The sequence below is a fragment of the Joostella atrarenae genome (assembly GCF_021764745.1).
Classification (GTDB): domain Bacteria; phylum Bacteroidota; class Bacteroidia; order Flavobacteriales; family Flavobacteriaceae; genus Galbibacter; species Galbibacter atrarenae.
The window spans coordinates 865,071-922,741 of the sequence record NZ_JAETXX010000001.1; the positions used below are offsets into that span (position 1 = coordinate 865,071).

The window sequence follows — 57,671 nt, forward strand, 5'->3', positions numbered from 1 at the left end:
AGATAGATTTGGAGCGATTGACGATACAGAAGGAGGAGAAACCAGTAGAACAAACCTTCTAGTAAATCATATTAAATTGTTAGATGAAGACCGTGCTGTAAAGACGAAGGCATATATCTCGCAGTATGATTTTGAACTGTTTTCAAACTTCACATTTTATTTAGATGATCCAGTAAATGGAGATCAAATTCAGCAAAAAGAAAGCCGTATAATAGCAGGAGCAGAGTCTGCCTTCGAAAGAAGTAATCTTACATTAGGAGAGAATATACATTTTAAGTATCAAGCAGGAGCTGGTTTTAGGTATGACAATGTAGATGATGTTCAACTTTCTCATACCGTAAATAGAAAGGAAATCCTTGAACGATTTGCTTATGGAGATGTAGATGAAGTAAATACTTACGGGTTTGTAAATACAGAGTTTAGATTAGGTAGATGGACGTTTAATCCAGCTTTGAGAATTGATTACTTTAAATTTGATTATGTAAATAAACTTACAGAGACATATGATAATAAGAGTGAAAATAAAGTAGCTTTCAGTCCTAAGTTTAATACTATATATTCTGTAAACTCCAATTGGCAATTATTCTTTAAAACAGGAATGGGCTTCCATTCTAACGATGCCAGAGTTGTAGTTGCTAACCAAGGGGAGGATATTTTACCAGCAGCATATGGAGCAGATTTAGGGACTATCTATAAACCTATTAATAAGCTAGCTATTAATGCAGCTTTATGGTGGTTATATTTAGAGCAAGAGTTTGTTTATGTTGGAGATGCTGCTATAGTTGAGCCTAGCGGAGAAACTAGACGTATGGGAATAGATGTTGGTGCTAGATATCAAGCGTTGCCATGGCTATATCTCTATGCGGATGCAAATTATGCATATGGAAGAAGTGTAAATGATCCAGATGGGAAAAATTATATTCCTTTGGCTCCAGATTTTACATCTGCTGGAGGTATTTTAATTGAAAATTTAGGAAATTTCTCAGGAGCTCTGACATATAGATATATAGATGACCGACCAGCAAATGAAGATGATTCTATTGTTGCTGAAGGTTATTTTGTGACCGATTTTAATGTGAGTTATACTAGAAATAATTGGACATATGGTATCATTATTGAAAACCTTTTTGATACAGAATGGAATGAAACCCAATTTGCAACAGAAAGTCGCTTGTTCGATGAGCCTGAACCGGTGGAAGAAATTCACTTTACGCCTGGTACTCCTTTTTATTTGAGAGGGAAAGTTACAGTTAGATTTTAGAAGGTAATGTTTTTTTAATCAACGAATAATGGAAGTGAATAGGTAAGGTGAATGTTAATTTATCTTATCTATTCCACCCATTTTTATTTTTTATAACTCTTATTAATAGATGTTGGATTTAATTCATTAGTGTTATTGATTATTAAATGATAATGGTGTAAATCCTTCTTTTAACGATTTAACCTTTAATAGATTTATATGAAAAAAATATTTTTTTTGTTTTTAGTAACTATAGCTTTGAATGCTAGCGCTCAAATATATGAACCTGTAGAATGGGCTACTTCTGTAGAGAAAACATCAGAGAAAGAGTTTGTTTTAATAGCAACAGCAACTATTGAAGAGGGGTGGCATTTGTATTCTCAAAATGTTCCTGAGGATGGACCGATTGCAACTACTTTTACTTATGAAGAAATTTATGGAATGGAAGTAGTTGATAAAACTTCTGAAGGAGAAGGTCATGAAGTTTATGATAATGTTTTCGAAATGGATATAAAATATTTTGAAAACAAAGCTGTATTTAAACAGAAAGTAAAACTTAATCAGCCACACGGCGGTATTATTAATGGTGTTGTGGAATTTATGGTTTGTAATGATAAAAGTTGTCTACCTCCAAAAGAAGTAGACCTAACATTTAATTTGAAATAGCTTTTCTTTTAAACCAACGAAAAAGGGGAAAACACATTTTGTTTTCCCCTTTTTTTATGTAGAATATTGAAAGTGTTTATCCTTCATTACTTTGCAATAACTCTTTAATTACTATTACTGGAACGGTGTTTTTTGTTACCATTTGTAGGTTTTTTTGTTTAGACTGATTGGCATAATAAGAATGTGTGCTAGAAACAGTTCCAATAGCATTTCCGTAGATATCAATAACTGGCCCTCCGCTAGATCCTTTTGCATAATCTGCTGTAATACTCATGACATATTGTGTTGTATCATTATTTTTTCGCATGTCGTTTCTAGAAACCATCCCTTTAGTGAAGTAGTAAAATATCTGACTAGGATGACTAATAACAAAAGCAGATGCACCGATTGGAGCAGGAGCTCCTAAAGACATTGGAGTCAGCTTATCTCCATTAGTTTCAAGTTCTAATATGGCAACATCATTGTCTTTGCTTGCTGATAAAACATTTTTTACTTGGTATATTTTTCCGTCTGCGGTTCTTGCGACAAACGCTTTTTTATCGAACTTAATATTCGTGTAAGATTTTACTACATGATAATTAGTAACAAATATACCGTCTTCATTTATCGTATATCCAGATGCATTTCCCATGTGTGTTTTATCGCAAGTATTGCATAGATATGCATAACCTATTATTAAAGTAGATTTCTTTCCTTCATTAAATATTTTTTCAGAAGTTAAAACATCTTTTTTGGGCTCTGGTAAATCCAAAGAAATTATTTTGTTAGAAGCTAGAAATAATTGTTCCTCTGCTTGGTCTCCTTTTAATATAATCTTGTTGGACTTTATAAGGTTTCCAGTTTCAGTCTTCATTTCCTCAATAATACTTGTTGGGTCTTGGTATTCTACAGAGGTATTTTCCTTTTGTGCATATGTTGTGTAGCAGAATAGAAATGTAAATAAGTAGGTGTAAATACTAATTGTAGATAGGTTTTTTAATGACTTCATTATGATAGTAGTTTTATGGTGTTATATAATATATGAGTATAGCCGTAGATAATAGGGTGGTTAACTATATGTTAATTTTTAAAAATCAAAACTTTAACATATGATAGAAGAGAAGCACTTTTTATAAACATCATAATTTATTTTGGAGAATTATTCGGAAATTAATAATTGAAGCCAAAAAAGTAAGCATATGAAAATTCCTATAACTATTTTAAGATAATTACATGGATTTAATAAGTTAAAATCTTTTATAAAGTTTAAAGAAAAAGGTTTAATTCAGTTGAAAAAATTATATTTACGCCCCAATTGTTAAATATATCACAAGATTAGAGTAGTTGATACAAGTAGTATAAATGCAGAAGAAGCCTTTGAGAGTTTATTTAATGAACTTTACACAAGGTTATTTGCCTATTGTTTTGATTACGTTAAAGATCAATATGTTGCTGAGGAGATTGTAGAGGAAGCAATGCTTTTCTTATGGGAGAGGAGAGAAGATCTCGACCATATTAAAAATATAAAGGCTTATATGTATTCTGTTGTTCGAAACAAATCGTATACTTTCTTAAATAAAAAACAGCAAACAGTTCATTTAGAAGATGAGATGTATGATGCTCCAGTAGAAATTGATTCTGAGATTATAGAAGAAGAAGTTTATGCTGTGTTGATTGAAGCTTTAGAAATTCTTCCCGAAAAATGTAGAAAAGTATTTGAACTATCCTGTATAGAAGGGTTAAAGTATAAAGATATTGCAGAAGATATGGGGATCTCAGTAAATACAGTTAAATCGCAGCGTGCTAGAGCAATTGAGCTTCTTAAAAAAAATCTTGATAATCATCCATTATTGCTTTTATTTCTTGCTTCATTATAAAAGAAAATATAATTTTTTCTTTCTACAGATAAATTAAAGTTTGCTTTTAAACTTCAACTATTGAGGTGTGTTTGTAGTTGTTTTGCTCTATTAAATTCACCTTAAATGTTAAAATTTTAAATTTTATTAAGTTTTCTTCCACCCATTTCTATTTCGCATTAGTCTTACTAATATAACAAAAGTTTAAGGGTTTAATAACACCCTGATAATAAAAAATGAATATCAATACAGATCCATATCATATTGCCGATTTAATTTACAAGTCTCTTATAGACTCTTTATCTCCAGAAGAAAGATTAGAGCTTGACAACTGGCTAGAAAACAAGCATAATTTAGATCTCTACACTAAAATTCTGAGTAGGGATGGTATTAATAGTAAGAGGAAAATATATGCTTTAGTAGACAAGAGGAGTGCTTTTTTAAAATTGAAAAATAGAATTCAGGTAATAGATGCAAAGAATACTAGAAAGAAAAGATTAGTTACTTTTTATAAATATGCAGCAGTTTTTCTTCTACTTATTTCTTCAGGGTATATAATTTTCACACTAAATAATAATGGAATAGATTCTTCGGTTGAGGTAGTAGAAACAATTAAACCTGGTTTTGAAAAAGCAACTTTAGTTCTAGGTGATGGTAGTACAGTAAGCCTTGAAAAGGATGAAAATAGAATTATAAAATCTGAAGATGGAGTAGCTCAAATCGAAAATAGAGATAACATATTAAAGTATAGTAATGACGATAAGAAAGAACTTGGAGAGGTACAGTATAATACACTTTATGTGCCTGTTGGAGGGATTTATAAATTAGAATTGCCTGATGGTTCTAAAGTATGGGTTAACTCTGCTTCTTCGATCAAATTTCCAGAAAGTTTCTCTGTAAATAAGCGTATAGTGGAGTTAGAGGGAGAAGCTTATTTCGATATAGTAAAAGACCCTAGAAGAACTTTTGTAGTAAAAACAAACTTAACAGAAATAAGTGTGCTCGGTACTTCTTTTAATGTTAGTAATTATGATAACGACACCTTTTTTTCTACCACACTTGCAGAGGGTAAAATAAAGCTAGTCAATACAAATGATCCTGAGAATGAAGTGATTTTAAGTCCAGGGGAAAGAGCAGTTTTAAACAACGATGGGACTCAAGATATAAAAGTAGAGAATGTAGATGTAGATGTGTACACAGCTTGGATAAAAGGTAAATTCTATTTTGAAAGAGAAACATTAGAAGATTTGTTTAAAAAGGTAGGAAGATGGTATAACTTCAATCCTGTTTTTTTAGATGAAGGGCTTAAACAATCCTTATTTACTGGGGCGGTTTCTAAAGAAAATGATCTCGAGTATCTGCTTAAGATGATTAGTAAATCTTCAAAGATAAAATATAAAATCACCAAAAATAAAAACCATGAAAGCTATACTGTAGAAATCTCAAAAAAATAAAAAAATCTGGGAAAATGTTGACGCATCTCCCCAGATATGAAAAGTTGTCAATTTAACTATCCACGTCTAATTAACTACTAATACGTAAAAATATGAAAAAAAAGTATTCTGCGCATGCAGATGAGTTTCAATTTAAGAAACTTAAAAGCCAATTTATTTGGATTATGAAAAGATCCCTTATTATATTCTTTATCTTCTTTTTAAGCTCCTCATCATTTGCATTCTCTCAAAAAGTATCTATTAGCATAGAAGAAACTACACTTGGAGAAGCATTTAAGATGATAAGCAAAGAAACAAATGTAGATTTCTTCTACAGTGACTCTGAGTTGAACGTCGACAAAGTAGTTACAGGAAATTTTAAAAACACAGAGCTTGTTGAGGTTGTAGAGTCACTTGTTGGAAATGACTTTGAAGTACAACGTGAGAGTGAAAACTTGATCCTCATTGTACCCTCCGAAAAAGAGGTTGCTGCCCAATCTATAGTAACAGGTACAGTTGTAGATGATCTTGGTGTTCCATTATTTGGAGTAACGGTCGTTATAAAAGGCTCTCGCCAAGGAGGTGTTACAGATGATAAAGGTAATTATAGAATTCTCGCTAAAGCAGGGGATGTTCTTCTTTTTACTTACATAGGTTTTGTTTCAAAAGAGGTTGAAGTAAGTGGTAAAGAGAATGAAAATATAAATATAACGATGGTTCCAGATGTTTCAGAGTTATCTGAAGTTGTTGTAACAGGTATCGTGGAGCGTAAGAAAGAAAGTTATACGGGAGCTGTAAATACAATCTCTGGAGAAGAATTGAAAAATATAGGGAATCAAAACATTATTCAGAGTATAAAATCCCTTGATCCTTCTTTTATAGTATTAGATAACAACCAATTTGGTTCTAATCCAAACGTGTTGCCAAACATAGAAGTTAGAGGGAAAACTAGTGTTTCTACAAGTGCTATTAGAGATGAGTTCGATGGAGATCCAAATCAGCCTATTTTTATCTTAGATGGTTTTGAAACAGATCTACGTACCATTGTAGATCTTGATATGAATAGAGTTAAAAGTATTACAATTCTTAAAGATGCAACTTCTACGGCATTATATGGTGCGAAGGCTGCTAATGGTGTTGTTGTGGTAGAAACTATAAAACCTAAAGTTGGGGAGCTTCAAGTATCTTATACTGGAGATTTTAGATTTGAATTTCCAGACCTTAGTGATTATAACTTAATGAATGCTGAACAGAAATTAGAATTTGAAAGACTTTCTGGGAGATGGACAGATAGAGGTGAAGATCCTGTTAAGCAAGTTTCTTTGGACGCTATTTACAATGAAAAATTGGCAGAAGTAAGAAGAGGAGTAGACACGTACTGGTTAGATAAGCCTTTGCAAACTGGATTTTCTCAGAAGCATGGTGTTTATGCTAGTGGAGGTAGTGATGCTTTATATTTTGGAGCAGGAGTTAACTACCAAAACACTGAAGGAGTAATGATAGGTTCTGATAGAAAAACATGGGGAGCTAACGTTGATATTAATTATAGAAAAGGAAAATTAAATATCTCTAATAGATTTTATTTAAACGGTTCTGATGCTAATGAATCTCCTTATGGTTCATTTCAAAAATTTGCACAGGCAAACCCATATTATAGACCAACTAATGAATTTGGTAAAATAGGGAAATATTTAGACAGGGTTGATGTTTCTGGAGTTGATTCCTACAATGTTACAAATCCACTTTACAGTTCTACACTTAATAATATGGATAATACTGTAGGATTTGATATTAGAAATAGTTTGCAAGCTATTTATAGATTCGATAATTCTTTCCGTATTACTGCAGGACTTCAGTTAAAGAAAGGATCTTCAACTAATGAAATTTTTATTTCTCCTGAAGAATCTCAATTTGATGATGTAGATGTTTTTCAAAGAGGAGAGTATACAAATTCAGAAGTAGAAGACTATAGTTATTATGGTAATATAATGTTGGTTTATTCTAAGATATTAGCAGAAAAACATGCTATTAATGCCAATGTTAGAGCAGATATCGAAGAAACAAATAAAGATAGATACATAACAACAGCGGTTGGTTTTCCTGTAGGTACAAATGGGAGTCCTAGTTTTGCCTTCGGTTATGAGCCTAATGCAGCACCAAGTTATAGAAGTAATGTATACCGAAGAAATAATATTCTAGGGTCGGTTAACTATACATATGATAACACATATTTATTTGATGCTACATTTAGAATGGATGGTTCTACAGCATTTGGTTCTAATGAAAAATATTCACCTTTCTGGTCTGTAGGTTTAGGATGGAATTTACATAATGAGTTCAATTTTGATCCTAAAGTTGTAGGGCTTTTAAAACTTAGAGGGAATGTTGGTTTAACAGGAAATCAAAATTTTGGGAGTGTAGCAACAACTTCTATTTATGGGTATACAGATTCTGTAAATATTTATGGCCCTGGAATTGATTTAGAGCAGTTAGCAAATGAGGATTTGGAATGGCAAAATACATTGCAGACTAACATTGGGGTAGACTTTAAACTTTTTAATGATAGATTAAGCGGATCAATGGAATTTTATTTAAAGAATACAGATCCTTTAATTGTTACTATAGACTTGCCTTCTTCTACTGGTTTATCTGGATATCCTTTAAACGCTGGATATTTAAATATTAAAGGTACAGAGGCAATTATAAAGTATTCTCCAATTTATAATATGCAGAAAAAAACTGTTTGGACATTGGGAGTTACTGCAAGTGCATACAAAAGTACTTATGGAGGGTTTGATAATAAGTTAGCAAGCTTAAACGAAGGTGCTCAAGAGAGTCGGTCTTTATTAAGATATAAAGACGGTTATAGTCCAGATGATATTTGGGCTGTGCCATCTCTAGGAATAGACCCTGCAACTGGTAAAGAAGTGTTCTTAAAAGCAAACGGGCAAACTACTTTTGAGTATGATTATGACGACACTGCTGTGGTTGGAAATTTACGTCCTAAAGTAGAAGGAGTAATAAGTAGTAATCTTAGCTTAAAAGGATTTCTTTTTGGAATGAATATCCGTTACAGATTTGGTGGTGATGTATTTAATAATGCAATGTACGAGAAGGTTGAGAACATTAGTCGCTCGGAAATTGTAAATAATCAAGATATAAGAGCCTTAGAAGACCGTTGGTTAGAGCCAGGAGATATAGCTAAGTACAAAGGGATTTCTTTAACTGAATCTACTCCGATCTCGTCAAGATTTGTACAAGATCTTAATGAGTTAATCGGGGAGTCTTTCAGCTTAGGTTACAGAACTACAGACCAAGCATGGGTAACTAATCTCGGACTGCAAAGTGTTAGGTTTAACCTTTATATGAACGATATTTTTAGAATTTCTTCTGTAGACGTAGAAAGAGGGATTCAATATCCATTTGCTAGATCTGTCTCATTCAGTCTCAATGTGGCATTCTAAATTTCTAGAAATTTAAGTCATGAAAACCCTTAAATGGGTTAGCGTTAAATTAATTTTTCAGAAAAGGAAACCGTCAATAATATGCGAGCCTTTCAAATTAAAAATGATCAAATGAAAAAATATTTTACAAACACAATTTTATTTCTATTAGGAATCTTATCCTTTTCCTGTAGTGATTATTTAGATGTTCAACCAGAAGATAAATATTTAGAGTCACAAGTTTATAGTTCAGAAGATGGTGTTAATAATATCCTCAATGGTGTTTATTTAAATCTTGCTGAAAACAATTTGTACGGAAGTCAATTAACATTAAGTACAGTAGAAGTTTTGGGGCAGCGATATAATCTGTCTAATTCTAGCCATACTTGGTATAATGAGGGGCATTATTTATACGAAGAAACTAGTGCAAAATCAAATTTTGAAGGAATTTGGTCAAGTGCATACGAAGCAATTTTAAACTTAAACTCTTTAATTGAAGGCTTAGAAAAGTACTCTACTTTAACAGAAGATAAAGAAAGTATCGTAAAAGGAGAGGCTATAGCTTTAAGAGCAATGCTTCATTTTGATTTGTTACGTCTTTTTGGTCCAATTTATAGTGTTAATTCTGAGGCTTTAAGTATTCCTTATTACGATCAAGCAAAAGCAGAATCTAATCCAGCACTACCAGCTAGTGAAGTTATACAGAATATCTTGAACGACTTAATGGTCGCAGAAGGTCTGTTGGCAGAAGATCCAATTATAGAAAACGGTGTTGTTGAAGATATCAACTATCCTTTCTATTCTTTGAGAAATTTACGTCTTAATTATTATGGAGTGAAAGCACTTCAGGGAAGAGTAAATCTATATGCAGGAAATAATCAAGAAGCATTAGCAGCTAGTAAGTCAGTTATAGAAGCTACAAGTAGTATTCTCCCTTGGACACAGCCTACAGATGTAATTTCTGGGGAGAATAAAGACAAGGTGTTTTCAAAAGAAATAATATTCGCCGTTCAAAACTTATCGCTATACGGAAGACAAACAAACCTATTTGCTAGTAGCCTTACTGATAGTAAAATTTTAGCTCCAAATACAAAGCGTTTAGAACAAGTGTACGAATCTAATGAGAATGATTATCGATATAATCCTAGCTGGATGGTGCCTTTAGATGGTTCTAAAAGCTACCGTACTTTCTTTAAATATGCAGATGTGCCAGATAAAGAACAGTCTTTTAGGTTTATGCAGCCTTTAATAAGAAAAACAGAAATGTATTATATAGCAGCAGAGGCAACTACAGACAATACAATGGCTTTAGAATACTTAAATACAGTTCGCTATAACCGAGGATTGTCAGATCTAGAAGAAGGAGTAGATATTGAAGCTGAAATTCAAAAGGAATATATGAAAGAGTTTTACGGAGAAGGACAACTATTCTTTTACTATAAAAGAAAAAACATAGATGCCATTCCAGATGGAAACTCAACATCATCTTCTAGAACAATAAGTATGGGAGAAGAAAATTATGTAATTCCTATTCCGGATTCTGAAACAAAATTCCAATAATAAAAAGTATAATAAGATGAATAAAAATATAGCGTATATAATAATGGGTCTTATTTTGAGTTCCTTCATTGCTTGTGAAAAGGATGAGATAGATACATTTAGTGGGAAAGACAGTATTTACTTTACATGGCCCGTAGAAGGAACTTCTTTTAACAATGCAACAGTTTATCCTGATAGTACTGGAGTTTCATTTGCATTCATACCTCCTACAAAAAATGATACAATTATAAAATTACCAGTATCTGTTCAAGGAATGCTTTCTGATGTTGATAGAAAAGTGAGCTTAAAAGTGTCAGAAGAATCTACTGCGGTAAAAGGAGTGCATTTTGATTATCCAGAGCGTATAGTTTTTAGAGCGAATGTGCCAACAGATTCTATTCCTGTTACATTGTATAGAACTCCTGAAATGAAGCAAGAAAGCTTCCAGATGATTTTACAGTTGGTAGAGAATGAAGATTTCTCTACGGAAATGGCATATATGGAAAATGAGTCTACAGGTGAAATTTTAAACTATACAAAGTTTCAATTAAGTATCAGTGATATTATTGAAACACCTCAATATTGGTTTGAGCCATATTTAGGAGACTTTACAGCTAAGAAACTCTTCTTAATGAGTGATGTGTTGGGAATCCCAACAGATACATTTAATAATCCAGTGTCAATTTCAGATATGCAGTTCTACGGCCAATTTATGGCTCGTTATTTAGATGAAAAGGCTGCAGCAGGAGAAACCGTATATGAAGATGATGGAACTGAAATGGAAATGGGGCGTCTTATATAGTATTAATGATAAAAAAAATAAACATGTTTCGATATATAAAATATAGTTCTTTATGTTCACTTATCGCTTTGGCCTTGTTGTTTTCTTGTTCCAAAGACTTAGGTAATTATGATTATAAGGATATTAATGAAATACAAATAACAGGACTGGACTCCACTTATGTAAGCTTATTTGGAGAGCCTATAAAAATTATTCCAGAATTAGATTTTTCGCAGGATAGTGAAGGAGCTGATAGTAACTATACCTACGAGTGGTTCGCAATTAATCAAGACCTATCTACACTTAATACAGATAAACGAACGGATATAGTAAATACGAGAAACCTAGATTTGGAATCTTTATTGTTACCTCCAGGTAATTACGATATTAACTATAATGTTACAGACACTAACACAGGTGTGCAGTGGCACAAAACTTTCACCTTAATCGTGGAGAGCAGTATTCAGAAGGGATTAATGGTACTAAACGATGTACAAGGAAAAGCGCGTTTAGATATGATTTCTTTAGTTAATGAGGAGTATAACCCAATTTATGATGTATTAGATTACACCGGATCTTCTCTAAGATTAGAAGGTGCTCCTATAAATGTAGCTTGCTATGCTTATGATTATCAGTTTTATGGTGTTTATGTTAATACTACTGGTAATGGTACTACGAAAATTCATCCTGAGTCTTTTGATTGGGATAATACCTACAGATTATCTTTTGAAATGCTAACTAATGTGCCCACAGATTACGGAGCAGATTTTATAGAACCAGTAGAAGGATTACAAAGCTTTATGTATAAAGACGGAGATGTATTTTACTATTATAGAACTCGTTCTATAAGATATGGGGTTCCAATAAATTTTATAGAAGCTGATAACGCTAAATTTAATGCAGCGCCATTTATAGGATATGGAGATGTTACCGTGTTATATGACGTTGATAAAAAACGATTTGTAAGATTTACTGAAGGTGGATCGGTTAGTTTTGAAATGCCTACAGGAGATCTATTCGACTATAATACGGGTAAAGATTTAATCTATATGGCGAAGAGCTCATATAACGGAGGGGAAGTATTTGCTATTTTAAAAGATCCAGCTGATGCTAAGTTTTATTTAGCAAGAATAAGATCTCGAAGAAATATTAGACAACAATATTACGGAGAAATTCCAGATGAGGTTGCTTTACAAATGGATCAAGCAGATCAATTTGCAATTAGTCCAGACTTTGGGTACATTTTTTACAATGTAGGAGGAAAAGTTTATGAGTATGATTTTAATTCTCAAAAATCTAAATTAATGATAGATAAAGGGGCTGGAAATATTACAGTGTTGCAATTCGAAAGATATGCTCCTTATTCTAAAGATTTAATAGTAGGAAGTTATGATAGCGGAACTACAGAGGGAACTATAGAAGTATATAAGGTTCCAGCTGTTAATGGAGATTTAGAGCTATCACAATCTTACAGTGGTTTCGGAAAAGTTGTAAGTGTTGCTTATAAAACAGAATAGGAACTGTTTTAGAACTATCTCAAAATTTTACTTGAAATTCAATATAGCTTATAAGCGCTCATTTGGATTTATTTGATTAGCTAAATGCAATTCTGGGAATTGATTTTACAATTCCCAGGTGCTTTTAATTATAAAAATTCTATGAAGAAAATATCAATACTTTTAATACTGTTGATGAGTTTAATGTCATCTGCACAAAATCTAAATCTTTCTAAGCAGTTAATTAAAAACTATGAGAAATCTTTTATTGATAAAGATTTTTCTTCGATGGAAAAATTAATATCAGATAAATTTACTATCGGAGTATATCAGCGTCCTTCAACAGATATGATGTTAAAAAGTATTTTAAATAAATACTATCCGTTAGATTCTCTTCAGTTTCTAGATGAGGAGAAAGCAGGAGGGATTAAAACTATAAAAGTTAAGTATTTTTTTAAGGGACAGAAAGCTACAATATCTAATGTTGTTGTAAATAATGATAATAAAATACAGTACGTAGATCTTTTTGATAAGCTTTATAGAATCGATAGGTACGTGCCATCTAAAAAGATTGCTAGTATTCCTTTTGAAGTGATAAACGGTTCTATCGTTCTTAAAATTAAGCTAAATGATTCTGATGAGGAGTTTAAAATGCTCTTTGATACAGGAGCAGACGGAATGGCCTTAAATGAAACTGCGGCATCTAAAGCTAATATTAAAAATGTAGAAAATCGTTCTACTGGTGTTGTAGGAGCAAAGGTGAATGTTAAGTTTTCTTCTGGGAATACAATTCATGTAGGAGGGATAGCTATAAAGAATCAAAATCTAGTAGTTTTTTCTAAGGTGAGAGGCGGTTTTGATGGTCTTTTTGGGGGTAATTTCTTATCCAAATATATTACGAGTGTAAATTTCGACACTAAAAGAATTGAGTTATTCACTTTCGGTATGTTTGATTATGAGGTTGGAGGCAGTATTCTTCCTATAAGTTATGCCACGCAATTGCCAATAGTAAATGCAACCTTAAATTTTAATAATCATAAAAGATTTGAGGGGGAATTTGTTTTTGATACTGGAGCAGATTACAATGTTATTGTATTTGGCCCGTCAGTAGAAAAGAATAATTTAGAGGATGGTTTACCAGTAGCGTATCAAGCTACAAATTATAGTTTTGGACATCAAACGGGAATTAAAATTGGAGATGTTACTTCTATTGACTTAGATAATTCTAGTTTAAAAAATGTTCCAATTGCCTTACAAGAATTTCAAGAAGATAATAAAGATTGGAGCTCCCATGATGGGTCGATAGGAATCTCAGTAATCAGTAAGTTTAACTTTATTGTAAATGTTCTCGACAAACAGATTTACTTGAAACCTAATGAGAGTTTTAATAAACCATTCGACTTCGTTTTAAAGGGTGTTAAATTTGGATTTACCAATACAGACGAGCTTATTGTTAAAGAATTTATCCAAGGAACAAAAGCTAAGCAGTTAGGAGTTTCTTTAGGTGATAGCGTAGCTACAATCAACGATTATTCTTCAGCAGAATTGCTAAATACTGATAAAGTAGAAGAGCTAAAAAATTCCAAAGAGAAAGAATATATTATAATAATTACGGAAGAACATTCTTCAAAAAGAATTAAACTTTAAAATAAAAATTAAACTATTTCGATGAGAGTATTTAAACTTTATATGCTTGTGTTGAGCATTTTTATTAACGGATTGACTTATGCAAATAAGGCTTCAGAATATACTATTATAGAAGGAGACTTTCAAGGGGAAGTCAAGAATGAAGAGGTAATATTACATCACGTTGTAGATGGACAGTTAACTCCTTACACAACTACAAAAATAGCTGAGAGTGGTAAATTTGGTTTTGTAATACCTGTTGTAGAACCAGGGTTTTATTATGTTGATTATGGTCAAATGACTTTAAAAAATAAAGATCAATTAATAAGATTGTACTTAGAGCCTGGTTTGGATTTCTCAATAGACATTGATACTTATAGTTATAAGTTATCAGGAAAGAAATTGGGTCATAATAAACTAGTTCAAGAGGCAAACAATATTTATAATAAGTTTTCTAAATTCATAGTTTTTAATGGAGCTATATCGTATGAGCAATTTTATCCTTTTATAAGAAATGAAGGAACTCAAATGGTATCAGAATTTAAAAGTTCTATAGATACCAAAGATAATGACTTTAATGATTTACTGAAATTAGCTGTTCAAGCTGATTATGAGAATGCACTGTATTATTTTTTTAGAATTCCAAGAACAAAATTTCCTAAGGAAGGAAATGAGCTTAGTGCTTATGAAACATTATATGTTGATGGGATTAAATTTTCAGATCCTAATATCTTAAAATTAGAAAATGGAGTTGCTTGGATGGAAAATTATTTCTTTTATTATACAATAAAGAATAAGATTACCAAAGACAGAATCAAAAGGATTTCTAGTTGTATAGCACATATTTCTGATGATAGAATCAAAGAAGTTTATATAAGAGAGAGTATTAAAAAAGGATACTATAAAGCGTATGAATACAATGCTTTTATAACCCCTTTGCGTCAATACCTTACTTCAGAAACAAGTAAAGAATTTATTGTAGAATATGAAAAAAATCATCATAAAGATGAAGGGCAAGCTGGGTATAATTTCACCTACAATGATCCAAAAGGAAATCCTGTGTCTTTTAGCGAGTTTAAGGGGAAATATGTCTATATAGACTTATGGGCTACTTGGTGTGGCCCTTGTAAAAAGGAAATTCCATTTTTAAAAGAACTTGAAGAGAAATATAAAGATGAAGCTATCGAGTTTGTTAGTATTTCATTAGATAAGCCAAAAAACCTTCAAAAGTGGAAAGATTTTGTTGCTGATAAAAATTTAAAAGGAGTACAATTAGTAGCAGACAATGCTTTTGATTCTGGTATCGCAAAAAACTATAGTGTTAAGAGTATTCCACGTTTTTTACTTTTTGATAAAGAAGGAAAGATAATATCAACAAATGCTTTACGCCCTTCTAATCCTGCACTAGACACTCAATTTCAGTCATTACTAAAAAAATAATGGTATCATCAAATAATTATAGATAATGAAAAAATATTTTTTTATACTGAGCTTGATTGTTTTCGGCTTAAGTTTTTCTTGGGCGCAAATATCTGAGCCTGTAGAATGGGAAACTAGTATTGAAAAAGTATCTAGTACAGAGTATAATCTTGTTTCTAAAGCTAAAATAGAGGAGGGGTGGCATCTTTTTTCACAAGAAAAGGCTACAAATGGGCCTATGCCTGCCACTTTTACTTTTGAAGATACTTCGGGTTATAAAGTATTAGGAACAGTTACTTCAACAGAAACGGTTGCAATCTATGATTCTATTTTTAAAATGAACATTGAATCTTTTGAGCGCAGCGTTGTGTTTAAACAGTTGGTGAGCATAAAAAATTTTCAAATTGAAAATATAGAAGGCCAAGTTGAGTTTATGGTTTCAAATAATCAGCGTTGTTTACCACCAACTGTAAAAAAACTTATTTTCAAGTTAGCGCAGAATGATGTTACAAGTACCCATGATGCAGATACAGATAAAGTGGTAGCTGGTAGTATTGAAAAGAAGCAAGAGAAGAAGGGACTTTTAACTATATTTTTAATTGCTTTTCTCTCCGGTTTTGCAGCCTTACTTACCCCATGTGTCTTTCCAATGATACCAATGACGGTTAGCTTTTTTACCAAGCAAAGTAAAACAAGGGCTAAGGGAATTAAGAATGCGTTGTTTTATGGTTTTTTTATTGTAGTAATTTACGTGTTTCTTGGGGCTGTTGTTACTTGGTTGTTTGGAGCAAGTGCACTTAATGCACTCTCTACGAATGTATGGTTTAATATTATATTCTTTATAATTTTAGTTGTATTTGCAATTTCCTTTTTAGGAGCTTTTGAGATTGTACTTCCTTATTCATGGGTTAATAAAGTTGATAAACAAGCAGATCGTGGAGGTTTGATAGGGATTTTCTTTATGGCATTAGCGTTAGCTATTGTGTCTTTTTCATGTACAGGTCCAATAGTAGGAACTTTATTGGTAGAAGCAGCCAGTAAAGGTGGAATAGCTCCTTTTGTAGGGATGTTAGGTTTCTCTTTGGCGTTAGCTTTACCTTTTGCTTTGTTTGCAGCCTTTCCTGGTTGGCTTAATACATTGCCTAAATCTGGAGGTTGGCTTAATACTGTGAAAGTATTTCTAGGTTTTTTAGAATTAGCCTTAGCTTTCAAGTTTTTATCCAATGCAGATCTTGTGTTGCAATTGCATATATTAGAGCGTGAAGTCTTTCTAGCGATTTGGATTGCTGTTTTTGGAACCTTGGCGTTATATCTTTTTGGGAAAATAAAACTTCCTCACGACAGTCCCGAGAATCATATTTCCGTAGGGAGACTAGGAATGGGGATGTTAGTTTTAGCATTTACCATATACTTAATACCTGGAATGTGGGGTGCTCGTTTAGAAATGATAAGTGGATTTCCTCCAGCTATGAATTATAGCGAATCACCTTATGGAGTAGGTTATACAAAGTTGGGAAGTGGCGGAGATAATACTGCGGAACTCATACCCGATGGGGCACATTTAGGTCCTAATGACATTATCGCTTTTAAAGATTATGAAACTGGTTTAGCTTATGCTAAAACTGTAAATAAACCTGTATTAATCGATTTTACTGGTTATGCGTGTGTTAATTGTCGTAAGATGGAAGAGCGTGTTTGGAGTGATCCAAAAGTATTAGAGGTGCTAAAAAGAGATATCGTTCTTATTTCTTTATATGTGGATGATAAAAGAAAATTACCAGAGGATAAACAGATTGTTTCTAAGATAACAGGAAAGAAGTTAAAGTATGTTGGTCAGAAATGGAGTGAATTCCAAACCTTACGTTATAAAGCAAATGCTCAACCTTTTTATGTTCTGATGGATTTAGAAGAGAATAATTTGATCTCACCTGTAGGGTATACAGCGGATATAGATGAATACCTAGATTGGCTAAATAAAGGAGTGAAAGCCTATAATGATTAGCAGTACATTAAAGTTGCCTAACATTATAAATCCGCATTATGATTAGTCATAGTGTGGATTTTTTGATTGAAAGAGAGATTGTCATAATTTAAGTTTATTTCTATCGTGTTTACGCTCAATAAAAAAAGAGCCCGCTTAACAAAAGGCGGGCTCTTTCAAATATTTAAATTCTAAACTCGTTTAAATAGCTTTCGTTTATCTTAATATCCTTCATTTTGAATTAAGTTAGGATTGGTAATGATAGCTGTAGCTGGGATAGGAAACAATACTCTAAACGCTTCTGTGTTGTCTTTAAATTCCCATGTATCATTAAACTTTCCAAAGCGAATTAAATCATTTCTTCTCCAGTATTCCCCGTAAAGTTCTCTACCTCTTTCGTCTATTAAGTCTTGCTCAGAAAGTGCTCCTAAAGGAGTCGCATGTCTTATTGTTCTTAACTCATTTACCATAGTAAGTGGGTCATCTCCGGATGTTCCGCCTCTCATAATAGCCTCTGCTTTCATTAAATGGGCGTCGGCATATCTAAATAGTACCATGTGCGTAGCAAAAGAACCGTTTACAGGTCTATATTTAATTAATCTGATACCAGTAGTTTCATTATTACCGAGTAGCCCAGGAAGTTCTTTTGTGTATGAAAGTGGATTGCCTGTTCTATCTTTCAACGCCTCTCCATTAGGCCCATATTGTTGACCAATTAAGAACCCAGCTCCAATGTTAGAACCATCTTTTATTCCATCCTCATCGGCATCTTTATCATCTCCAGTAGCTGCTACACCTGCTGTTGGAACAAAACCTCTTCTTTCTTCTTGTCCAGAACCAGGATTGTTAACGTTAGGATCACCTTCAAATAAATCATAGAATTCAGCAAGAGTCGTAAACCCATTCCATCCACCACCAGTATTATCTGGCGCTCCTTGGTTGTAATGTAACCCATTCCATATTCTAGAACCTATGTCTGAAGTTGTGAAAAAGATAGTTTCAGTATCAGTTTCATTCGTAAATAACTCAAAGTATCCCTCTTGAAGGGCAAAACCATCATTTTGGATTGCATCAACAAGTTCAACTACCTCTGTCATATCTGCTGCAGCTGGTGTTTCTGCTCCAGTATAGATATGCTTGTTAAGCATTAACTTGGCTAGTAAATAACGAGCAGATGCTTTAGAAGCTTTTACTAATTCACTACCTGGACCTGTACTTGGAAGATCTGCTATCGCTTCATTTAAATCTTTAACCGCAAAGTCAAAGGCTTCAGCTCTTGTCATCACACTAGGCAGAACATCTGGTCCATCTTCTGGACTTCTAAAAGGAACTTGTCCATATAAATCAATAATCCAAAACATACTGTAAGCTCTTATAAATTTAGCTTCCGCTGCTTGTTGAGGTGTAGGATTACTTAAAGGATCAATAATAGTAGTTGCATTATACACATTTGAATTTAATTCATTCCATGTATTCTTAACGAAATTGTGAGTTGTACTCCATGTGTGACCATGCAATGTTCTCCAAACTCCATTATCACCCCAGTCAGTTCCCCTTGTTGGAACTAAAAACTCATCAGTAGATACCTCTACAATCCCATACATGTTTTCTTGAGTTTGTACTTGCCCTCTAACAGAGTTATAGAGATTGTTTAGGTTTTCTTCTGCATCTACACCTGTAAATTCACCCGAAAGATTAGGAAATCGAGAATCTGTTTCTTCAATCTCAAGGTCTGTACATCCCGTAATACCGAGTAAAAGTGCAGCAATTAATAAATTATATATATTATATGTTTTCATAGATCAATTTTTTAAAAAGTTGCATTAATACCAAAAGTAATTGTTCTTGGCCTTGGGAAACTAGTGTAGTCTATCCCTAATGATGGAATATCATTTAAAGGTTTAGGTGTATTAACTTCTGGATCTAAACCTGAATAGTCAGTTATTACGAATAGATTCTGTCCAGTTACGTTAAACCTTAAGGCGTCAAGAAACCAACCTTCTCTTATTGGGAAGTTATATCCTATAGATGCATTTTGAAGTCTTACAAAGTCTCCTTTTTCTAAGAATCTTGTAGACACATCTGGTGCATTTGCAGGAGATTCTCCATTGGTAAGCACATCTTCTGTCACATTTTTACCACCATTTATGATACCAGCGGTAAAGAAAGCATTTGCATTGTTATTATAAACATATTGCCCAAACTGTCCTGCAAAAAATGCATTGAAGTCCCAGTTTTTATATGATAAGTTAGTTGATAGTCCAGCAGTTACGGTTGGTAAAGCACTTTTTCCTACGAATTCTTGTACATCTCCATTAGGGTATATTGAAATACCATTTTCATCAAAACCTCCAAATTCTCTAAGGTAATATGAAAATAAAGGTTGGTCTCCTGCAAGTAATTGCGCATACGCACCGGTTAAACCATTACCACTAATTGCTCCTGTTTGAATCTGACCATTAAAATTCTCAACCATATTGTCATTATAAGCAATATTGAAACCAAGATTCCAGTTTAGGTTATCATTTTGAATAACATCATAGTTAATAGCGAATTCGATACCTTTATTTATAATATCTGCTTCTACATTTCCAAAATAAAATGGCTGTGGAGATGGTTGTGCAGCTTCTTGTTTTAATAGGAGGTCATTTGTTGTTTTATGGTATAAATCGATACTACCATTTAAACGCTCATTCATGAAACCGAAATCGATTCCTATATTTGCTTGTGCAGTTTCTTCCCATTTTAAATCACTGTTTGGGAATGAAACCAATCCAAGTGTAGGAGGATTAACATCCCCACCATTACTAATTCCGATACCTCCAAAACGTTGTCTAAATGTAAAGTTTCCATAACCTATACCTTCTTGGTTTCCAGTAATACCATATCCTAAACGAAGTTTAAGAGTTGAGAATGCTTCTCCAATAAAGTTTTCTTGATCCATTCTCCAAGCAAATGCTCCAGAAGGGAAGTATCCATAAGTATTGTCTGGTCCAAATCTTGATGAACCATCGGCTCTTAATGTGAAAGTGAAAATATATCGATCTAAATACGTGTAATTGATTCTACCAAAATAAGATTGTAACTCATCTGTGTTGTTATAATTATCTGCAGCAACTGCTAACATGTCTACATCAGAAGGAGGTGTTAATGATTCGTTACCAGAAACTTCTGGAAATAGTCTATTAACAAATAGACCATCAGAATCATATCCATATTGTTGGTAAGATCCATCAATACTGTTTTCTATTATCTTAGATGCGTTTTGTAGTTGGTTAAACATTTGATCTAAATCAGTAGAAGCATACCCAAAACCTTGAACTGTTTTCCCAGCGCTTTTAAAGCTTTGATAAGAATAACCCGCTAATATGTCTATTTTAGAATTACCAAATTCTTTTTTATAGTTTACCGTTAGATCTAAAAGTTCATTCTTGTTATAGTTTTCAGCAAAAAAACCTTTTCCATTTACAGGAGCACCATTACTAATTCCTGTAATGTTTCCTGATAAAGCTTGATTTTTTTCAGCTGAAGACTCATCGTATCCTAAGTTAACTTTTGCTTTTAACCCATCAATTATTTCGTATTCAGCAGAAATGTTAGCTAAATATCTATTTGTGTTAGTCATATCCTTATAATATGCTAGCACTTGAGATGGAATTAAATCACTCCCAGTAGAAAAACCAAGGTCTGTTGGCCAAGTTGGATTAGCAAAATAGGTAGCACCTAATAAATCTCCAGTTGATCCTGCTGTATTTGTAATCATTGGTGCTTCATCATTTACTCTAGAAATCGTACCGTTGAAATCAATCTTTAGTTTATCATCTAAGAAACGCTGTGATAAATTTAGTCTTCCTGTAATTCTTTCTTGGGAAGAGTTGCGAACAATTCCGTTTTGATCTGCATAACTAAACGATCCTCTTACATAACCAGAGCCGTAGTTGTTTGAATAGGCTAGATTTTGATCGTTTGAAAAAGATGTTCTTAATACTTCATCTTGCCAGTCTGTATTTGCTCCAAAATCTAAAGCATTAGGATCCCCTCCATATTGGTCTATGGCATCCAAATATTGGTCTCTACCTAATAAGTCGTATGTTTTAGCTGCTTTAGCTACACTAGTACTAGAAGAAAACTCAAATTTTCCTCCTTGACCAGCTTTACCAGTTTTTGTAGTAATTATAACAACACCATTTGCTGCTCTTGACCCGTAGATTGCTGTTGCAGATGCATCCTTTAAGATAGTCATACTTGCAATATCATTAGGGTTTAAGAAGTTTAATGGGTTTTTAGCAGAGCTTGTTCCTCCACCTAAATCGACACCATCTGCGGAAGTGTTTCCTCCAGCTAATGGAACTCCATCAACTACAAACAAAGGGTTGTTGTTGGAACGAACAGAAGCCGTACCTCTAATTCTAACTTGGACACCAGCTCCAGGTTCTCCACTAGATTGTGTTATTTGTACCCCAGCTGTTTTTCCTTGAATAAGTTGTTCAGGAGAAGAAATAACCCCTTGGTTAAAATCTTCAGAATTAACTACTGCTACAGCACCGGTAGCATCTTGTTTTGTTGTTGTACCATAACCAATAACTACAACCTCATCTAAGGCTTGTGCATCTTCTGTTAAAGTAGTACTTACTGTAGACTGTCCGTTTACTGGAACCTCCTTAGAAGAGAAACCCACATAGCTAAAAACCAAAGTAGCATTAGCGCTTACGTTGTCTAAGGTGTAATTTCCATCAAAATCGGTCTGTGTTCCATTAGATGTTCCCTTTACGAGAACATTAGCCCCAGGAAGGGGGCCAGTTGCGTCAGATACTGTCCCACTGACAGTCTGGGCTTGAGCCATGCTAAAACATAAAAATGCCCCAACAAAGATCAAACCTTTGATTAAATTGTTCTTCATACAATTAAATTTTATAGTTCAAATAGTTAGCTTGTATCTAACACTGATTAAATCTTTACAACTAGGGTGTTCAGTTAGCTTGAAGTCGAAAAGAGATTATTAAAACAGTGTTAAATTATTATAATGTTATGTGAATATAAAAAAAATATAGCATAAAAAGTATTAGTTAATGTATTTTTTAGTCAATATTTTGTTAGATTAATAAACGTTATTTTTACCTGTATTTTATTGATAAATAAAAAAGACTGCTTAAAAAGCAGCCTCTTTTGTTTGTGTGAAAAAATGTATTGATGTTATGCTTTGTTCTGTGTTATTTTAAAAGCATCAACTTCAAACTTATTATTCTATTACTGTTTCTGTAGTTGTAATAGACCAAATAGCGTAACCGTTTGCTGGAGCTTCAAGTAATACTTCTCCATCTTCAGTTGTAACTGGAGTATATGTTGAATTAGAGGTATAATCATAAAGTACTGTATCTTTCCAATTACTTGTAACATTTCTGCGTTTTATGTTATCAGAAGTGTTTATGTATAGAATTAATCCAGGGTTTTCTGAAGTTCCTTTTCTTGTCATTATATATTCATCTGTGTCAACATATAAGATTTCTGTATCACCAATTGCTATACTATTATGAATTGATATTAGCTGTTTTAATTGTTCAGTGAACTTGTCGTTTTCAATATCAGAATAAAAAATAGTTGGATAACCAGGGTGAGTTAAAATATAAGCATAAGCTGTTAGTTTATGGTCTGACATTATATAGTTATCTTCATTGCTATCCTTTTCAGTATCGTGGTTTGCTGTAAAAGTAACTGCCTTATCGGGATAAGTTTGCCAAAGCATTTCTTCATTTAAATAATTTAAATCTTCAAAACGATCTAAAGCTTCTTCTAATTTGTAGAACGTAGAGAAATCGAAAGCACTACTACCAGTTTCTTCAATATATTTTTCTAAAACAGAAGCGCTTCCATCCCATAATTCCACTACTGAAAATCCACCAACCTCATCGATCCAATCTTTTACAACCCATGGCTCGTATCCTAAAACATAATCAAAACGCCAACCATCAAAACCCATAGTGTTTTTATAATATTTTGCTACGGAATTATCTTGTTTCCATAGCCAATTTTGGACGTATTCTTGATTGTGATCTAAATTCTGTTCAGGGTAAAAAAGACTTCCATCATCATAATCGCTTGTGCTATTAGGATAAAAATTCTCATAATTTCTATTGAACATTCCAGAAGCATTTCCGTGTGTTTCGTCAAATAACGTATAAGTATTTTTGTCTCTATATGGGTTGTATTCCTCGCCACCTCCAGAATTATGATTTATTACAATGTCTGCAATAACTTCAAGGTTATTATCATGTGCTTTTGAAATTAAGTTTTCTAGCTCTTCACGACTTCCAAATCTTGTTTCTACGGTTCCATGTTGTTCAAATTCACCGAAATCAAAATAATCAGAAGGGTCATATCCCATAGAATACCCTCCAGATTGTCCTTTTGTAGCAACTGGAAGCCACAAACGATCTATACCGGCATCTGCCCAATCGGTTACTTTTTCACTTAAAATATTCCACCAATCTCCTTTTGGTTCCACATCCCAATAGAAAGCTTGGAGCATTACATCCGTTCCGCTATCATATTTTGAAAGGTCTAATGGTTTTACTTCACCAGTTTCTGGCAGTGTTGGCTCTGGGTCAACTGAAGAGCTGTCATCATCGCTGGAGCAAGATGATAATATAAAAAAGCTTGTTGCAAATAAGTATAGAAGTTTGGTTTTCATAAGTTTTATTTTTGATTAAAATTTCTGTTGAGCAAACAAGGCGAAACAAACATAGAATATGAATATTTCGCCTTGCCTCATAAATAGATATACTATTAAATATTATTCAGTTACCTGACGAATAAATAGGTATCTACCATCTATATCATTGAACCAAACGTTATAAGTTCCAGCTGTTGCAGGAATATTTGGTCCTCCAATAGTTCCTTGTCCGCTAAGAGCTGTATCTGCTCCCCAGCTAGTTTCCCATTCATTATCAAGTCTAAATTTAGCTTCCCCATCTGTGATTGTAATTCCTTCGATATACCATATATGTGGGTCAAATGTAGATTTAATCATATCTTGATCTTCATCCCATCCACCTTCTGTAGCATCACCTAAAATACCGATACTACTATAGATAGGGGCAGCAGAGGCATCATATTTCTCCCAAGTGTACGTTAGATCTTCTTTGTTTATTGAAAAGCTATAGTAAGCATCTTCAGAAACTTTAAATGCAGAAGGATCTCCTCCTAAAATCTCGTTATTACTAACATCTGTACCATCAAGCCCCCATTGTGGTTGCCATTCACCCAGTGTTTCTAGTAATTTAAACCCTTCAACATCTGCTCCTCCAGCAAAACGACCAGTAAAATAATATGCATTGTCATTTTCAGGATCTCTAAAAAGAGGAGTATTTGTGTTATCTGGGTTCCAACCAGCAGCAGTAGCATCTCCTACAAGATAAAACTGAGGTTTAAGCTCAATTGGTTCTGCACCATCTGTAGGCTCTACCAAAACTACATTTAAAGACAATGTATCTGATAATTGTTCTACCAAATTAGATGTTTTGTCACCAACATAAGCTCTTACTCTAAAAAATAGATTTCCAGTGTTTGGTGCTTCCGTTTCTGGGTCGCTGTCTAAACCTGCATCTTCTGCTAGTGTAATCATGCTTTTAATAGTTACACCGTAGTTGGTTTCAGTTAAATCTGAAGCCAATACTGTAATTCCATCGAAAGTGTTATCTGCAGACGACTGTAATTCATATTTTACAGGTGTTGGAGCATCAAAATTGGCTGCATTCCAAACAAATCTTTCTGCTAAGTTATTTTCGTTCTCAGCTTCTAATTCATAAGAAGCTAATGGAGTATTTTCAAAAGATATTCCTTCAGGATCTGGTTTTGCTACGAAAGTGAATTCGTCATCATCAGAGCAAGCATTAAAACTTAATGTTGCTATAAAGGCAATCAGTAATAGTGATATTTTTTTCATCATGATTAGTTTTTATTAGTAACCAGTATTTTGAGTTAGGTTTGTATTGATTATTACGATATTACTAGGTAAAGGGAATAAGTCTCTGTAGCTATCTACACCTGTTCCGTTTTTAGCTCCACCTTTAAATGGCCATAAGTAGTTTCCACTAGTGAAGTATCCGAAACGAATTAAGTCAGATCGACGCTGTCCTTCCCAATACAATTCTCTTGCTCTTTCATCTAAAACAAAGTCTAAAGTAAGATCTCCTTGTGCGATGTTACTTGCATTAGCACGTGATCTTATTGCATTGATGTATGAAGTTGCTGTTGCTAAATCTCCACCAGAACCACCTCTTAGAGTAGCTTCAGCATAGTTTAAATAGATTTCTGCAACTCTAATTATAGGAAGGTCTGTGTCTACAAAATCTCCACCTTCATCGCTTCCAGCATTTCCTTGAGAATCGATGTTTTTAAATTTAGTTACCGCATAACCATCAGTAAATGTGTTTGCAATAGTATTGATTTCGTAAGATTGTCCGTCTGTATAAAACATTGCCCTCGCATCAGACCATTCAATTGGATAACCATCATCATCATTATTTGTAATTGCAGTGTCAAATTTTTCTACAAGAGATTTTGTAGTTCTTTGACCTGCCCAACCGTTGTTAGCGCCATAATCTGATGGTTTCATGGAGCCTCCAATTGATCCATTAATTAAAAAGGTAGTGCCTCCATAAGTTCTTGATTGATTTCCATCAAAATTTAAAGCAAATATGAGTTCATTTTGTGCGCCATTAGAGTCGTTATCTGCTAAGAATAGTTCATCATAAGCTGAGCCATTTCCATTAGCATCAGTTGTATTTAATTTGTATGAAGAATTTATAACTTTATTTGCATAAGTAATTGCTTCTGTATATTTAGCTTCTCCAATCCAAGTTTCTGCATTTAAATAAAGCTTCGATAATAATGCCCAAGCAGCAACACGATCTACACGCCCATACTCATTAGCACCACTTTCTTTAAGTGAAGTTTCAATTTCTGTTAACTCTGTTTCAATAAAATTGAAAATCTCTGCTCTTGTATTCTGTTCAGGTAAATCTGTGGAAACTACAGTTACAAGTGGAACATCACTATAAAAATCGATTAAGTTATAGTAAGCAAATGCTCTTAAAAATCTTGCTTCAGCAATAAAAGAATTAACTTCTGCAGTTTCGTTTAGAGGTGTCACCTTTTCAATAAATGAATTACAGAATGAAACCTCTTGTGATAAGCGATTATACATTTCTGTTACTATATCATTATTTGAATCCCAACTCATGGAATGTAGGTTAGGTAATCCAGGATCTCCCCAGCCCGATACTGCATTGTCTGTTGTTAGTTCATTTAAATTGAAAAGCATTCTAGAATATTGGGAGTTCCCTTCGTCACTACCTAATATATCTGGATCTCCTGCAGGTCCTTCTTGACCTGTTAGAGCTAAACTTGCATAAAGTTTGGCTAATGCTCCTTTGGCTTCATCTGCATTGGCAAAAACATTTTCTTCTGTGAAACTGTCTGGGTCGATTGGAGTTTGATTTAAATCGTCATGACAAGAAACCATTAGGGATCCAGTTGCGAATAAAGCGATGAGTAATTTATATGTATTTTTCATTATTAGCTCTTTTTAAAAATTAAGATTAACACCAAATACGAAAGATCTCGGTCTTGGGTAGAAGTTGTTGTCTATTCCTCCATCAATTTCAGGATCCAATCCATCATAATCCGTAAAAGTGGCTACATTCTGTACAGATCCGTAAAAACGAAGACTTGTGCTAGGAATTGCATCTTGTAAAGTATATCCTAAAGTGATGTTGTCTATTTTAAAGAATGAGGCGTCTTGTACATAATAATCACTTTGAAGGTTAGTTTCCGTAAGACTTACAAAGCCAGTATTATAGTAATCGCTATGTAAATTAGTAAGGATGCTATTTTCTGTAGCTCTCAATTCATAACTTTTACTTGAAGCCATGTTGTTATAGGCATAGTTTCCAATATTAGCTCTTGTAACAACTACTAAATCCCAATTTTTATAGTTTAAATTGGTGTTTAGTCCCATAATTACGTCTGCATATGGGTCTTTGTATAAATAGCGGTCGTCATTGTTTATTTGATTGTCGCCATTTCTATCTACATAAGCACCTTCAATAGGTCTTCCGTCTTCATTGTAAACTTGTTTGTATACCCAGTAACTAAAAGGAGAATATCCTTCTTTGTGTAATTGAATGTTATTTCCAGTTCCTCCGTTAATACCTCCAACTTCCACTTGATCTGGTAGGTTGGTGATTTCATTATTGTTGTAAGATATATTGTATCCTATGCTCCAGCTAAAATTTTCGGTTTGAACTGGAATTGCATTTAATTCGAACTCAATCCCCTTATTTTCCATATCTCCAATGTTCTTATCAATTTTATTTGCAAAATTTGTAAAGGGATCGATGGTTGTTTGACTTATTAAATCTTCGGTTTTCTTAAGATATGCATTTACAGAACCAGAGATTCTATTATTGAAAAATCCGTAATCAATTCCAACATTTAGAGTTCTACCTACTTCCCAGCGTAGGTCTTCATTATACTCCTCTGGTCTGTATGTTTGGTAGAAGCCATCTCCAAATTGATAATTTGCATTGGTTCTGCTAGCTGTATATTTGGTTAAGAAATTATAATCTCCTAAACCATTTACATTTCCAATTTCACCGTAACCAACTCTTAATTTTAATTCGCTTATTGCTTCTGAATTTTCTAAGAAATTTTCGTTGTTTATATTCCAAGCAAGTGCTACAGATGGGAAGTATCCCCAACGATCGTCTGGATTTAATTTAGATGAAGCATCTGCTCTTAACGTAGCAGTTACTAAATATCTGTTATCATAATTGTAATTAAATCTTCCGAAGTAAGAAAGTAAAACACTTCTCCATTTATCAATTTTAATAGGGTTGTTTCCTTCTTCTTCAGCTTCACTATCATAATTATAATTATCGTTTTCAAAACTCTGATAAGAATATCCAGCTACTGCATTTATAGTATGTACATCAATATCTTTTGAATACGTAGCATACGCATCAAATAACTTATTAGTAGCCTCATTTGTGTAGTTAGAGTAAGATCCATTCCAGTCTAATTGTGAAGATGGCATTTGTTCTGAAATAATTACTCTCCCGTGGCTATTAGTTTTATCTAATCCAACGTTTACTGTAGCCGTAAGGTCAGGGAAAAAGTGAAGTTTGTAATCAACTTTTGCATTTCCTATAAAACGTCTAACTTCTGCTGTGTCATCTTTTAAGTTGATTAAAGCAACAGGGTTCGTCGGTGATAAACTATTTTTAACGTTTTCATTATTTAACCAAGTAAAATACCCTCCAAAAGGAGAATTCTCGTCATAAATAGCTTGTGTTGGGTCAAAATCTACAGAAGAACCAATAGCATCTTTATTGGCAAAAGTGTTTTCTGTATATGATCCTCTACCATTTAATTCAACTTTTAAATGATTATCTAAAAAAGATGGACGAAGGTTTATAGATCCTGTTGTTCTTTGGAAGTTGTCACCTTGTAAAACTCCATCTTGATCTGTATAACCAATAGAAGCTCTAACAGGCATAAATCCACCGATATTTCCTGTAGTGCTTAAGTTATGCTCAAAACCAAAAGCATCATCGTAGATTTCTCTTTGCCAATCTGTATTGCTGTTCCCTAAACGACTAATTTCATCTGCAGTACCAACTTCGTTTATTAGTGTGCTAAATTCGTCAGCATTCATAACATCTACATAATTTGTAGGTGTGTATAATGTTGTGGAACCAGTGTAGCTAAACTTAAAATCGTTCCCTTTTCCTTTTTTGGTAGTAATCATAATTACTCCATTTGCAGCTCTAGCACCATAAATTGCTGTAGAAGATGCATCTTTAAGAACCGTCATGCTTTCGATGTCATTCGGGTTAATAAAGTTTAACGGACTTCTAGAACCACCCGTGTTATCACCTGCAATCGGCACTCCATCAATTACGTATAATGGCGAGCTGTTTAAAGATAAAGATCCTTGTCCGCGAATAACAATGTTTTGACCTTCTCCTGGAGCTCCACCGCCTGAGGTTACAGAAACCCCTGCAATTTTACCAGTAATTAACTGTCCAGCAGTAACTACTGGCCCTTGGTTAAAGTCTTCCGTAGAAACCTGATCTACGGCTCCCGTAGCATCTTTCTTTCTTACAGAACCATAACCAATTACTACAACTTCGTCTAATTGTTGTGTATCTTCAGTTAAAGTTACATTCATAGTTGCTCCAGAAACTGTTTTATCTAAAGGACTAAAACCGATGTATGAGAATTGAAGCGTAGTTCCATTTTCTGCTTCAATTGTGAACATACCATCAAAATCTGTAGTCGTTCCTGTAGTTGTTCCTTTTATGATAACATTTACTCCCGGGATGGGGGTATTTGTCGATGCGTCTGTAACGACTCCACTAATCGATTGCTGGGCAAAAATCCCTATCGGTATTAGGAACATTAGTAGATTTAATTTTTGAAATATTTTCATAAGAAATTGTAAAATAGTTTGATAATTGTTAGCTTATATTTTTACTTCTCGGTGTTAAAACTATGTAAAATTTGAGTAAAGAAAACGTTGGAGTAATTTTAGAGGGTCACGAAAACGTTTTAGTGTTGAGAACTTTTAATTTTTTAACAGAATACGAGATACAAAGGCTTTGATTTTACTATTCGTAATAATAAATAAGTATTATTGTGAATCTTATAATTTTAATATGAATTGAAATCTTGATTAATATTAGAAAAGAGTAACTTTTGTTCGTATTTTTGTAGAAATACAATCACCCTAATTTGCCGCCATATTATGAAGAAAAAAATAACGATTAAAGAGATTGCTAGAGAGTTGGATGTTTCTATTTCAACAGTATCTAAAGCGATGAGTAATAGTTCGGAAATCAGTAAAGATACTATCGAAAAAGTACAAGCTTTTGCTAAACTCTATAATTACAAGCCAAATAATATTGCGCTAAGTCTTAAAAATAAAAAGACCAAGAATATAGCGGTTATTATTCCTGAAATTGTTCATCATTTCTTTACACTTATAATTAGCGGAATTGAGCAAAAAGCCAATGAGCTTGGTTATAATGTTATCGTTTGTTTGTCTAATGAGTCTTTTGATAAAGAGGTGATTAATATGGAAACGATGGCAAATGGTCAAATAGACGGATTTCTATTATCGCTTTCAAAAGAAACTTTACAGAAGAAAGATTTTCATCATTTACGAGAAGTTATAAACCAGGGGATGCCATTAGTGATGTTCGATAGAACTTCTGATGAAATCTACTGCGATAAAATTATAATAGACGATGCGCGTGCTTCTTATAATGCGATCCAACATTTAATTTATTCTGGTTGCCAACGGATTGCATTAATTACTACTGCAGATTATATTTCTATTGGTAAGCTTCGTACACAAGGGTATGTAAATGCACTTTATGATGCTGGTATTGAGTTGGATGAAAACTTGATTGTAAAAATAGACAAGGCAGAGGAGTTGGATGAAAAAATAAAAGAGCTTTTTGATTCTGAAAAATTTGATGCCGTTTTTGGGGTAAACGAATTATATGCTGTCGTAGCAATGCGAGAAGCACACAACCGCGGACTAAAAATTCCTCAGGAGATGAGTTTTATTGGGTTTAGTGACGGAATTTTATCAAAATACTCATATCCAACACTTACAACTGTTATTCAACATGGTTTTGAAATGGGAGCGAAAGCAGCTAAAATGTTGATAGATAGGTTGGAGAGTGATAATGACGAATCTAGTTACAGAACAGAGGTTATAAAAACCTCCATTTTAGAAAGAGAATCTACGAAACCTATTTAGTAGTTTTCGTAGTATTTAAAGTTTAACATTAAGACTATTAGTTTCTTATCTGCTAAAATACTATCTTGCGACCATCAAAGTTTATATTTTTACTTCTCAATTTAAATTAAGCTTTGATAAGTCATAGCGCTTATCGTATAATAAACTAATAAGTTACGATAATGAAAAAGCGTATTTTAGGTTTCTGGGAAATCTGGAACATGAGTTTCGGTTTTCTAGGAATTCAATTTGGTTTTGCTCTTCAAGGAGGATTTATGTCTCGTATTTTTCAGACACTAGGTGCTGAAAAAGATAGTATTCCACTCTTATGGATTGCAGCTCCTCTTACAGGATTAATAATACAACCCATAATAGGTTATTTAAGTGATAAAACTTGGCATCCCAAGCTAGGTCGTCGACGCCCATATTTTCTTATCGGTGCGATATTAAGTTCTATAGCCTTATTCCTAGTGCCGCATTCTCCTGCATTATGGATAGCAGCAGGATTCCTTTGGATTTTAGATGCATCTATTAATGTTAGTATGGAGCCTTTTAGAGCTTTAGTAGCGGATAAACTACATGAGTCTCAACGTTCCTATGGTTTTGTTGTACAAACCTTAATTATAGGTATTGGTACTTGGGTGGCTAGTAATTTACCTTGGTTGGTTAATTATTTAGGTGTAAGTAATGAAGCTGCTCCAGGAGTTGTGCCTATGTCTGTTAAAGTGGCTTTTGCAATTGGAGCTTTTGTTTTTATTACTAGTATTCTTTATACCATTTTTACTACTGATGAATATCCGCCTGAGGATATGGAAGCTTTCAAAAAGATGAAGGCAGAAACTAAAGGTCATTTTATAAGAGATATTATTGAAAATATTGGGAATATGCCTCCTACCATGATAAAACTAGGAGTAATTCAGTTTTTTAGCTGGTTTGCCTTTTTTACCATGTGGAGTTTGGCAACCCCAGCACTTACAGAGCATGTGTACCATGCACCAGCTCCAATAGAAGCAGCATTCGATCTTCAAGATGTTGCACAACAAACAGCTTTTAATGTTGCAAATAAAAAATACCAAGATGCATCAGATAATGTAGGTTCCGCAATGGGAGTTTACGGACTCTCGTCCATGGTTTTTGCATTACTGCTTACTTTCTATGCATCTCGAAAACGAGTAAATCGTAAATACACACATATGGTTTCCCTAATTTTAGGGGGTGTCGGGTTTATTTCTATGTACTATATTCCAGATCCTTCCTATTTATATATAAGCTTTATTTTAGTTGGAATAGCATGGGGGAGTATCTTATCAATGCCATATGCTATGCTTTCAAGTTCTATAGACGCCAAGAAAATGGGTGTTTATATGGGACTCTTTAATATGTTTATTGTACTGCCGCAAATTATTGCCGCTTTAGGGGGAATTAATTATGCCTACAAATTCATAGGAGAGGAAACCATTAATTCAATGATTGTGGCTGGAATTTGCCTTATTCTAGCAGGCTTTGCAAATCTGCTCATTGTAAATAAAAAGGCAATAGCATATACAATAGATTAATACTTGGTTAGAGAGTATTAATTAGGATTACACTTTAAAACAATAAAAATGAATACAGAAAAAGGATTTATATTCGACTTAGATGGTGTTATTGTAGATACCGCTAAGTTTCACTTTTTAGCTTGGAAAAAAGCAGCCGCTACATTCAATTTTGAATTAACGCTAGAACATAACGAACAATTAAAAGGAGTAAGCAGAATCGACTCCTTAAAGAAAATATTAAACTGGGCTAATACATCGGTTTCTCAAGAGGAATTTGATGAGCTCGCAGCAAATAAAAATTCAGATTACTTAACCTATGTGGATAAAATGACCGAGGATGATATTTTACCTGGAGTCAGAGAAATACTAGCTGAAATTAAAGCAAATAATTTCCCCATTGCTTTGGGTTCGGCTAGTAAAAATGCCCCTAAAATATTACAGAAAGTAGGAATCATGGATTTGTTTGATGCTATTGTAGATGGAAATAGTGTTTCTAAAGCAAAGCCAGATCCAGAAGTATTTCTTATTGCTGCTGATAAAATAAATGTTGCGCCAGAAAAATGTATAGTTTTTGAAGATGCAGAAGCAGGAATAGAAGCTGCAAATAGTGCAAAGATGATTTCTGTAGGTTTGGGCAACGAACAGAACTTAAAGGAAGCCGATTATAATTTCTCGAGCTTCACCGAAATAACATTCAATTTTTTAAAACAACTTCAACCTAAATAAAAATGAATCAGGATTATATTGTACCAAACGAATGGTCATTAATAGAAGAAGGATTTCAGGCAGCAAAAGTTAAGTCGTCTGAAAGTTTATTTAGTATCGGAAACGGAGCTATGGGGCAACGTGCAAATTTTGAAGAGCATTACTCAGGTGCTACTTTTCAAGGAAGTTATATTGCAGGTGTCTATTATCCAGATAAAACTCGTGTAGGGTGGTGGAAAAATGGATATCCAGAATATTTTGCTAAAGTACTTAATGCTCCAAATTGGATTGGAATAAACGTATTGGTAAACGGCGAGATGTTAGATTTAAATACCTGTAAATCGGTTGAAGATTTTCGCAGAGAATTGAATATGCAAGAAGGGTGGCACAAACGTAGTTTTAAAGCCACACTTCCTAATAATATAGAAGTTGAAGTTACTGCAACACGTTTCTTGAGTTTAGAAATGGACGAAGTTGGAGCAATTAAATATGAAGTTACTCCTTTAAATAACGATGCAGAGATAACTTTCTTACCGTATGTAGATGGTGGGATTACTAATGAAGATACCAATTGGGATGATGCCTTTTGGGATGTCTATAATACAGGTACAGAAAATGATTTTGGATATGTGGTTTCTAAAACCAATAAAACCGAATATCATGTTTGTACTGGGATGATAAGTACTGTGTTTTTAAATGAAGATAAAATTGAAGTTGCTTCAGAAGAAAATATCGAACCTTTAAAAACTACTTTTACTTATAAAGTGCCTACAAAAAAGGGTCAGACAGCTTCCATTGAAAAAATGGCGGGATATGTAACTTCCTTAAATCATAAAAAAGAAGATTTAGTAGCTGCTTCAAAATCGGTGTTGAGTAAAGCTTCAGATTTAGGTTTCGATGCTTTATTGCAAACCCAGAAAGATGCTTGGGCTTCTATTTGGGAAATGGCAGATATTACTATCGATGGAGATGTAAAAGCACAACAGGGAATCCGTTTTAATATTTTTCATTTAAATCAGACATATTTAGGGAAAGATGCACGCCTAAATATTGGTCCAAAAGGATTTACTGGAGAGAAATATGGAGGGAGTACTTATTGGGATACCGAGGCCTATTGTATTCCTTTTTATATGGCTACCAAAGACGATCAAGTAGCGAGAAACCTTTTAAAATATCGTTACAACCATTTAGGAAAAGCTATTGAGAATGCCGGAAAGTTAGGCTTTAAAAATGGAGCTGCCTTGTATCCAATGGTTACAATGAACGGAGAGGAAAGCCATAACGAATGGGAAATTACTTTTGAAGAAATTCACCGTAATGGATCCATGGTTTATGCTATTTATAATTACGTTCGTTATTCTGGAGATTACAGTTACATTCCAGAAATGGGATTAGAAGTAATGATTGCAATTGCACGTTTTTGGCATCAAAGAGCAAACTTTTCTAAGGATAAAAATAAGTATGTAATCTTAGGAGTTACAGGCCCAAATGAATATGAGAATAATGTGAATAACAACTGGTTTACAAACTACATCGCAAAATGGTGTATTGAGTATGCTACAGAAAATATAGAGAAAGTTAAGGCTGAATATGCTACAGATTACGAGCGTATTATTGCCAAGGCAAATCTTTCTTCAGAAGAAATAAAACAATGGTTGGAAGTTGCTCAAAACATGTATTTCCCATATAGTGAGGAGCATCAGGTGTATTTACAACAAGATGGTTTCTTAGATAAAGAATTGATTACTGTTGAAAACCTGTCTAAAGAAGAACGCCCAATAAATCAGAAATGGTCTTGGGATCGTATTTTACGTTCTCCATATATAAAACAAGCCGATACATTACAAGGATTTTACTTCTTCGAAGATCATTTTAGCAAAGAAGAATTGGAGCGTCATTTTGATTTTTATGAACCATTTACGGTACACGAATCTTCTTTATCGCCGTGTGTGCATAGTATTCAAGCTGCAGTTCTAAATAAAATGGAACAGGCTTATAATTTCTATTTACGTACCTCACGTTTAGATTTGGATGATTATAACAAAGAAGTTCATGAAGGGCTACATATCACTTCGATGGCTGGAACATGGATGAGTATTGTTGAAGGTTTTGGAGGAATGCGTGTTAAAGATGGAAAACTGACTTTCGAGACTAGAATTCCGAAGCAGTGGAAAGCATTTTCTTTTAAAGTGAATTTTAGAGGAAGTATTGTAAAAGTAAACGTTTCTCATGCTGAAACTACATTTACAGTTGATGGTGACAAGGATTTGAAAATTAAATTGAATGGAGAAGAAGTTGTTGTAAAAGCAACTTCGAAAGTAGCTTAATATGAAAAAGATAATTATAAATATTTGTATTCTTTTATTAGCAGTGGGGAGCCTTTCTGCGCAGGGGTTAAAATCACCAAATGGAGATTTCTCTATGGGTTTTTCTCTGCTGAAAGATGGTACTCCAACATACAAGCTTACCTATAAAGGAAAAGCAATCATCAAAGAAAGTAAACTTGGTTTTGAGTTAAAAGATGATGATACGTCGTTACTTAATGGTTTTTCTGTTGAAGACACACAGACTAGTACTTTTAATGAAACTTGGAAACCAGTTTGGGGAGAAGTTTCAGAAATTAAAAATCATTATAATGAATTAGCAGTAACATTAAATCAGAAATCGACGGATAGAAAGATGACAATTCGCTTTCGTTTATTTGATGATGGTTTAGGTTTCCGTTATGAGTTTCCGAAGCAGAAAAATTTAGTGTATTTCGTAATCAAAGAAGAGCGTACGCAGTTTGCAATGGCTGGAGATCATACAGCATTTTGGATTCCTGGAGATTATGATACGCAAGAGTATGATTATACAGAATCTAAGTTGTCTGAAATCCGTGGAAAAATGGATCAGGCGATTACGCCAAATGCTTCGCAGCAACCATTTTCGAAAACAGGTGTACAGACTTCTTTAATGATGAAAACGGAAGATGGATTGTATATAAACTTGCATGAGGCAGCTTTGATAAACTATTCAACTATGCATCTTAATTTAGATGATACAAACATGGTTTTCCAATCTTGGCTAACACCAGATGCAAATGGTGATAAAGGGTATTTGCAAGCGCCATTCAATACGCCTTGGAGAACAATTATTGCTAGCGATGATGCCCGAGATATCTTGGATTCAAAAATGACATATAACTTAAATGAACCATCTAAAATAGAAGATACTTCTTGGATAAAACCAGTAAAATATGTTGGTGTTTGGTGGGAAATGATTACGGGGAAAAGTTCTTGGTCTTATACAAACGATTTTCCTTCTATAAAGTTAGGAGAAACCGACTATTCTAAAGCTACTCCTAGCGGTACACATGGAGCGACTACAGCAAATGTTAAGAAATATATCGACTTTGCTGCAGAAAATGGCTTTGATGCTGTTTTAGTGGAAGGCTGGAATGTAGGATGGGAAGATTGGTTTGGAAAATCTAAAGATTATGTATTTGATTTTGTAACGCCTTATCCAGATTTCGACGTGGAAGAGGTTCATAGTTACGCTAAATCTAAAGGTATTAAAATGATGATGCATCATGAAACTTCTAGTTCTGTTCGTAATTATGAGCGACATATGGATGCAGCGTATAAATTTATGAACGATAACGGATATACTTCTGTAAAGAGTGGTTATGTAGGTGATATTTTACCGAGAGGTGAAAATCATTATAATCAGTGGATTGTAAATCATTATCAATATGCATTAGAAAAAGCAGCCGATTATAAAATAATGGTAAATGCTCATGAAGCAGTACGTCCAACGGGAGTTGCAAGAACATACCCGAATTTAATTGGAAATGAATCGGCGAGAGGAACAGAATACCAAGCTTTTGGAGGTTCTAAGCCAAATCATGTTACGGTATTGCCATTTACACGTTTAATTGGTGGCCCGATGGATTATACTCCGGGGATTTTCGAAATGGATATCAGTAAAATGAATCCAGACAATCACTCGCATTTAAATGCAACTATTGCCAATCAGTTGGCGCTATATGTAACTATGTATAGTCCGTTGCAAATGGCGGCAGATACTCCAGAGAATTACAATCGCTTTCCAGATGCTTTTCAGTTTATAAAAGATGTTGCTGTAGATTGGGATGATAGCAAGTATTTGGAAGCCGAGCCAGGTAAATACGTTACTGTAGCACGTAAAGCGAAAGAAACTAATAATTGGTTTGTTGGTAATGCAAATGGATTGGAGAAACGTACTTCAGAAATTAAACTAGATTTTTTAGATAAAGGCAAAAAGTACGAAGCTATAATTTATGCAGATGCTAAAGATGCGCATTACAAAACCAATCCGCAGGCATATAAAATCACAAAACAAACGGTTACTAATAAAACTAAATTGACTATCGATTCTGCTTCTGGAGGAGGATTTGCAATTAGTATTATTGAAAAATAAATTAAAAAGTATCCGTAAGAAAGAATCATGAATATCCATAAATCAATTTAATTATGAAAAGACGATACATTCAGTTTATGGTGGCGCTTTTAATTTTTAGCGGTTTTACTGCTGAAGCGCAAATCAAGAAAATAGAACCTCCATTTTGGTGGAGTGGAATGCAGAAAAGTGAAGTTCAATTAATGGTTTATGGAGATGATATTTCTTCATTAGAACCAGAAATTGATGGTTTGGAGATTAAAGAGGTGAAAAAAACCGAAAACCCAAACTATCTGTTTATAACTATTGAAACAAAAGGAGTTTCAGCAAAAAACTACACCATCAATTTTAAGAAAGATGGGAAAGTAGTTTCTAAGCAAGCGTATGAGATAAAATCAAGGAAAGAAAATTCAGCTAATAGAAAAGGATTTGATTCTTCGGATATGATTTACTTGCTTATGCCAGATCGTTTTGCAAATGGTAATCCTAAAAACGATAGCAATTCAGCATTAAAAGAAAAAGCGAATAGGGAGTTACAAGGTGGACGCCATGGAGGAGATATCCAAGGAATTATAGATCATTTAGATTATATCGAAGACTTGGGGGCTACTGCTATTTGGAGCACGCCATTGGGAGAAGATGACGATGAGGTATATTCTTACCATACCTACGCGCAAAGCGATGTTTATAAAATTGATGCCCGATACGGAACGAATGAAGATTATAAAAGATTAGCTAGTGAGATGCATAAAAAAGGCATGAAACTAATCATGGATTATGTGGTTAATCATTGGGGAGCGGAGCATTGGATGGTTAAAGATTTACCAACTTACGATTGGATCCATCAGTTTCCGGGATATGCGCAGACTAATTATAGAATGAGCACACAAATGGATCCAAATGCTTCTGAAATTGATTTTAAGATGTGTATGGATGGATGGTTTGTAAAATCGATGCCCGATTTAAATCAGAACAATCCATTGGTTTTAAATTATCTTATTCAGAATGCTATTTGGTGGATTGAATATGCAGATTTAGATGGGTTTCGTGTAGATACATATTCTTATAATGATAAAGAAGGAGTAGCAACTTGGACAAAAGCGATTATGGATGAGTATCCAAATTTTAACATCGTTGGAGAGATATGGATGCATGACCAAGCGCAAATTGCATATTGGCAAAAGGATAGTAAAGTAGGTGCTATTCAAAACTACAACTCACATTTACCAAGTGTAATGGATTTTACATTGCACGACGCTGTAACAGCTGTTTTTAATGAAGAGAATCCTTCTTGGGATAAAGGAACAATCCAGTTGTATGATAATTTTGTTAATGATTTTTTATATCCTGATATCGATAATATCCTTGTTTTTGCTGAAAATCATGATACAGGAAGAATCAATGAGATTTATAACAATATTGAAGATTATAAATTAGTAATGACATTGATGGCTACCGTTCGTGGGATTCCACAACTTTATTACGGCTCTGAAATAGGAATGAAAGGTGATAAAGGAAAAGGTGATGGCGATATCCGTAGAGATTTTCCTGGAGGATGGGAAGGTGATGCAAATAATGCTTTTTCAAAGGAAACAAGAACAGACACGCAAAATGCGTATTTTAATTTCACCTCAAAACTTTTCAATTGGAGAAAGAATAAAACGGTTATTCATTCAGGAAAAACTACACAATATATCCCACAGGACGAGGTGTATGTTTACTTCCGTAGTAATGAAAATGATACTGTTATGGTGGTAATTAATAACAGTAAAGATGCACGTACGTTAGATTTAAGCCGTTTTAAAGAGAATTTAAAAGATACCACAACTGGTAAAGATATTATTTCTGAAAAGAGTTTATCACTAGAAAACACACTAGAAATAGCAGGAAAATCTAGTTATATAATCGAAATTAAGTAGGGGTGATTAATGAATAAGAATAAAATTCATAAAATGATAAAGCTAAAAAATGCCATCCTTTGTGTAATCTTATTATCTTTAGTAGGCGCTTGTAGCAATACTAAAAAAATGGAGAATAAAAAGGAAAATCAGCATTCAAAAATTGTAATATATCAAGTGTTTACGCGCTTGTTTGGAAACACTAATACCACCAATAAACCTTGGGGAACCATTGAAGAGAATGGTGTTGGAAAGTTTGCCGATTTTACAGATAAGGCTTTAGAAGAAATTAAAGAATTAGGAATTACCCATATTTGGTATACGGGAGTTCCACACCATGCTTTGGTTAATGATTATACAGCCTACGGAATCTCTAATGACGATCCTGAAGTGGTGAAAGGGCGTGCTGGTTCGCCTTATGCTGTGAAAGATTATTACAATGTAAATCCAGATTTAGCTACAGATCCTGCAAATCGTCTGGAGGAGTTTAAGCAGCTTATAGATAGATCTCACAAGCATAAATTAAAGGTTATTATAGATATTGTTCCCAATCATGTGGCTCGAAATTATGAGGGGATTACTAATCCTGAAGGCGTGGAGAGTTTTGGTGCTTCAGATGATGTTTCGGTAGCTTATAATAAAGACAACAGTTTTTATTACAATCCCGGGGAAGCCTTTTCTTTACCAGATTGGAAGGATGGATATTCGCCTTTAGGGGGAGCAGAAAATGCTTTGATTGATGGTAAATTCGATGAAAATCCTGCAAAATGGACAGGCAACGGATCACGAGCTTCCAAACCAGACCAGAATGATTGGTATGAAACGGTGAAAGTAAATTATGGAGTTTCTCCAGATGGTCACCGAGATTTTGATACCCTTCCAGAGAATTTTAATCAGGAGTCGTATAAAAAACACTTTGAGTTTTGGCAAGATAAAGAGGTGCCAGCTTCATGGATAAAATTTCGTGATATTGCCTTGTATTGGATTGATTATGGAGTAGATGGTTTCCGTTATGATATGGCAGAAATGGTGCCTGTAGAATTTTGGAGTTATATGAATTCTGCCATCAAAATGAAAAATCCAGATGCCTTTTTAATGGCCGAAGTTTATAATCCAGATCGCTATAGAGATTATTTGCACTTAGGAAAAATGGATTATTTGTATGATAAGGTAGATATGTACGATTCGTTAAAGCATATTATGAAGGGCTACGGGTGGACAGATCATATTCCTGTGGTGCGAAATAAGTTTAACGATATAGAGCATAATATGCTGTATTTCTTAGAGAATCATGACGAACAACGTATTGCGAGTCCAGAGTTTGTAGGAAATGCAGAAACTGCTAAACCAGCGATGACAATGTTGGCAACAATTGGAACATCGCCTTTAATGATTTATTTCGGACAAGAAGTAGGGGAGCCGGGAGCAGAAGATGCTGGTTTTGGTGATCCGAGTAGGACTTCTATTTTCGATTATATTGGTGTTCCAACGCATCAAAGGTGGATGAATGGCGGTAAGTATGATGGCGGACAATCTACAGCTGAGGAAAAAGAGCTAAGAGACTTTTATAAGCGCCTGCTTAATGTTGCAATTAGTAATGAAGCCTTAACTGGCGAGAGCAGAGAGATACATTATTATAATAAAGACCATACAGAGAATTACGATCATCGAGTGTTTTCTTTTGTTAGATATTCCGAAGATCAGAAGCTAATCGTTGTGTCTAATTTTGATACAGATGTTTCTCATGAATTTGAATTACGTATTCCTAAAGATATCATCTCTAAGTGGAATTTATCAGAAGAGGAATATGAGCTAAATGACCTTTTATACCAGCAGAAAGGAAAGTTAATATTAAAAAATGGTGAAGGTTTTATAAAGGTATCTCTTGCTCCATTAGAATCATTTATTTTTGAGCTTTCAATAAATGAATAGCGATAAAAATGATAAAAAAAGGATTGATTTTTGGTACACTTCTGGTACTTTTTCAAAGTTATAGTCAAATGGAAGAACCTATAGTTATAGGGCATCGTGGTGCGAAAGGACATATAGTTGAGAATAGTTTGCCTTCTATTGAGAAAGGAATAGAACTAGGCTCTGATGCTATAGAAATAGATGTTTTTAAAATAGCAGACGGTTCTGTAGTTGTATTTCATGATGATACCTTAGACCGATTAACAGAAGCTTCTGGGGCTATAGAAAAGTACACAAAGTCTACCCTAGATGAGGTGCTTTTAGAAGGAGGAGTGAAAATTCCAACTTTAGAAGAGGTTTTAGATTTAATAGACAAGAGAGCGGTGCTTAATATAGAACTTAAAGGAGCTGGTACTGCTGAACCAGTTTATAAGATCATGAAAAAGTACATGGCTGATAAAGGATGGAAGAAAGAAGACTTTATTATTTCTAGTTTTAAATGGGACGAATTGGAGGAAATGCGAGGTCTAGACAACGAAATTCCTATTGGAGTTCTCACTAGTAAAGATATGATTGGTGCTATGAATGAAGCTAAAAAAGTAAATGCCGTAGCGATACATCCTCATTTTAAAGCATTAACAAAAGAAAATGTAGCGGAAGCACAAAAGGAAGGATTTAAGATTTATACATGGACGGTAAATACTCCTGAAGATATAAAATTAGTAAAGTCGTTATATGTAGATGGTGTTATTACGGATTACCCTGAGCGTGTAAATTAAAGAACAACATATTTCTATAATTGTTCGTGAACTAACTAACTAAAAGTTTCCATATAACTCAACTTTTAGCTACATTTGTTTGAATATAACAACAAATAAGCTGTATGAAACCAAAATTTGAGGTGGTTTTTCTTGAACAAGCTATAGACTTATATCCAAATTGGATGCTAAGGCGAAAAAGAAAATCTACTTCAATTTGGATAAAGCGAAACTCGAAAATAATCCTAAGCTGTTTAAGAAGCTAACAAACGATATTTGGGAGTTTAGAACAATCTATCAAGGAGTTCAATACAGACTTTTTGCTTTTTGGGATAAAACAGACCATACTGAAACACTCGTGTTATCAACGCATGGAATGATAAAAAAGGTGAGTAAGGTTCCAAAATCGGAAATTGAGAAAGCATTGAAGATAAGAGCTAAATATTTTGATGACTAAACTTAAAGTTATGGCAACAAAAAATAAGAAAATTAAAATGATGACACTTGACCAAATGAAGGACAAGGACATTGGAGAAATTGGAACACCAGAGAGAGATAAATACGAATTTGACTTGCGAATGGAAGTTCTTGGAGAAATGATAAAGTCTGTGCGTAAAGAGCGGAATTTAACGCAAGAACAACTTGGAGAATTGATAGGAGTACAGAAATCACAAATCTCCAAACTGGAAAGAAATACTAAAAATGTAACTATAGAAACGATTTTAAAGGTATTTAAAGCGTTGGAAGCAAATGTTAGATTTAGCGTGGAAATGAACGAATCTGAATTTAAAGTAGCATAATCTAAGTAGCAGACATATAACGCGACTATCTAAAACCATCTTTTTAAATTTAAATAGATGGTTTTTCATTTTTGTGTATTTTTGAATAATTCCCCTCTACAATAAATTAGTATTCAATGAAAAAAGCGCTTGTATTATTACTGGTGAATGTAGCGGGAATCATAATTATTTCAGCACAAGAACGTTTTTTAAGTCTTCAGTCCAAAGACAGCATAAATGGCTCTCCTAGATATAAGACTAGTTTAGGGGCTAATTTAAAGCTGAATGGGTATTTTGATATTTTTGGAGGACTTCAAGATAGTGAGACTTTTAATATTGGAAATATTAATGTTTTTGGAACTGATGATTCCAAGAGCCTTAAAGTTGATATGTATCAAACTCAGATAAAATGGGAAACTAGCGTCGTTTTAAAAGATGGAAAGAAGATAAGTGCTGTAATAGAAACCGATTTCTGGGGTGGCGATGGACATATCCGATTAAGAAAGGCGTATGTAGAAACTGAGCATTGGCAAATTGGTCAGAATTGGAATAACTTCGGCGATGAGGTCTTATGGCCAGATATTATGGAATGGGAAGGACCTCCATCTGGGATATGGCTTAGAACGCCACACGTAAAATATAAGAATACACTTCGGAATGAGAATTTTATATATGAGATTAGTTTAGAGGCGCCAATGACCGATTATGAGCGCTTCCCAGATATAGAACCCTATGTAGAAGAAGCTACTCAGTTCACACCAGATCTTACTTTTGCAATGAAATACGAGAAGCCTTGGGGGCATATCAGACTGTCTTCTGTTTACAGGCATATACGCTACAAACTGGATGGAAATGAAGATAGTTTTTTTGGCTACGGGTTTAGTCTTTCAGGGATATATAGCGCTGTAGAATCGAAAAATAACTTTCAGTATCAATTTGTTTCAGGAAAAGGAATTACCGCCTATATGACTACTATAGCAGGTCAAGGTTATGATGGTTACCCTACCGTTAATGATGATTTTAATGCTACCCCAGCTTTAGGAGGGTGGTCTTCTTACGAGTATTATTTTGCTCCAAAATGGCACAGTAGTTTTGTGCTAGGATATACTCAATATTATACAGATAATATGGAACGCTATATTGTTACCGATGAAATTGATTCAGGGGAATTGTTTTTAGACGGAGATGTAAAGAATTACCATTATTATGGAATTGTAAACCTTATGTTCGATCCATATGAGCGAATGACCGTTGGATTGGAATTAGATTACGGAGTGAAAACCTTAGATGCACAAGGGCATTTAAACAATGTTTTTGTAGACAATAGCAAAACCCGAGATGCCATGCGGATAAGCTTCGGATTCATGTTTTATTTTTAATGCTTTAGTTTTTATACCGCTGATACAAATTTTCAAGTTCTGTAAGTTTTAAAACGCTCAATTTAAAATAAGCGTACCTTTGCTTCATGGTTTTCGATGTAATAATAGTAGGTGGCGGAGCAGCCGGATTTTTTTCAGCAATACAAATAGCGACACATAATCCGCAGTTAAAAGTAATTATTTTAGAGCGTGGAAAAGAGGTGCTTACCAAGGTTAAAATCTCTGGTGGTGGGCGTTGTAATGTTACGCATGCTGAATTTGTGCCAAATGAATTGGTAAAGTCTTACCCTAGAGGTGAAAAAGAACTCCGAGGACCTTTCCATACATTTTGTAGCGGAGATACGGTAGCCTTTTTTGAAGAAAGGGGAGTTGCTTTAAAGATTGAAGAGGATGGAAGGATGTTTCCAGAAAGTGATTCTTCGCAAACTATTATCGATTGCTTTTTAAAGGAAACTGAAAAGTATGGAATTAAGGTAAATACAAGTTGCTCTGTTAAAAATATTAGTGCTGTTTCGGGAAGTGATGAATGGAAATTAGAAACATCACAAGGTGATTTTCAAACTAAAAAATTATTAATTGCAACGGGGAGTAATCCTAAAGTATGGAATTTACTTGAATCGGTAGGGCATACTGTTGTTCCTCCAGTACCTTCTTTGTTTACATTTAATATTAAAGACACACGTATTAACGGACTCATGGGGCTATCGGCACCAGCATCGGTGTTGTTGTTGGATAGAAAGGGAAAAGCCTTAAAGCTAAATGGAAACCATAAGGGAGAGGCAAGCGGTCCTTTATTAATCACACATTGGGGAATGAGTGGCCCTGCAATTTTGAAACTATCCGCATGCGGTGCGCGAGAATTATTCGATCTTAATTATCAGTTTAAAATACAGGTAAATTGGCTTTTGGATAGAAATAATCATGAGGTTTTTGAAGCATTAACCAATGTTAAAAACTCCGAAGGAAGAAAGCTTGTTTTTAATACCCGTCCTTTTGATCTGCCAAAGAGATTATGGTTTAAAATACTTGAAGCTTCAGAAATTACAAGCCAAATGAAGTGGGCAGAAGTAAGTAAAATACAATTGCAGAAACTTGCAGATGAACTCACAGAAGCTACTTACCAAGTGAATGGAAAAAGTACTTTTAAAGAAGAGTTTGTTACTGCTGGTGGGGTAGATTTAAAAGAAATCAATTTTAAAAGCTACGAAAGTAAACTGCATAGAAATCTCTTTTTTGCTGGTGAAGTATTAAATATAGATGCTATTACTGGAGGGTTTAATTTTCAAAATGCCTGGACAGGTGCCTTTATAGTCGCAAAGGCAATTACAGAGAGAACCTAACTTTATAAACTTTTTACTTTCAAACGTTACAATTTATTAAAATTTAGATAGTGTTTTTTGACCCTAAGCTTTTTGTTAGTGAAGTATTAAATATAGCTGTTTCAACTGAAGGGTATAATTTTTTAAATACTTTGACAGGAACTTTTATATTCATAAGGGCAATCACAGAGAGAATCTAACTTTACAAACTTTCTACTTTCAAACTTTATAACTTCCTTCAATTCAGTTGCCAAATACTAAAATTGAGAACAGTAGCAAAGCAAACCCATAATAAGTACGGAATCAGTAAATAAGCAGCAGTTTTATTAACCACTTTAAACCATTTTATAGTAAGAATTATAAGCACTAAAAGTGTAATTATAATTAATAAAGCCCAAAATGGTTTTTGAAATCCGAAGAAGACAATACTCCACATGGCATTAAGTAATAATTGGAATCCAAAATGATACAATGCTGTTTGTACCCATAGGTGGTAAAATCCTTTTGCCCAAACAATTCCAGCGGCAACGCCCATCATAATATATAGAACAGTCCAAACGGGAGCAAAAATCCAATTTGGCGGATTAAAACTTGGTTTGTTTAGTGTTGTAAACCATGTGTCTACAGAACTCTGCGTAGCAAATCCAGAAAGAAATCCTACCAATAAACAGATAGCTACGGCGATTATAATTTTGGTTATTTTGTTTGGCATAAGCTTGTTGTATAGCACTAAATTAGTAATTTATTTTCAATAAAAAGAACGTCAATAGCGGTCGGGCAGATTTTTTTTAAAGGAGCAGTCAACAAGGTATTTTGCTTATATTTGCGCAAATTTAGTATGCTAATGACTACAGATGTATTTATCCCAGCTCCTTATGTAAATAAGCTCGAAAATGGAAGTTGTACATGGCAATCTCCAAGTAACATTGCTTTAGTAAAATATTGGGGGAAGTTAGAGAATCAGATTCCTGCAAATCCTTCTATTAGTTTTACGTTGGATAACTGCCATACTAGAACAACTTTGGAGTATGTAAAAAAAGAATCGGGTGATGATAAAAGTACATTCAGCTTTAAAGTTTACTTAAACGATGAGCTAAAAGAAGATTTTGCACCTAAAATTGAAGTTTTCTTTAAGCGAGTAGTAGTATACCTTCCTTTTTTAAAAGAGTATCATTTCACAATAAAAACTTTTAATTCTTTCCCTCATAGTAGTGGGATTGCTTCCTCAGCTAGTGGTATGAGTGCACTTGCGTTGTGTTTAATGGATCTTGAAAAGCAGTTATTGGGATCTATGGAGAAAGATTTTTTTAATAAAAAGGCATCTTTTTTAGCACGATTAGGATCTGGTAGTGCTTGCAGAAGTATAGAAGGACCTATTGTTGGCTGGGGAGCACATAAAAACATTGAGGGTAGTACCGATTTGTATGGTGTACAATATTCAGGAGCCGTACATAAAGTTTTTGAGAATTATCAAGATACTATTTTATTGGTTGATGTAGGAGAGAAAAAAGTGAGTAGTACCGTTGGGCATAGCTTAATGAACGGACATCCTTTTGCTGAAGAACGATTTAAGCAAGCACATACAAATCTAGATAAGTTAAAAGAGATTTTTGAAAGTGGAAATCTAAATAGTTTTATCGAAGTGGTAGAGAGCGAGGCGTTAACGCTTCATGCCATGATGATGACTTCCATTCCTTATTTTATTCTGTTGAAGCCAAATACGTTGCAGATAATAGATAAGATTTGGGGGTATAGAAAGACAACAGGAAGCAAGATTTGTTTTACATTAGATGCTGGTGCGAACGTACATATATTGTATCCTGAAAATGAGAAAGAAACGGTTCTTAATTTTATAAAGAGCGAACTCGTTGCATATTGTAAAAACGGGAAGTATATTTGTGACCAAATTGGATTTGGAGCAAAAAAGCTGTAAATTAGTTAAAGTATAACATTACGCTATAGACTTAAATGAAAGGTCCTTTATTTTACTCAAAAATATTACTCTTCGGAGAATATGGAATTATCAAAGATTCCAAAGGCTTATCAATACCTTATAACTTCTATAATGGAGCACTTAAGGTAAGTGATGATTTATCTGCAGAAGCGGCAAAATCTAACGAGAGTCTTAAAAGGTTTTCTTTGTATTTAAGTGAACTAGAACAATCACATCCTAGTCTGGTTTCTTTCGATTTAGAGAAACTAAATACAGATGTGGAAAAAGGGATGTATTTCGATAGCAGTATCCCTCAAGGGTATGGTGTTGGGAGTAGCGGTGCTTTGGTAGCAGCTATTTACGACAAATATGCTTCGGATAAAATTACGGTACTAGAAAACTTAACAAGAGAGAAATTACTTAAGCTGAAAGAAATATTCGGGGCAATGGAATCATTTTTCCATGGTAAATCTTCAGGATTAGATCCTTTGAATAGCTATTTGAGTCTACCAATTTTAATCAATTCGAAAGATAATATTGAGCCAACTGGTATTCCTTCTCAAACAATAGATGGAAAAGGAGCTGTGTTTTTATTAGATAGCGGGACTACGGGAGAAACTGCTCCTATGGTACAGATATTTATGGAAAACATGAAGCAGGAAGGTTTTAGAAACATGCTAAAAAATCAGTTTATAAAACAAACCGATGCTTGTGTTGATGATTTTTTAAAGGGAGATGTGAAATCACTTTTCGGAAATTTAAAGCACCTTTCTAATACCGTCTTAAATAACTTTAAGCCAATGATTCCAGCGCAGTTTCATAAACTTTGGAAACATGGAATCGACACCAACGATTATTATTTAAAACTCTGCGGTTCTGGTGGCGGAGGTTATATCCTAGGATTTACACAAGATATAGAAAAAGCAAGAAAAGCATTAGAAGGGCATAAATTAGAAGTAGTGTATAACTTCTAAAACTCATTTTACTTTATGTTTAATCGGGGGCAAAAGCTATTATTTTTAAAGTTGTTGAGCCTCTTCTCCGTGGTGCGAGGTTATAATGTATTGGTTATTGCTATTGCCCAATATTTAACGTCCATTTATATTCTTGCGCCAGAAATTCCTGTTAGAGAAGTATTATTCGATCCTAATTTGTTTGCTATTGTAGTCGCTTCTGCAATTGCGATTGCTTCAGGATATATTATCAACAGCTTTTATGATGTAGAAAAAGACCTTATCAATAGGCCAACAAAGACAATGTTGGATAGATTGGTGAGTCAGCGGTTTAAGCTATCCGCTTATTTTGTGCTTAATTTTATATCTGTAATTTTTGCTAGCTATGTATCCTTTCGTGCGGTTGTATTTTTCTCGTTGTATATCTTCGGAATTTGGATTTATTCACATAAGCTTAAAAAAATCCCTTTTGTAGGGAATTTTGTGTCTGCAACGCTTGCTATTACTCCGTTTTTTGCTGTTTTTGTTTATTATAAAAACTTCCAACCTGTAATTTTTGTACATGCAATATTCTTATTCCTTATCATTCTTATCAGAGAAATGGTAAAAGATTTAGAAAATTTAAAAGGAGATATAGCTCAGAATTATAAAACAATCCCTGTTGTTTATGGAGAGCGGACTTCAAAAATATTGATTACCTGTTTAAGCTTATTAACCTTTATTCCTGCCATTTTATTAGTAACAGCATTTAAAGTAGGGCACATGTATATTTTCTTTTATGCATGCATGCTATTAATACTTGTTTTTATGGTGTTCTTATGGCGCTCCTCAACAAAGATGCATTATTTAGTATTACACAATATTTTGAAGTTTATTATTGTTTCTGGGGTGCTCAGTATCTTATTGATTGATATAGATTTAGTGTTGAATAGGATAATGTAAAAAAAATAGCCCTTAACATAAAGCTAAGGACTATGTGGTTTGGAGGATTTTTTAAAACCTTATTCTCCCTCTACAATTATAAAATTTGATCTTCGGTTTAGAGAATGTTCTTCCTCGCTACAGCTAACACCATTAGAACATTTATTTTTTAGTTTTGTTTCTCCAAAGCCTCTAGCACCCTCAATTCTATTTGCTGCTATTCCGTTTGCAATGAGATAGCGTTTTGTGTTTTCTGCTCTAGAATTAGAGAGTTTTAAATTATACTCATCAGAACCTCGTGAGTCTGTATGAGATTCAATCATAATATTTATGTTTGGAAATTCTTTCATAACATATAATACTTTTTCGAGTGCAATTTCTGCTTGAGGTGTAATATCAGATTTGTTCAATTCAAAATATATAGGATCTACATCTATTTTAAGCTGATTTCCTTCTTTTATAGTAAGACTTTTTAAAGATGTTAAATAGACATCATTGTCTTGAAGTTCTTTCTGAGGGTTATTTGTAGTCTTTGCAAGGATTGTTTTAGAGGTATATTCAGGCTTAGAAAACACTAACTGATGTTCTCTCTTAAAAGGTAATTTTGCTTGATAGTAGCCTTCTTCATTTGTTGTTATTTCTTGAATAATAGTATCCACTATGATATCCCGTATTTTAATCGAAGTACTTGGAATTGGTTCTTTTGTTTTTTCATCATATACATGGCCAGAAAATAACTGGTGTTGTAAGGGAGGATTTTTTTTGAAGTAATAAATATCATCATCTCCTTTCCCCATACTACGATTTGAAGCAAAGTAACCACTTAGGTCTTCTGGATTATAAATAAAGCTTATGTCGTCCATATTGCTATTTAGTCCAGGTCCCATATTTAATGGGATTTCGTAGTTATCTTTTGATTTAATTGTACTTTTAAATATATCCAACCCTCCTAATCCATAATGAGCATCTGATGAAAAATATAGAATACTATCAGTAATAAATGGAAACATCTCTCTTCCAGCAGTATTTATTGTAGCGCCTAAATTTATAGGCGTATTTGTTTTTCCATCCTCATAAATTTCTGCCATATATATATCAGATTCACCATATCCGCCAGGCATATTGGAAACAAAATATAAGTAGTTGCCATCTGGAGAAATAGCTGGGTGTCCACACGAATATTCTACATTATTGAAATCTAATGATTCGATATTTGTAATAATATCCCCATTTATATACCCTCTTACAATCTCGAAATTAGAGGTTCCCTCTTTATCGGTTTTAAGTTTCTTGTTGGAAGAGTAATTACGAGAGAAGTAAACAAATTTTCCATTTTTACCAAATGTAAGTGTAGCATCATGAAATTTAGTCTGTGTATTTATACCAAATTTTTCAGGATTTTTAAGTTCTCCATTTCCTTTATTCCTTTCAGCAATATAAAGGTCTAAATAGGGTTGTTCATTCCACGCATATAAATTATCCTTTGCAACAGCAGTATCTCTAGCTGAAGAAAAAATTAAATGATCTTTGTAGAACATTGGAGCAAAATCTGACTTAGAAGTGTTAATAGCTACATTTCTAATGTTGTATAGTGAATCGGATTCTTTTAAGCTATCTAGATTGCTCTTTTGTATGGTGATAGCCTCAATTCTATTATAATCGTCAGCATAATACTCTTTAATTAAAAGGTTTGCTTTTTTATAATCTCTACTCGATCTTGTAGATTGTAAATATTTAATAAATGTACTCTCTTTAATTTGTTTGTTCTTTAGTGTATATAATTTTTCGTACCATAAGTATGCATTTTTATAATCTGCAATATTAAAATAGCTATTAGCAAGATTTTCAATTACATCTGTGTTTATATTTTTCGAATTATTAATTGCCTTCTCATAGCGTTTTGCAGCCTCTTTAAAATGGAAATTAGCATATAGCTCATCAGCTTTCCATGTGTTTTTTTGTGCAGCAAGGCTAGAGGTTATGAATAGTGTTATTAGTATTAGTTTTTTCATCTTTGTAGGTTTTAAAAGAATCTAGGTGAACGTGCTCTTCTATTAAAGTTTGGTAATGTGTATTGTAATATGATCTCGTGAGAACCATCATTATATTTATTAAGTTCTGTGGTAGCATAATCAAAAGCATATCCCGCAAAGAAGTTACGTGAGATTTGGAAGCCTAGCATAAAGCTCATTGCGTCGTTAAAGCGATAAGCCGCTCCAATAGTAAATTTCTCTTGGAGCATAGCATTTAGAGATAGGTCTACAGTTACAGGAGCACCTTCTGTATATTTTAAAAGGGTAGAAGGTTTTAATTTAAAATCTGGTGTAATTTCAAATACATACCCCCCGATAAGATAGAATTGTGTTGTTTGGTCGATTACAATTTCATCGTCATCATTATAAGTTTCTGTTTTGATGAAATTTGGTGTTGAGATTCCAACATACCACGCATCGCTATGTAAATAGGCACCAGCACCAATTATAGGCCTCAAGTTATTTACATTATTATTTAAAATTGGATCTTGAGATTCTGCATATTTCCCCTCAGACCAATCTACATTGAGAATGTCTAGCCCAGCATTCATTCCAAAAGATAAATAAGTATTATAGCTTATGGGTAAATTGTATGAGAAAACACCATTCATATCTAGCTGATTTGATGGACCGATGTTATCATTAATTACAGTTAATCCAACTCCTATTCGTTCTCCAACTCTGCCTCCAACTGTAAGAGATTGAGTTGCTGGGGCTCCATCGAGCCCCACCCATTGAGAGCGATGTATTAATGCAACTTCTAATCTGTTTGCTCCCACATAACCAGAGTTAAGAGAAAGCGTATTATACATATATTGAGTGAATTGAGGTTGTTGTTGTGCTGTGATAACATTAATAGTCCAGAAGAACACTAATGTTATTAATCCTGTTTTATATGGAAATGAAATTTTCATAAGATTTAATTTTTTGAGGTTTTGATTATGGTTTTTAAAATCTATTACCCTCATTGATATGAGTTAAATAGAGTGCATCAATTCTTACTTAGCTATATATAGCCAGCCAGATATATCTTCACCCAGTTCATCTATTTGAAGAGAGTAAAAGTAGACTCCAGCAGGGAGTTGCTTACCTCTATCTACAGCACCGTTTACATTGGCTATCCCTGACCAATTATTTAGATAACCAGTAGTCTCAAATACTTTATTTCCGTATCTGTTAAAGATTTTCAATACATTGTTTGGGTATTGTTCAATACACTCAATCCTAAAGAAATCATTATAACCATCGTTGTTAGGTGTGAATTCATTGAAGACGGTTAAACAACTTAGCTCTATTATTACTTCTGAAGTGTTATTAGAGATATTGTCATCTGTTGGATTTGTTGAGATTATTGTAGCAACATTCGAATGATTTCCAGTAGGATTTACTTGAACCTTAATACTTAGATTTACTGTCTGATTAGGCATTAAGGAAGGGATATTCCACACTCCATTGGAAGGAATATAGTTTCCTTCTGAAGCAGAATGCTGTTGATAGGTAAATCCTGTGGCAATAACCTCATCAATAACTACATCTTTAAATTCAGTTTCTCCACTATTTATTACTTGAATGGTGAACTCAATGTAATCTCCCACTAAAGGATTTATATTATCAACAGTTTTTGATATTGTAATGTCTGAAACTGGAATACTCTCTATAGAAAGCTCATTAGTAGTGTCATCATTGGCTATATTTCCATCAGTATCAGTTACTGTTACTACCACATCATAAACTCCTTCTAGGAGGATATTGTCATCTGGTACTTGAAGTGTCCAAGTATTATCTCCATTATCAGTTAAATCTCCATCACCTTCGTTGTATGTGTTTCCATTTAATTCAATGCTCAAATCATCATTAGAATCCGCTGTTCCAGTAACAATTGGAGTAGGGTCATCGGTAACTATAAGATCTACAGTTGGCGTTGTAGGTGGCGTATTGTCATCAGCAGAAATAATGGTAAGCTCATTAATCGTACCGTCATTAGCTGTATTTCCGTCAGCATTAGTCGCAGTTACTACCACATCGTATACTCCGTCAGGGAGGATATTGTCGTCTGGTACTTGAAGTGTCCAAGTATTATCTCCATTATCAATTAAATCTCCATCACCTTCGTTGTATGTGTTTCCATTTAGCCCAATGCTCAAATCATCATTAGAATCCGCAGTTCCAGTAACAATTGGAGTAGTATCATCTGTGACTATTTGGTCTACAGTTGGCGTTGTAGGTGGCGTATTATCATCAGCAGTAATAACTGTAAGTTCATTTGTAGTGTTATCTGTTGATGAGTTTCCGCTATCGTTTGTAGCCACTGCGATAATATCATAAACACCTCCAGAAAGTGTATTTTCATCAGGAATTTGTAGTGTCCAAGTATCATCTCCATTATCCGTTAAGTTTCCATCTTCTTCAGTATAGATATTTCCATCTAAACCAATATTCAGCGTATCATTAGAATCCGCTGTTCCTGTGATGATAGGAGTTGTGTCTTCAGTAATTAATTGATTTACTGTAGGAATTGTAGGAGTGTTTGCAGGACTGGTTATGGTAAGTTCATTTGTAGTATTATCTGTTGATGAATTTCCATTGTTATTTGTAGCTGTTGCAACTATATCATAAACTCCTTCAGAAAGCATATTTTCATCAGGGATTTGTAATGTCCAAGTATCATCACCATTATCCGTTAGATCTCCATCACCTTCTGTATAATTATTTCCATCTAAAGAAACATTTATATTATCATCAGAATCTGCAGTTCCTGTGATTATTGGTGTTGTGTCTCCCGTTGTTATTTGGTTTACTGTTGGAGTTATAGGGAATGTATCCTCATCAGGACTAACAATTTTAAGTTCATCGGTAGTGGTATCTGTAGCTGTTCCTCCAGAAGCATTCATAACAGTAACAACAACATCATACGTTTTAAAATTTAAGGTGTTGTTAGTCGGTATAGTTAATGCCCATGTGTTATCTCCGTTGTCAAAAAGACTACCATCACCTTTCGTATATGTTTTACCATCTACTGTAACTATGAGGTTGTCGTTAGAATCTGCAGTTCCTGTAATTGTAGGAGTTGTATCTTCTGTAGTTAATTGATTAACAGTGGGAGTTGTAGGGGTGATAATTGCGCTGTTAATAGTCAGTTCATTCGTGGTGTTGTCGCTTGCAGAATTTCCAGCCATATCTGTAGCCGTTACTATTACATCATAAACTCCTTCTGTTAAAGTATTCTCATCTGGAATCTGTAGCGTCCATGTATTGTCATTATTATCAGTTAAATTTCCATCACCTTCTGTGTATAGTATTCCGTTTACTTCAACTGTAAGATCTGTTGTAGAAGTAGCTGTACCATTAATCATTGGAGTGGTGTCTTCTGTAGCTAAGCTATTTACAGTTGGGGTGTTTGGAAGTGTGGCGTCAATCGTTAGTTCATCTGTAGTGGTGTCTACTGAAGTATTTCCGATAGGATCCATTACAGAGGCAACAACATCGTAAACACCTTCTGGAAGCTCATTAGTAGCAGGGATATTTAATGTCCATGTATTGTTTTCATTATCAATTAAATTTCCATCTTTTTCTACGTATGTGATTCCATTTACAGTAACGCTTAATTGATCTTGAGAATCTAGAGTCCCAGTAATTGTTGGTGTAGTGTCGTTTGTAATTAAACTATTTACTGTTGGAATAGTTGGATCGGCGGTATCAATTGTTAATTCATTTAATGTAGTATCAGAATTAGTATTTCCAAAGGTATCAGTAACTAGTGCCTTTACATCATAAAAACCATCAGGGAGTGCATTTCCATCTGGAATCTTTAATGCCCATGTGTTGTCACTGTTGTCGATCAAGTTTCCATCGGATTCTGTATAAGTAATTCCATTTACGGTTACCTCCAATTCATCAATGGAATTTGCGGTTCCAGTAATAGTTGGTGTATTATCTGAAGTTGCTAAGAAGTCTACGGTTGGCTCATCTGGAATACTAGTATTGATGTTTAGTTCATCTGTAGTACTATCATTTGCAATATTTCCAACTTCATCCGTGAGTGTAGCCTGCACGTCATAAATACCATCTGGTAATTCATTTGCATCAGGAATTTGTAGTGTCCATGTGTCATCTCCGTTATCTGTTAAATCTCCGTTCACTTCTAAATATGTAATTCCATTTACAATTATTTTAAGGTTATCCTCAGAAATGGCTGTACCAGTTATAATTGGAGTTGCATCATTAGTGTCCTGTTGATTTACTGTAGGGGTTGATGGAGGAGTGGTGTCTATAGTCAGTTCATTTATAGTACTGTCGTTAGCACTTAACATTCCATCTGAAGCTGTAGCTTTTACATCATAAATTCCGTCTGGAAGTGTGTTTGCATCTGGAATTTGCAATGTCCATGTATCATCTCCGTTATCGGTTAGGTTTCCGTCTCCCTCTGTGTATGTAATTCCATTTACTAATACAGTTAAATCATCTACAGAGTCTGCAGTACCTGTAATATTTGGAGTGTTATCATTGGTAGCAAGTAAGTCTACCGTAGGCGCATTAGGAGCTAATGTGTTTATTGTTAACTCATCTGTTGTATTGTCATTAGCGGTATTTCCAGCTATATCTGTAGCCGTTGCCATGACATCGTATGTTCCATCCGGGATAGCATTTCCATCTGGAATTTGTAGCGTCCATGTGTCATTACTATTGTCGGTTAAGTTTCCGTCTCCTTCTGAGTATGTGATCCCATTTACAGTTATTTCTATTGTATCTTCTGACAATGCAGTACCAGAAATTTTAGGAGTATTGTCGTTAGTTGATAATGGAGTTACTGTTGGAATTTGTGGGTCTGTGAGGTCAATAGTCAGTTCGTTTATAGTATTATCTGTTGAAGAATTTCCAGCAGCGTCATTAACTGTTGCGATAATATCATAAACACCTTCTGGCAATTCATTTCCTGTTGGGATTTGTAACATCCATGTGTTATCTCCATTATCCGTTAAGTTTCCATCTCCTTCGGTATAGGTAATTCCATTTAAATCAATACTAAGTTGATCTGTTGAGTTTGCGGTTCCAGTTATTGCAGGAGTTGTATCATTTGTTTGTTGTTCATTTACCGTTGGTGCAGTAGGAGGAGTAACATCTATGGTGTATGTTTCTGTATCAGTACCACTACTAGTACATATAGTATTGTTGCTCTCTACTGTAGCTTGAATTGTAAGATCACTATCTGCCAGAAGATCACTTCCGTTTACAGGAATTTGAAAACTACCATCGGGTGCTACTGTTCCAGAATATTTCACTTTATTAATGGTAAGTGTGACCGAATCTCCAGGTTGTGAATCTCCTCCTGTATCTCCTGAAATAATGATAGATGTATTAGATTCATTAATGTTTATAACATCATCGGCAGTAATATTAGTATCAAGTGTTATGGTAGGGTTTAGCGTGTTCGTTATTACATTTATTGTTGCTTGCGCTAAGTCGCCATTAGCATTATTACATCCTGTCTCATCATTGGTAATACTTACATAATAACTTATTGGAGTGTCTGTAGGTGTTAACCCAGAAACAGTAAGTTTTCCATTTTCATCAATAGTATATGTTATTGAACCTTGTGTCAAACCATTGGTGATTGGAGTTACTTTCTCAGGGTCAAAAAACCAGTTGAAAGTTCCATTAATGCTGCTTGACGGTGTCAGTATAGCATTACTAGATTCACATATGTCATTTTCGGCTCCTGTTATCGTAATGTCTGCTGCTGTTGGTCTATCTATCGCTCTAACATGAACAGCCACTCTTGCCGATTCTGTATCGCATCCTGATTTAACAGAAGCTGCATAAAAGGTGGTGTCTTCGTTTATTGTTGGCGTTGTAAAA

Annotated in this window: 36 protein-coding genes and 1 pseudogene (2 of these 37 cut by a window edge); 26 read left to right on the forward strand and 11 right to left on the reverse strand. The window is 34.0% G+C overall.

Features of this window, described 5'->3' with window-relative positions:
- Nucleotides 1-1,261, forward strand: partial view of a TonB-dependent receptor gene (locus tag JM658_RS03730; protein ID WP_236957887.1) — the 3' portion only. The gene continues 968 nt to the left of window position 1, outside the view; the window shows 1,261 of its 2,229 coding nt (coding positions 969-2,229); the start codon falls outside the window, past its left edge; it ends in the stop codon at nucleotides 1,259-1,261.
- 198 nt (nucleotides 1,262-1,459) lie between these two features.
- Complete coding sequence (locus JM658_RS03735; protein ID WP_236957888.1) at nucleotides 1,460-1,906, forward strand: protein-disulfide reductase DsbD domain-containing protein; 447 nt, start codon at nucleotides 1,460-1,462, stop codon at nucleotides 1,904-1,906.
- 76 nt (nucleotides 1,907-1,982) lie between these two features.
- Here the strand turns inward: JM658_RS03735 and JM658_RS03740 are convergent, their stop codons facing one another.
- On the reverse strand, nucleotides 1,983-2,894 hold the full coding sequence (locus JM658_RS03740) for a S1 family peptidase (protein ID WP_236957889.1): 912 nt from the start codon (nucleotides 2,892-2,894) through the stop codon (nucleotides 1,983-1,985).
- Nucleotides 2,895-3,243: 349 nt separating this feature from the next.
- On the opposite strand from JM658_RS03740, the gene JM658_RS03745 reads away from it, so the two are divergent.
- From JM658_RS03745 to JM658_RS03785, 9 genes are all read left to right on the forward strand, one after another.
- The gene (locus tag JM658_RS03745) at nucleotides 3,244-3,762 is read left to right on the forward strand and encodes an RNA polymerase sigma-70 factor (protein WP_236958062.1); all 519 of its coding nucleotides are present in this window, start codon (nucleotides 3,244-3,246) and stop codon (nucleotides 3,760-3,762) included.
- Nucleotides 3,763-3,977: 215 nt separating this feature from the next.
- Nucleotides 3,978-5,195 carry a FecR family protein gene (locus JM658_RS03750; protein WP_236957890.1) on the forward strand — a complete coding sequence of 406 codons (1,218 nt, stop codon included), beginning with the start codon at nucleotides 3,978-3,980 and terminating at the stop codon, nucleotides 5,193-5,195.
- A 92-nt stretch (nucleotides 5,196-5,287) separates the two neighbouring features.
- Complete coding sequence (locus JM658_RS03755) at nucleotides 5,288-8,638, forward strand: SusC/RagA family TonB-linked outer membrane protein (protein WP_236957891.1); 3,351 nt, start codon at nucleotides 5,288-5,290, stop codon at nucleotides 8,636-8,638.
- A 111-nt stretch (nucleotides 8,639-8,749) separates the two neighbouring features.
- Nucleotides 8,750-10,177, forward strand: a complete 1,428-nt coding sequence (locus tag JM658_RS03760; RefSeq protein WP_236957892.1) for a RagB/SusD family nutrient uptake outer membrane protein — start codon at nucleotides 8,750-8,752, stop codon at nucleotides 10,175-10,177.
- 16 nt (nucleotides 10,178-10,193) lie between these two features.
- Nucleotides 10,194-10,958: a DUF4843 domain-containing protein gene (locus JM658_RS03765; protein WP_236957893.1), complete on the forward strand. Its 765-nt coding sequence runs from the start codon at nucleotides 10,194-10,196 to the stop codon at nucleotides 10,956-10,958.
- Between the two features lie 23 nt (nucleotides 10,959-10,981).
- Nucleotides 10,982-12,454 (forward strand): PKD-like family lipoprotein, encoded by a 1,473-nt coding sequence (locus JM658_RS03770; protein ID WP_236957894.1) that lies wholly within the window; start codon nucleotides 10,982-10,984, stop codon nucleotides 12,452-12,454.
- Between the two features lie 141 nt (nucleotides 12,455-12,595).
- The gene (locus JM658_RS03775; protein ID WP_236957895.1) at nucleotides 12,596-14,080 is read left to right on the forward strand and encodes a retropepsin-like aspartic protease; all 1,485 of its coding nucleotides are present in this window, start codon (nucleotides 12,596-12,598) and stop codon (nucleotides 14,078-14,080) included.
- Nucleotides 14,081-14,101: 21 nt separating this feature from the next.
- Nucleotides 14,102-15,499: a TlpA family protein disulfide reductase gene (locus JM658_RS03780; RefSeq protein ID WP_236957896.1), complete on the forward strand. Its 1,398-nt coding sequence runs from the start codon at nucleotides 14,102-14,104 to the stop codon at nucleotides 15,497-15,499.
- A 25-nt stretch (nucleotides 15,500-15,524) separates the two neighbouring features.
- Entirely contained in the window at nucleotides 15,525-17,480 is a 1,956-nt protein-coding gene (locus JM658_RS03785) for a protein-disulfide reductase DsbD family protein (RefSeq protein WP_236957897.1), read from the forward strand.
- Nucleotides 17,481-17,680: 200 nt separating this feature from the next.
- On the opposite strand, the gene JM658_RS03790 is transcribed toward JM658_RS03785, so the two are convergent.
- The 6 genes from JM658_RS03790 to JM658_RS03815 form a co-directional block, all read right to left on the reverse strand.
- Nucleotides 17,681-19,258 carry a RagB/SusD family nutrient uptake outer membrane protein gene (locus JM658_RS03790; protein ID WP_236957898.1) on the reverse strand — a complete coding sequence of 526 codons (1,578 nt, stop codon included), beginning with the start codon at nucleotides 19,256-19,258 and terminating at the stop codon, nucleotides 17,681-17,683.
- A gap of 11 nt (nucleotides 19,259-19,269) precedes the next feature.
- Entirely contained in the window at nucleotides 19,270-22,359 is a 3,090-nt protein-coding gene (locus JM658_RS03795; protein WP_236957899.1) for a SusC/RagA family TonB-linked outer membrane protein, read from the reverse strand.
- Nucleotides 22,360-22,698: 339 nt separating this feature from the next.
- Entirely contained in the window at nucleotides 22,699-24,147 is a 1,449-nt protein-coding gene (locus JM658_RS03800) for an alpha-amylase (RefSeq protein ID WP_236957900.1), read from the reverse strand.
- 102 nt (nucleotides 24,148-24,249) lie between these two features.
- Nucleotides 24,250-25,404, reverse strand: a complete 1,155-nt coding sequence (locus tag JM658_RS03805) for a SusF/SusE family outer membrane protein (protein WP_236957901.1) — start codon at nucleotides 25,402-25,404, stop codon at nucleotides 24,250-24,252.
- 12 nt (nucleotides 25,405-25,416) lie between these two features.
- Complete coding sequence (locus JM658_RS03810; RefSeq protein ID WP_236957902.1) at nucleotides 25,417-27,033, reverse strand: RagB/SusD family nutrient uptake outer membrane protein; 1,617 nt, start codon at nucleotides 27,031-27,033, stop codon at nucleotides 25,417-25,419.
- A gap of 12 nt (nucleotides 27,034-27,045) precedes the next feature.
- Nucleotides 27,046-29,952, reverse strand: coding sequence for a SusC/RagA family TonB-linked outer membrane protein (locus JM658_RS03815; RefSeq protein WP_236957903.1), 2,907 nt, complete (start codon nucleotides 29,950-29,952; stop codon nucleotides 27,046-27,048).
- Between the two features lie 315 nt (nucleotides 29,953-30,267).
- Between JM658_RS03815 and JM658_RS03820 the strand changes: the two genes are divergently transcribed.
- The 12 genes and pseudogenes from JM658_RS03820 to JM658_RS03875 all read left to right on the forward strand — a co-directional run bounded on the left by JM658_RS03820 (nucleotide 30,268) and on the right by JM658_RS03875 (nucleotide 45,996).
- Nucleotides 30,268-31,290, forward strand: a complete 1,023-nt coding sequence (locus JM658_RS03820) for a LacI family DNA-binding transcriptional regulator (protein ID WP_236957904.1) — start codon at nucleotides 30,268-30,270, stop codon at nucleotides 31,288-31,290.
- 161 nt (nucleotides 31,291-31,451) lie between these two features.
- Nucleotides 31,452-32,825, forward strand: a complete 1,374-nt coding sequence (locus JM658_RS03825; RefSeq protein ID WP_236957905.1) for an MFS transporter — start codon at nucleotides 31,452-31,454, stop codon at nucleotides 32,823-32,825.
- A 48-nt stretch (nucleotides 32,826-32,873) separates the two neighbouring features.
- Complete coding sequence (pgmB, locus tag JM658_RS03830) at nucleotides 32,874-33,533, forward strand: beta-phosphoglucomutase (RefSeq protein WP_236957906.1); 660 nt, start codon at nucleotides 32,874-32,876, stop codon at nucleotides 33,531-33,533.
- 2 nt (nucleotides 33,534-33,535) lie between these two features.
- The gene (locus tag JM658_RS03835; protein ID WP_236957907.1) at nucleotides 33,536-35,839 is read left to right on the forward strand and encodes a glycoside hydrolase family 65 protein; all 2,304 of its coding nucleotides are present in this window, start codon (nucleotides 33,536-33,538) and stop codon (nucleotides 35,837-35,839) included.
- Between the two features lies 1 nt (nucleotide 35,840).
- Nucleotides 35,841-37,952 carry a glycoside hydrolase family 97 protein gene (locus tag JM658_RS03840; protein WP_236957908.1) on the forward strand — a complete coding sequence of 704 codons (2,112 nt, stop codon included), beginning with the start codon at nucleotides 35,841-35,843 and terminating at the stop codon, nucleotides 37,950-37,952.
- Nucleotides 37,953-38,005: 53 nt separating this feature from the next.
- Nucleotides 38,006-39,850: a glycoside hydrolase family 13 protein gene (locus JM658_RS03845; protein WP_394800461.1), complete on the forward strand. Its 1,845-nt coding sequence runs from the start codon at nucleotides 38,006-38,008 to the stop codon at nucleotides 39,848-39,850.
- 33 nt (nucleotides 39,851-39,883) lie between these two features.
- Nucleotides 39,884-41,761, forward strand: a complete 1,878-nt coding sequence (locus JM658_RS03850; RefSeq protein WP_236957909.1) for an alpha-amylase family glycosyl hydrolase — start codon at nucleotides 39,884-39,886, stop codon at nucleotides 41,759-41,761.
- An 8-nt stretch (nucleotides 41,762-41,769) separates the two neighbouring features.
- The gene (locus JM658_RS03855; protein ID WP_236957910.1) at nucleotides 41,770-42,519 is read left to right on the forward strand and encodes a glycerophosphodiester phosphodiesterase; all 750 of its coding nucleotides are present in this window, start codon (nucleotides 41,770-41,772) and stop codon (nucleotides 42,517-42,519) included.
- 104 nt (nucleotides 42,520-42,623) lie between these two features.
- A pseudogene (locus JM658_RS03860) lies at nucleotides 42,624-42,955 on the forward strand (type II toxin-antitoxin system RelE/ParE family toxin).
- A 37-nt stretch (nucleotides 42,956-42,992) separates the two neighbouring features.
- A complete protein-coding gene (locus tag JM658_RS03865; RefSeq protein WP_449555718.1) occupies nucleotides 42,993-43,298 on the forward strand; it encodes a helix-turn-helix domain-containing protein in 306 nt (101 codons plus the stop codon).
- 116 nt (nucleotides 43,299-43,414) lie between these two features.
- Nucleotides 43,415-44,656: a hypothetical protein gene (locus JM658_RS03870; protein ID WP_236957912.1), complete on the forward strand. Its 1,242-nt coding sequence runs from the start codon at nucleotides 43,415-43,417 to the stop codon at nucleotides 44,654-44,656.
- Nucleotides 44,657-44,742: 86 nt separating this feature from the next.
- Entirely contained in the window at nucleotides 44,743-45,996 is a 1,254-nt protein-coding gene (locus JM658_RS03875) for a BaiN/RdsA family NAD(P)/FAD-dependent oxidoreductase (RefSeq protein ID WP_236957913.1), read from the forward strand.
- Between the two features lie 217 nt (nucleotides 45,997-46,213).
- Here JM658_RS03875 and JM658_RS03880 read toward each other — a convergent pair whose 3' ends face one another.
- Entirely contained in the window at nucleotides 46,214-46,687 is a 474-nt protein-coding gene (locus tag JM658_RS03880; RefSeq protein ID WP_236957914.1) for a TspO/MBR family protein, read from the reverse strand.
- 132 nt (nucleotides 46,688-46,819) lie between these two features.
- Here JM658_RS03880 and JM658_RS03885 point away from each other — a divergent pair, with 132 nt between their 5' ends.
- The 3 genes from JM658_RS03885 to JM658_RS03895 are packed head-to-tail and all read left to right on the forward strand — an operon-like array spanning nucleotide 46,820 to nucleotide 49,803.
- Nucleotides 46,820-47,908, forward strand: a complete 1,089-nt coding sequence (locus tag JM658_RS03885; RefSeq protein ID WP_236957915.1) for a diphosphomevalonate/mevalonate 3,5-bisphosphate decarboxylase family protein — start codon at nucleotides 46,820-46,822, stop codon at nucleotides 47,906-47,908.
- 35 nt (nucleotides 47,909-47,943) lie between these two features.
- Nucleotides 47,944-48,882 (forward strand): mevalonate kinase family protein, encoded by a 939-nt coding sequence (locus tag JM658_RS03890; protein WP_236957916.1) that lies wholly within the window; start codon nucleotides 47,944-47,946, stop codon nucleotides 48,880-48,882.
- A 15-nt stretch (nucleotides 48,883-48,897) separates the two neighbouring features.
- Nucleotides 48,898-49,803, forward strand: a complete 906-nt coding sequence (locus JM658_RS03895; protein ID WP_236957917.1) for a geranylgeranylglycerol-phosphate geranylgeranyltransferase — start codon at nucleotides 48,898-48,900, stop codon at nucleotides 49,801-49,803.
- A 59-nt stretch (nucleotides 49,804-49,862) separates the two neighbouring features.
- Here the strand turns inward: JM658_RS03895 and JM658_RS03900 are convergent, their stop codons facing one another.
- From JM658_RS03900 to JM658_RS03910, 3 genes are all read right to left on the reverse strand, one after another.
- Nucleotides 49,863-51,794: an OmpA family protein gene (locus JM658_RS03900; RefSeq protein ID WP_236957918.1), complete on the reverse strand. Its 1,932-nt coding sequence runs from the start codon at nucleotides 51,792-51,794 to the stop codon at nucleotides 49,863-49,865.
- An 11-nt stretch (nucleotides 51,795-51,805) separates the two neighbouring features.
- Entirely contained in the window at nucleotides 51,806-52,729 is a 924-nt protein-coding gene (locus tag JM658_RS03905; protein ID WP_236957919.1) for a PorP/SprF family type IX secretion system membrane protein, read from the reverse strand.
- Between the two features lie 84 nt (nucleotides 52,730-52,813).
- Nucleotides 52,814-57,671: the 3' portion of an Ig-like domain-containing protein gene (locus JM658_RS03910; RefSeq protein ID WP_236957920.1), read on the reverse strand. The gene runs 1,274 nt beyond the window's last position; 4,858 of the gene's 6,132 nt are visible here — the last part of the coding sequence; its start codon lies beyond the right edge, outside the window; its stop codon occupies nucleotides 52,814-52,816.

Coding starts and splice junctions, on each gene's coding strand:
- JM658_RS03790 (WP_236957898.1), bottom strand. CDS start 19,258: ATGAAAACATATAATATATATAATTTATTAATTGCTGCACTTTTACTC.
- JM658_RS03775 (WP_236957895.1), top strand. CDS start 12,596: ATGAAGAAAATATCAATACTTTTAATACTGTTGATGAGTTTAATGTCA.
- JM658_RS03905 (WP_236957919.1), bottom strand. CDS start 52,729: ATGAAAATTTCATTTCCATATAAAACAGGATTAATAACATTAGTGTTC.
- JM658_RS03765 (WP_236957893.1), top strand. CDS start 10,194: ATGAATAAAAATATAGCGTATATAATAATGGGTCTTATTTTGAGTTCC.
- JM658_RS03825 (WP_236957905.1), top strand. CDS start 31,452: ATGAAAAAGCGTATTTTAGGTTTCTGGGAAATCTGGAACATGAGTTTC.
- JM658_RS03840 (WP_236957908.1), top strand. CDS start 35,841: ATGAAAAAGATAATTATAAATATTTGTATTCTTTTATTAGCAGTGGGG.
- JM658_RS03740 (WP_236957889.1), bottom strand. CDS start 2,894: ATGAAGTCATTAAAAAACCTATCTACAATTAGTATTTACACCTACTTA.
- JM658_RS03890 (WP_236957916.1), top strand. CDS start 47,944: ATGAAAGGTCCTTTATTTTACTCAAAAATATTACTCTTCGGAGAATAT.
- pgmB (WP_236957906.1), top strand. CDS start 32,874: ATGAATACAGAAAAAGGATTTATATTCGACTTAGATGGTGTTATTGTA.
- JM658_RS03795 (WP_236957899.1), bottom strand. CDS start 22,359: ATGAAGAACAATTTAATCAAAGGTTTGATCTTTGTTGGGGCATTTTTA.
- JM658_RS03815 (WP_236957903.1), bottom strand. CDS start 29,952: ATGAAAATATTTCAAAAATTAAATCTACTAATGTTCCTAATACCGATA.
- JM658_RS03875 (WP_236957913.1), top strand. CDS start 44,743: ATGGTTTTCGATGTAATAATAGTAGGTGGCGGAGCAGCCGGATTTTTT.
- JM658_RS03880 (WP_236957914.1), bottom strand. CDS start 46,687: ATGCCAAACAAAATAACCAAAATTATAATCGCCGTAGCTATCTGTTTA.
- JM658_RS03735 (WP_236957888.1), top strand. CDS start 1,460: ATGAAAAAAATATTTTTTTTGTTTTTAGTAACTATAGCTTTGAATGCT.
- JM658_RS03885 (WP_236957915.1), top strand. CDS start 46,820: ATGACTACAGATGTATTTATCCCAGCTCCTTATGTAAATAAGCTCGAA.
- JM658_RS03835 (WP_236957907.1), top strand. CDS start 33,536: ATGAATCAGGATTATATTGTACCAAACGAATGGTCATTAATAGAAGAA.
- JM658_RS03750 (WP_236957890.1), top strand. CDS start 3,978: ATGAATATCAATACAGATCCATATCATATTGCCGATTTAATTTACAAG.
- JM658_RS03845 (WP_394800461.1), top strand. CDS start 38,006: ATGAAAAGACGATACATTCAGTTTATGGTGGCGCTTTTAATTTTTAGC.
- JM658_RS03850 (WP_236957909.1), top strand. CDS start 39,884: ATGATAAAGCTAAAAAATGCCATCCTTTGTGTAATCTTATTATCTTTA.
- JM658_RS03805 (WP_236957901.1), bottom strand. CDS start 25,404: ATGATGAAAAAAATATCACTATTACTGATTGCCTTTATAGCAACATTA.
- JM658_RS03785 (WP_236957897.1), top strand. CDS start 15,525: ATGAAAAAATATTTTTTTATACTGAGCTTGATTGTTTTCGGCTTAAGT.
- JM658_RS03755 (WP_236957891.1), top strand. CDS start 5,288: ATGAAAAAAAAGTATTCTGCGCATGCAGATGAGTTTCAATTTAAGAAA.
- JM658_RS03810 (WP_236957902.1), bottom strand. CDS start 27,033: ATGAAAAATACATATAAATTACTCATCGCTTTATTCGCAACTGGATCC.
- JM658_RS03900 (WP_236957918.1), bottom strand. CDS start 51,794: ATGAAAAAACTAATACTAATAACACTATTCATAACCTCTAGCCTTGCT.
- JM658_RS03770 (WP_236957894.1), top strand. CDS start 10,982: ATGTTTCGATATATAAAATATAGTTCTTTATGTTCACTTATCGCTTTG.
- JM658_RS03820 (WP_236957904.1), top strand. CDS start 30,268: ATGAAGAAAAAAATAACGATTAAAGAGATTGCTAGAGAGTTGGATGTT.
- JM658_RS03760 (WP_236957892.1), top strand. CDS start 8,750: ATGAAAAAATATTTTACAAACACAATTTTATTTCTATTAGGAATCTTA.
- JM658_RS03780 (WP_236957896.1), top strand. CDS start 14,102: ATGAGAGTATTTAAACTTTATATGCTTGTGTTGAGCATTTTTATTAAC.
- JM658_RS03800 (WP_236957900.1), bottom strand. CDS start 24,147: ATGAAAACCAAACTTCTATACTTATTTGCAACAAGCTTTTTTATATTA.
- JM658_RS03865 (WP_449555718.1), top strand. CDS start 42,993: ATGATGACACTTGACCAAATGAAGGACAAGGACATTGGAGAAATTGGA.
- JM658_RS03895 (WP_236957917.1), top strand. CDS start 48,898: ATGTTTAATCGGGGGCAAAAGCTATTATTTTTAAAGTTGTTGAGCCTC.
- JM658_RS03855 (WP_236957910.1), top strand. CDS start 41,770: ATGATAAAAAAAGGATTGATTTTTGGTACACTTCTGGTACTTTTTCAA.
- JM658_RS03870 (WP_236957912.1), top strand. CDS start 43,415: ATGAAAAAAGCGCTTGTATTATTACTGGTGAATGTAGCGGGAATCATA.